Origin of the sequence: Paracoccus aerius (genome assembly GCF_014656455.1) — a bacterium.
Taxonomy (GTDB): Bacteria; Pseudomonadota; Alphaproteobacteria; order Rhodobacterales; family Rhodobacteraceae; genus Paracoccus; species Paracoccus aerius.
Genome location: NZ_BNCL01000003.1, coordinates 277021 through 332734, shown reverse-complemented (window position 1 = coordinate 332734; position 55714 = coordinate 277021). Strand labels below are relative to the sequence as shown.

Below are 55714 nucleotides of genomic sequence, written 5' to 3'. Positions count from 1 at the left end.
GTCCGCGATGCTGATCGGCGCCCCGGCAAGCTGTTCGACGCTGTCCGCCGCGCCCAGGGTGCGGATCGAGTATTCGCGCCCCGCGAGATCGCCGCGCCCGCCGCCCAGGTCGATGTTGCGGGCGCGAAGCTGGTTCGAGACATCCGCGGCCGTCAGCCCGTGCGCCAGCAGCCGGTCGGGGTCCAGTTCAACCTTGATTTCCCGCGCGGCGCCGCCGATGCGGCTGGTCTTGCCGACGCCGTCCACCGTGGACAACTCGCGCCCGATCACATCGTCCACGAACTTGGACAGCGATTCAAGCGACTGGGTCGGATCGCTGACCGCATAGGTCAGGATCGGCATCCCCGTGACATCCAGCCGCTGCACCAGCGGTTCGTTGATGCTTTCGGGCAATTGCTGGCGAACGTTGGACACCGCGTCCTTGACGTCGTTGACGGCCCGGTCGCTGTTCGTCTCCAGCTCGAACTCGACCACGATCACGGCGGCGCTGTCCGTCGCGGTCGAGGTGATGTGCCGCACCCCGGTCACAGATGCGATGCTGTCCTCGACCGGCTGGATGACCTGGCTGGTCAGTTCCGACGGCGCGGCGCCAGGCTGGTTGATGGTGACCTGCACCAGCGGCAGGTCGATGTTGGGCATCGCCGTGACCGGCAGGCGGTTGAAGCTGTAAAGCCCGACGATCAGCAGGACCAGGAAGATCGCGACGGGCGGGACCGGATGGCGAATCGACAGGGTCGCGAAGTTCATTGCTGCCCCCCTTCGGCCGCGACCGGGCGCACCTGATCGCCTGTGCGGAAGAAGGCGCCGGACCGCACGATCACCTGCTCGCCCTGGGCCAGCCCTTCGACGATTTCGCGCCGCCCGTCCCACAGAAGGCCCGCGCGGACGGGACGGGTTTCGACCGCGCCGTTCCGGACGACCTGAACCCTTTCGCCTGCGTCATCGGCCAGAACGGCGGAAGCGGGAACGGTCACGGCCTGGTGCCGGTCGGTGATGACCCAGCCGCTGGCGAATTGCCCGATGCGGATGCCTTCATCGTCGTCCAGGGCGATGCGCATCACCCCCAGCCGCGTCACCGGATCGACCGACGCCGGGACCAGCCGCACCGTCCCCGGCACAGTTCCCGCGCCTGCCACCGTCACCTCGGCCGCGTCGCCGGGCTTGAGGTTGTCAAGCGCCGTTTCGATTACCTCGGCCGACATCTCGACCTCGCCATCGGCCAGCAGGACGAACATCGGGTCGCCGCCAGCCGCAGCTAGCGTGCCCAGTTCGGCATTGCGGGTCACGACGACGCCATCCACAGGGGCGACGATCTCGGCCCGTTCCAGGTTCAGTTCCGCAATCCGGCGTGCCGCCTCGGCCTGGGCCAGGGCTGCGCGGGCTACGGCCAGGCCATCGGCGGCGGATGCGGCCTGGGCGCGGGCATTGGCTTCGGCCGCGACGGCATCGTCCAGTGCGGACTGAGAGGCCGTGCCCCCTTCCCGCAGGCGCTGCACCCGCTCCAGCACGCTTTGCGCCTGGGTCAGGGATGCGCTTGCGCTGTCGATATTGCTTTGCGCCTGGCCGATCCCGGCCTCGGCCCGCTGGTATTCTGCGCGGGCCTGTTCCAGCTGCGCGGCCAGCGTGTCCGTGGACAGGCGCGCAAGCACCTGCCCCTTTGTCACGCTGTCACCGGCCTCGGCCAGGATTTCGGTTAGTTCGGGCCCCTGGACCTGCGGAAAGACCCGCACCAGTTGGCGCGCAACGATGCTGCCCGACACGGGCACGCGGGCCTGCACCTCGGTCCGGGCAGCCGCCGCGACGGTGACCGAGGGTGCAACGCGGCTCGGCGCCTCGGATGCGACGGCGGGCTCGTTGGCCGGTGAGGCCAACGGCAGGACGGAAGCGACAAGAAGAACGGCGATGAAACGCATGGATCCGCCCAAAACTGCGATGGCTTGTGCGCAAAGATAATCACGGCGCCTGCCTGCAACAACGCGTCGCGATGGCACGTGCCTAGAAATTGACCTCGACACCCGGCAGGTTCAGTTCCGCGATCAGGTCGCGCAGTTCCTGCCGCGCGGCGATGTTGGACATCGACAACTGTTCGGTGCCGATGTCCTTGAGGTCCAGCAGCGTCAGCCCGCGCGGGAAAAGCTCGCGGAAGATGACGCGTTCTGAAAAGCCGGGCGCCACGCGAAAGCCAATGCGTTTGGACAGCGCCTGCAATGCGCCACCGACCTTGCGCTTGTTGTGCATCTGCTGCGTGCCCAGTCGGTTGCGCAGCACCAGCCAGTCGATGGGCCCCGCCCCGGCCTGCCCGCGCATCTGCCGGGCGGACCAGACCATCTCGGCATAGATCGACGGGCCGAGGATCTTGCCTTCCGGCGACAGCCGCGCCAGCAGGTCGAAATCCACGAAGCTGTCGTTCATCGGCGTGATCAGCGTGTCGGCCAGCGTATGGGCCATCTGGCTAAGCTTGGTATGGGAACCGGGGCAGTCCAGCAGGATGAAGTTGCAGGTCTTTTCCAGTTCGGTCAGGGCGGGCGTCAGCGGGTCGCCGCCCTCGCCCATCGTGCCGATCACGGGCATAGGCAGGTCCAGCCCCTCTCGCGCGGCGAAATGGGCGCGGTTTTCCAGGTAGCGGCCAAAGCTGCGCTGGCGCACGTCCAGGTCCAGGCCGCCGACGCGGTGGCCCATGCGGACAAGCGCCGTCGCCACATGCATCGAGGTGGTGGACTTGCCCGACCCGCCCTTTTCGTTGCCAACGACGATGATATGCGCCACGAAGCCGCCCCTTGCCGTCCCTTCATCCGGGGCGGACCCTAGCGGGGCCGTGGGACGAAAGAAAGCGGCGCCCCAGCGATCGGGGCGCGGGTGATGCGCGAAGGACGCGGGTCAGTTGGCCCGCACCGGCCCCGTTGCCGGTTCGTCCGTTTTCAGCAGCAGCGCCAGGGCGGCCAGGGTCGCCAGGATACCCGGCAGCAGGACGGGGCCGGGCAGCCCTTGGCCCAGGACCGCCTCGGACAGGATCACCCAGATCGGCGTCAGATAGGTATAGGCCATCACCTTGGCGGCAGGCAGCCGCATCGCCGCGTATTGGACCAGCAGGGTCGAAAAGGCACTGGCGAAGATCGCGACATAGAAGATCGTGATCCAGACGATCGCCGGAAGCTGACCCCAGGCGGTCGAGGTCAGCGCGCCCCAGCCCCAGGCAGCCGTCAGCAGCCCGCCCGCCACCAGCGTCCCCAGGCTGGAGATCAGCGGCCCCTCGTTCCGGCTCAGCTTGCGGACCAGGGCCGCATAAAGGGCGTGCAACGCGCAGCCGATGAAATAGATGGCCTCGCCGCGCCCGATCTCCATCCGCATCAGCGCCGCCGGATCGCCGCGGAAGATCACCCACAGCGCCCCCGCCCCGCCCAGAGCCAGGGCAAGCGCCAGATGCCCCGTCATCCGCTGGCGCAGCAGCAGCCAGCCAAAGCCCGCGGCCATGATCGGCGTCAGGGTGAAGACGGCGCTTGCCGCGACGGCGGGGGCGGTCTTCAGCCCCTCGAACATCAGCACGAAATATCCGGCGAAGGCGCCGCCCAGCAGAAGGTATCGCCAGGGCGCCTCGACCAGCGCGCGCGGCCTGCCCCGCCCGGGCATCAGGAACGCGATCCCGGCCAGCACGCCCGCCGCGATGATGAAGCGTGCAACCGTGATCGCCGCCGGGTCGATCAAGTTCGCGGCCCGGACACCCAGCGAGAACGATCCCGCGACAAGGGCCGAAAACAGAAGCATGGCCGCATGGCCGCGCAGGGCGTCGGTGCGGTTCACGTCCGGCCCAGCATGTAGAACTCGTCGTTGGCGCGGAATTCGCCCGCGTTGGCCATCCGGTTCGACATGCCGAAAAAGGCCGCAATGGTGCCGATGTCCCAGATTTCGTCCGCGTCAAAGCCCGCCTCGCGCAGCGCCTGGTGGTCGGCATCCCCGATCTGGTGGGCCGCGACCGTGACCTTTTCGGCATAGGCCAGCATCGCGCGCTGACGATCTGTCAGATCTGCCTTGCGCCAGTTGATCGCCACCTGGTCGGCGATCAGCGGGTTCTTGGCGCGGATGCGCAGGATCGCGCCGTGGGCGACAACGCAATACTGGCAGTTGTTGATGCCGCTGACCGCAACCACGATCATCTCGCGCTCGGCCTTGGACAGGCCGATATCCTTGTCCATCAGCGCCTGGTGATAGGCGAAGAAGGCGCGGAATTCGTCGGGGCGGTGCGCCAGGGCCAGGAAGACATTGGGCACGAAGCCCGACTTCTCGGCGACCCTGGCGATGGCATCCTGCATGTCCTGGGGCAGTGTCGAAAGCTCGGGCACCGGGAAGCGGCTGATGGGATGGGTCATGACGGGTTCCTCCTGCGCGGCAGCTTGGCCTGCGGCTTGCAGACTGTGAAGGGGGTCACGCATCGCGCAGCGCCGCGACCGCCGCCTGGACCTTGGGGCTGCGGTGCAGGTCCACATGGGTGACCAACCACAGCCGCGACTCCCATTCGGGCAGGGCCATCACCTCGACCAGGCCTTCGGCGCGGGACGGCGGCAAGGGGCCGATGGCCAGGCCCGCGCGGATCACCGCCTCGCGCGCGGTTTCGTCGCCCGAGGTCAGGACAACCTGCGCGGGGTCGATCCTTTCCTGAAGCCAACGCATCAAGGGCGCGTTGCGCGACTGCGGCCCCATCAGGGCCAGCGGGTGGCCCCCGATATCCGTCACGTCGCCATGCGCGGCAAGATATTCGGGCGAGGCATAGATCGGGTGGCGCAGGGCGCCCATCGGGCGGACGACGTAGTCAGGCTCGGTCGGCTGGCTGCCCGCGCGGATCGCGACATGCGCCTCTCCGGCGTCCAGGCGGAACAGGCGCACATCGGTGACATAGTTGATCCGCAGGCCAGGATGCTGCCGCATCAGCCGGATCAGCCGGGGCATCACCAGATCGGCCAGTTCAGGCAGTGACGTCACCACCAGTTCGCCTTCTATCCGGTCGCCGCTGCCGGCAATCTGCGCGGCAAGCTGGGCAAAGCGCTCGTCAGCGTCGCCCGCGACCTTCAGCATGACCTGCCCGGCTTCCGTCAGGGCATAGCCGCGTGGGTGGCGCTGAAACAGCTTGACGCCCAGTTGCTGTTCAAGCCCGTCGATGCGCCGGATCACCGTGGCGTGGTGGACATCCAGCGCATGGGCCGCGGCGCTGACCGTTCCCGTGCGCGCAACGGCCAGTGCGATGCGGAGGTCGTCCCAGCTGTCAAAGCTCATGTGCATCCCCGCACAGATGATGCGCGTTTATCACCATTTCGTCCGGCTGCGCCTAGCCCTAAATCAGCATCAACGCACCGAAACTGAACGGACCTCGCCATGAACATCCTGCATCTCGACAGCGCCATCACGGGCGACGCGTCGGTCTCGCGCAAGCTGACGGCTGACATCGTGGCCAAGCTGACGGCTGCCAATCCCGAAGCCGCCGTGACCTATCGCGACCTGAACGACGGCGTTCCGACCATCGACAGCGCCTGGTTCAAGGCCGTGCGCATGGCCCCTGAAAGCCCGACGCCCGATCAGCAGCGCCTGATCGCGATTTCGGACGCCTATCTGGCCGAGGTTCAGGCCGCCGACGTGCTGGTGATCGGGCTGCCCGTCTATAACTTCAACCTGTCCGCGCAGTTGAAGAACTGGCTGGACCAGATCGCCCGCGCCGGCAAATCCTTCCGCTATACCGCAGAAGGCCCCGAAGGCCTGCTGAAGGGCAAGCGCGCCATCATCGCCTATAGCGCGGCGGGCACGCCCATCGGATCCGAGTTTGACCACGCCTCGGGCTATATCCGCTTCATGCTGGGCTTCCTGGGCATCACCGACGTAGACTTCGTGGCCGCCGACCGTCTGGCGATGGACCGCGAGGCAGGCCTGGCCCGCGCGCAAGAGGCGCTGGAAAAGCTGGCTGCCTGAGCCATCAGAATGCAGGGTCGACACAGTGTTGGCCCTGCCTTGTGTTTTAATGATTTAGGCGTGGCGGCAATTTACAGATCAGTTATGGATATCCGGTAAGCTTCGAGCACCAAACGGATATTGGCATGTTTTCAAGATTTCTAGCCGCCTTCGCAGTTTTGTTCGTTTTGGTCGGCCCCATAACGATGCCTGCCCATGCCCAGTCGTCCTTCGGGCGCCCCAGCGAGGCGGTTCCGCGGAACTCGCGTGAATGGTCAGATCAAACGCTCCAACACTTCCGTCGCGCGCTAAGTCGTGCAGACACGGCGCTGCATACTACGGGCGGCAACCGGCCTCATTCAACTGTGCTTGAGATCACCATCGCACGCGATGGAAGCGTGATGACGGTGGAGGTTATGGAGTCCAGCGGAAATCGCGCAATGGATGCTGCCCTTGTTCGTCACTTCAGCCGGATAAAGGGCATCCCAGCCTTTACCCCAGACATGAACATTCCCAGCATCACGTTGGCCTTGCCGATCAGTACCAGGCGCGGTTGACTGGCCTGAATGAGGGCCGGCTTATCCTTGCTCTTGGATTGACTCTGGCGCCTGTTCCCCCTATGTGATCCCGGATTCCCGGAAGGATTGGCCTTCCGGTCCCTTCCTTGCGTGGGGATCGCCCTCCGTCAGCGCGTTGCGCCCACGGGGGCAAACCTGTTTTGGACCGAAGGAGGCCCGGCGATGTTCGAGAACCTTTCCGACCGTTTGGGCGGCGTCTTCGACCGGCTGACCAAGCAGGGGGCGCTGACGGAAGACGATGTCACCGCCGCCATGCGAGAGGTCCGCGTGGCCCTGCTGGAGGCTGACGTCTCGCTGCCGGTGGCCCGCAACTTCGTCAAGTCAGTGACGTCGAAAGCCACCGGCTCTGCCGTCACCAAGTCGATCACCCCGGGCCAGCAGGTCGTCAAGATCGTCCACGACGAACTGATCAAGGTTTTGCAGGGCGAAGACGCGCCCGACGCGCTGCGCATCGACAACCCGCCTGCGCCGATCCTGATGGTCGGCCTGCAGGGCTCGGGCAAGACCACCACCACCGCGAAGCTCGCCCTGCGCCTGAAGGACCGCGAGAAGAAGCGCGTGCTGATGGCGTCCCTGGACACCAACCGCCCCGCCGCGATGGAGCAGCTGGCGATCCTGGGCAGCCAGATCGGCGTCGATACCCTGCCTATCGTTCCGGGCCAGACCGCCACGCAGATCGCAAGCCGCGCCAAGCAGCAGGCCTCGCTTGGCGGCTACGACGTGGTGATGCTGGACACCGCAGGGCGCCTGCATATCGACCAGACGCTGATGGACGAGGTTCAGGCCGTCCGCGACATCGCCCAGCCTCGCGAAACGCTGCTGGTCGTCGATGGCCTGACCGGCCAGGACGCCGTGAACGTCGCGACAGAATTCGACCAGAAGGTCGGCGTATCAGGCGTGGTGCTGACCCGGATGGACGGCGACGGGCGCGGCGGTGCGGCGCTCTCGATGCGTGCCATCACCGGCAAGCCGATCCGCTTCGTGGGCCTGGGCGAAAAGATGGACGCCCTGGAAACCTTTGACGCGCAGCGCGTCGCGGGCCGGATCCTCGGCATGGGCGACATCGTGGCCCTGGTGGAAAAGGCCCAGCAGGTGCTGGAGGTCGAACAGGCCGAGCGCATGATGAAGCGCTTCCAGAAGGGTCTGTTCAACATGAACGACCTGAAAGGTCAGCTTGAACAGATGCAGAAGATGGGCGGGATGCAGTCCATCATGGGCATGATGCCCGGCATGGCCAAGATGGCCAAGCAGGCCGAGGCCGCGGGCATGGACGACAAGGCCATCGCCCGGCAGATCGCGCTCATCAATTCGATGACCAAGAAGGAACGGGCCAATCCCGACATGCTGCAGGCCAGCCGCAAGAAGCGGATCGCGGCCGGCGCGGGGATGGAGGTGTCGGAACTCAACAAGCTGCTGAAGATGCAGAAGCAGATGGCCGACACGATGAAGAAGCTGGGCAAGATGGGCAAGGGCGGGATGCTGAAGCAGGCCATGCGCGCCATGACCGGCAAGGGCGGCGGCCTGCCCGACCTGGAAAACTTCGATCCGGCGAAAATGGCCGAGGCGCAGAAGATGCTGCAGGATCCCAAGGGCCTGGGCGGTCAGTTGGGCAAGGCAGGCTTGCCGGGCGGTCTGTCCGGCATGTTCGGGAAGAAGTGATGGACGACCACACCGATCCCGCCGCCCGCGCCGCGGCCCTTTTGCGCGACCACCGCGCCAGCATCGACCGGCTGGACGCGATCATCGTCTATACGCTGGCCGAACGCTTCAAGCACACCCAGTCCGTCGGCCGCCTCAAGGCCGAACACGATCTTCCGCCGTCCGATCCAGCGCGGGAAGCGCAGCAGATCGAGCGGCTGGAACGCCTCGCGCGCGAGGCCGACCTCGACCCGGAATTCGCGCGCAAATTCCTCAACTTCGTGATCGCCGAAGTGATCCGGCACCACGAAACCTTCCAATCCTGACGGCGGGATCCCCGCCAAACCCGCCATTACAAGGAGAAAACCAATGGCAACGAAAATCCGTCTGGCCCGTGGCGGCAGCAAGAAGCGCCCGCATTACGCCATCGTCGTGTCCGATTCGCGCATGCCGCGCGACGGCCGCTTCCTGGAAAAGCTGGGCACCTACAACCCGCTGCTGGCGAAAGACAGCGAAGACCGCATCAAGCTGGACCTGGACCGCGCCAAGCACTGGCTGGACCACGGCGCCCAGCCGACCGACCGCGTGGCACGCTTCCTGGAAGCCGCTGGCGTGCGTGAGAAATCGACCCGCGCCAACCTGAAAAAGGGCGAGCCGGGCAAGAAAGCCACGGCCCGCGCCGCCGAAAAGGCCGCGAAAGCCGCCGCTCCGGCCGAAGCCGAGTGATCTGATCGGGCGGGGGCACACCCCGCCCTTTTCGTCCGAGGGGACCGCATGTCACAAGACCGCATCTGCGTGGGCGCGATTGCCGGGGCCTTCGGGGTCCAGGGCGAGGTGCGGCTGAAAAGCTTTTGCACCGAACCTTCGGACATTGCGAAATACACCCCCCTGACGACGGAAGACGGCAAGCGCAGCTTCACCGTCCGGCTGACCCGACCCGTGACCGGCGGCCTTGGCGCGCGCCTGTCGGGCGTCGCCACCCGCGAGGATGCCGAGGCGCTGCGCGGCACGACCCTCTGGGCACCGCGCGATGCCTTGCCCTCGCTGCCCGACGACGAATTCTACCACGCCGACCTGATCGGGCTGGAGGTCGTCGATACCGGCGGCGCCGTTCTGGGCCGGGTGCGCGCGATCTTCGACCACGGCGCGGGCGACATCCTGGAAGTCGTGGGCGGCAAGGACGTGTTGCTGCTGCCGTTTACACGCGCAGTGGTCCCGACCGTGGACCTGACCGCAAGACGCATCGTCGCCGATCCCCCCGCGTCCGACGAATGACCGACAAGCCCAAGTCCCATGGCCGCCTGTCCATCAGCACCAGCCTGCGCCCGCGCGAGCTGATGGCGGAACCGCAGGTGCAGGGCGCCTGGACCGCCAGCATCGTCACCTTGTTCCCCGAAGCCTTCCCCGGCATCCTGGGCCTGTCGCTGACCGGCAAGGCCCTGGCGCAAGGCCTGTGGAACCTGCGCACCATTCCCTTGCGCGACTTCGGCATGGGCCGCCACCGCAATGTCGACGACACGCCCGCGGGCGGCGGCGCGGGCATGGTGATCCGCGCCGACGTGATGGACGCAGCCCTGCACGAGGCGCGCCAGGGCCCTCCGCGCCCGGTGATCTACATGTCCCCGCGCGGCAAGCCGCTGACTCAAGGACGCGCCCGCGACCTGGCCCAGGGCAACGGCGTCACCCTGATCTGCGGCCGGTTCGAGGGCGTGGACCAGCGTGTCCTGGACGCCCACGACATTGAGGAAATCAGCATCGGCGACTATGTCCTGACGGGAGGAGAGATCGCCGCTCAGGTCTTGATCGACGCGACGGTTCGCCTTATACCGCGCGTGCTGGGGAATCATGACTCTCTGGCCGAGGAATCCTTTTCCATCGGCAACAGGGGGCTTCTGGAAGCCCCCCAGTTCACGAAGCCCGCCCAGTGGGAAGGCCGCGAGATACCGGAAGTTCTGCTGTCCGGCAATCACGCGGCCATTCATCGTTGGAGGGCCAGTGAAGCCGAAAGGCTGACAAAGGAACGCCGCCCCGACCTGTGGCGGGCATACCAGGACGGTATGGACCCGGCAAAGGACCGACAGCTCTCGGGCGCATCAGACCAATCGCGGGACCGCCGCGAGCATGACAAGGAACCCAGGCGATGAACCTGATTGCAGAACTCGAAGCCGAGCAGATTGCACAGCTCGGCAAGACCATTCCGGATTTCAAGGCCGGCGACACCGTGCGCGTCGGCTACAAGGTGACCGAAGGCACGCGCTCGCGCGTCCAGATGTATGAAGGCGTCTGCATCGCGCGCAAGGGCGGCAGCACCATCAGCGCCAGCTTCACCGTGCGCAAGATCAGCTTCGGCGAAGGCGTGGAACGCGTGTTCCCGCTGTATTCGACCAATGTCGACTCGATCGAGGTCGTGCGCCGCGGCAAGGTTCGCCGCGCCAAGCTGTACTACCTGCGCGACCGTCGCGGCAAGTCGGCCCGTATCGTCGAGAAAACCAACTACCGTCCGCTGTCCGACGCGAAAGCCTGAGGATCCTTCCGATGAAAAAAGAAATCCATCCCGATTACCACGCCATCGAGATCAAGATGACCGATGGCACCACCTACCAGACCCGTTCGACCTGGGGTGCGGAAGGCCAGACCATGACGCTGGACATCGACCCCACCGTGCACCCGGCCTGGACCGGCGGTTCGGCCAAGCTGATGGACACCGGCGGCCGCGTGTCGAAGTTCAAGTCGAAATACGCGGGCCTGGGCTTCTGATCGCCCTGCCCTACGGAATTGCAAAACGCCGCCCCGACCGGGCGGCGTTTTCATTTTGTGCCTTGCAGTCATCTTCTGTGTGAAAATATCCCACAGGGGGTCCGGGGGACGCGAAGTCCCCCGGCGCTCGCGGGACGCAGTCACGCCGCCTCGACGCTGGGCTCTACCAGCGCCACGATGTCCATCATGATCGTGTTCAACTGGAAATCCTTGGGCGTATAGACCCGCGCCACACCCATGGCCCGCAGGCGTGCCGCATCCTCGTCCGGGATGATCCCGCCGACGATCACCGGGACATGGACCATCCCCGCCGCGCGGATGCGGGCCATCACGTCCTCGATCAGCGGCAGGTGACTGCCAGACAGGATCGACAGGCCGATGACATGGGCGTCTTCCTCGGCCGCGCGCGCCACGATCTGTTCGGGTGTCAGGCGGATGCCTTCATAGGTGATGTCCATGCCGCAGTCGCGGGCGCGAAAGGCGATCTGCTCGGCCCCATTGGAATGGCCGTCCAGCCCAGGCTTGCCCACCACGAACTTCAACCGGCGGCCCAGGCGGGCGCTGACGGCATCCACCGCCTCGCGGATCTCCTCCAGGCCTTCAGTCCGGTTCGACGGGCTGGAGGATACGCCGGTCGGGCCGCGGTATTCGCCATGGACCTGCCGCATGATGCCCGCCCATTCGCCGGTCGTGGCACCGGCTTTTGCGGCGGCGATGGAATAAGGCATGACGTTCTCGCCCCGGCGAGCCGCCTCGCGCAGCGCGCCCAACGCAAGCTGCACCGCGCCTTCGTCCCGCGCCTGCCGCCAGGCCTGCAACCGGGCGATTTGGTCCTGTTCCACCGTCGGATCGACCACCATGATCCCGCCATCGCCTGCCGTCAGGGGCGAAGGCTCGCCCCCTTGCCAACGGTTGACGCCGACCACGACTGTTTCGTTGCTCTCGATCCGGCCCAGGCGCTCGGCATTCGATTCGACCAGCCGCGCCTTCATGTAGTCGATGGCCGCGATCGCCCCGCCCATCTGGTCCAACAGGCGCAGTTCGTCGCGTGCGCCCTGCTTCAACTCCTCGACCTTGGCGGCGATGACCGGGTTGCCGTCGAACAGGTCGCCATATTCCAGCAGGTCGGTTTCATAGGCGACGATCTGCTGCATCCGCAGCGACCATTGCTGGTCCCAGGGGCGCGGCAGGCCCAGAGCCTCGTTCCAGGCCGGAAGCTGAACCGCCCGCGCCCGCGCGTTCTTCGACAGCGTGACCGCCAGCATCTCCAGCAGAATGCGATACACGTTGTTTTCCGGCTGCTGTTCCGTCAGGCCCAAGCTGTTGACTTGCACGCCATAGCGGAAGCGGCGGTATTTCTCATCATCGATGCCATACCGCTCGCGCGTGATCTCGTCCCACAACTCGGTGAAGGCGCGCATCTTGCACATCTCGGTGACAAACCGGATGCCCGCATTCACGAAGAAGCTGATGCGGCCCACCATCTCGGGGAAGCTCTCGGCCGGAACCTTGCCCTTGAGGTCGTCCAGAACGGCGATGGCGGTCGCCAGGGCATAGGCCAGTTCCTGCTGCGGCGTCGCGCCAGCCTCTTGCAGGTGATAGGAGCAGACGTTCATCGGGTTCCACTTGGGCAGGTGTTCCCGCGTATAGGCCGCCACGTCCGTGATCATCGCCAAGGACGGTTTCGGCGGGCAGATATAGGTGCCGCGCGACAGGTATTCCTTGATCAGGTCGTTCTGAACCGTTCCTTGCAGCTTGGACACATCCGCGCCCTGCTCCTCGGCCACGGCGATATACAGCGACAGCAGCCAGGGTGCGGTCGCGTTGATCGTCATCGAGGTGTTCATCTGCTCCAGCGGGATCTGGTCGAACAGCGCCCGCATGTCGCCCAGGTGGCAGATCGGCACGCCGACCTTGCCGACCTCGCCCCGCGCCAGCACATGGTCGCTGTCGTATCCCGTCTGCGTGGGCAAGTCGAAGGCTACCGACAGGCCGGTCTGCCCCTTGGCCAGGTTGCCGCGATACAGGGCGTTCGATTTCTCGGCGGTGGAGTGGCCCGCATAGGTGCGGAACAGCCAGGGTTTGTCCTTTTGGGCCATCTTCTCCTCGCAACAATATTTCTGCTTGAAAAGCGATACCGAAAGAAAACTGCGCCGTCAATTCGCCGCAGCGCGGCGCAGAAGACCAACGCTTTGGACATTTTATTACTGTTCGGGCATCTATAATGTTGCATTCTTGCGCAACCATCAGCTACCTCTGGCATCATACCGTGGCGATTCTGCGCCGCAGCAGATGACAGGAGAGATTGATGGCCCTCGATTCCCCCTCTTCGATCGCGCCCTACGAGGCGCCTGTTAAGGACCTGTACGAGATCGGCGAGATGCCGCCCCTGGGCCATGTGCCTGCCCGGATGCACGCCTGGGCGATCCGGCGCGAACGCCAGGGCAATCCGGATCAGGCCATGCAGCTTGAGGTCGTGGATACCCCCAGCATCGACAGCAACGAGGTTCTGGTCCTGGTGATGGCGGCGGGCGTGAACTACAACGGCATCTGGGCGGGCCTGGGGGTGCCGATCAGCATGTTCGACGTCCACAAGCAGCCCTATCACATCGCGGGATCGGACGCGTCGGGGATCGTCTGGGCGGTGGGCGACAAGGTTCGCCGCTGGAAGGTCGGCGACGAGGTCGTGATCCATTGCAACCAGGACGACGGCGACGACGAGGAATGCAATGGCGGCGACCCGATGTATTCGCCCACCCAGCGCATCTGGGGATACGAGACGCCGGACGGCAGCTTCGCCCAGTTCACTCGCGTCCAGTCCCAGCAACTGATGCCGCGCCCCAAGCACCTGACCTGGGAAGAATCGGCTTGCTATACCCTGACGCTGGCCACCGCATACCGGATGCTGTTCGGGCACGAGCCGCATGAACTGAAGCCCGGCATGAACGTGCTGGTCTGGGGCGCGTCGGGGGGCCTTGGGTCCTATGCGATCCAGCTGATCAACGCCGCGGGCGGCAATGCCATCGGTGTCATATCCGAGGAAGACAAGCGCGACTTCGTCATGGGCCTGGGTGCCAAGGGCGTCATCAACCGCAAGGAATTCAACTGCTGGGGCCAGTTGCCCACCGTGAACACGCCGGAATACAAGGAGTGGTTCAACGAGGTCCGCAAGTTCGGCAAGGCCATCTGGGACATCACCGGCAAGGGCAACAACGTCGACATCGTCTTCGAACATCCGGGCGAGGCGACCTTCCCCGTCAGCACCTTTGTCTGCAAGAAGGGCGGCATGGTGGTGATCTGCGCGGGCACCACCGGCTTCAACTGCACCTTCGACGTGCGCTACCTGTGGATGCACCAGAAGCGCATACAGGGCAGCCATTTCGCCCATCTGAAGCAGGCTTCGGCGGCGAACAAGCTGATGCTGGAGCGCCGGCTGGACCCATGCATGTCCGAGGTCTTCCCCTGGGCCGAGATTCCGGCAGCCCATGTCAAGATGATGAAGAACCAGCACAAGCCTGGCAACATGTCCGTGCTGGTCCAGGCGCCCACCACCGGCCTGCGCACCTTCGAGGATGCACTGGAAGCCCGCCGGGGCGCCTGACAGCCCGGGACCTAAACGGCGGGGCCGCCATGCGGCGGCCCTTCCGAAGCATCTGACCCTCTCAGATCTCGGCCTGGCGCCTGTCGAAGGCGCGGCACTTCCACTCGGCCACGGTTTCCTTGGGATGGCTTTCCACCCATTCGGCCATGACCTGCTGGCCATGCACCATGCAGGCCATGATGTTCGTTTCGGTGAAGATCAGGCTTCGGTCCTGACAGCTGGCAGGATCGGCTGACAGGCAACTGACAAACAGCAGTTCAATCATCACATCCTCCTTTTCCGTTCCTCCCAATGCGCAACAGGCATTCAGGATGAGGACATGATAGTTTTGCAGCCGTGATCCGGCCGTGAAAATGGAACAAAAATCTGGATATCAACCGATTTTTCGTCAGCAGCGTGCGAATCAGGCACGCCCGATGAAAAAGGCGGCCTAGATTGACCTGTCACCCTCTCCGGCGCGGCGACAAACCCAGGACTTGACCCAGTCATCCGGATGGGCGGCAACCCATCGCGCAAGCTCATGCTGACCCGACAACATACAGGTCTGCAGGCCGTTTCGGGGTTCAAACAACAGGCTGTGTTCGGTGCAGCGTTGGGGATCGCTGATCAGGCAGGTGACGAAGAACAATTCGATCATCGCGCGTTCCTTTCGACGATCTTGTAATCACGCATGACCCGCAGGAAAGTTGCATGGTTGCGAATTATTGGCCTGGTTCGTCGGCCAGGTCGGGCGATCGGGTGTCCGGCCTCGCAGGCTTCGTCCGCCGGCCGACCTGGCGGGGCCTTTGGGTCACCTGACCCCGCCGCCGGGCGGCCGACAAGGCGGCTTCGCTTTTCGGGCGGGGCGGGATAAGACCGGGCCATGAACACCCCCGCCCCTTCCCTGTCCCCCGACCAGGCCGATGCCTGGGACGCCCTGGCCGAGGCCTTTGGCGCGTCGGGCATCGACCTGATCGCCGAGGAGTTGCAGCCCCCGCAGCCCGGCAAGGGTCGCGTGATGGCGGTCATCGGCAAGGCCGGGTCCGGCAAGACGCTGCTTCTGTCGCAGATCACCAAGGCCCTGCGCGATGCAGGGGTAGAGGTCGTCAGCGGCGATTACGAGGGCCGCCGCCGCAAGGACCGGCGCAGCGTGGCGATCCTGGCGCCGACGAACAAGGCGGCCTTCGTCTTGCGGATGCGCGGCGTGCCCGCGACGACGATCCACCGCATCCTTTACACGCCCGTCTATGATCCCGAATATGAAAAGCTGGCCGAATGGCTGACCGGCACCGGGGACCGCCCCGCCGTCGAGGGGATGACGGACACGGCGCTTGACCGGGCAAAGGCGTTCTATGACCAGCACAGCTCCATTCCCGGTGCGCTTGCGGCGGCGGGCTTGCGCGGGTCCGACTTCATCCGCGGCTGGAAACGGCGCGAGGATGCCCTGGATGTCGGCCTGATCGACGAAGCCTCGATGCTGGACGAAAAGCAGTTCGACGACCTGCGCGAGATTTTCCCGCTGCTGGTGCTGTTCGGCGATCCGGCCCAGCTTGCCCCGGTGGGCCAGTCGGGCGAAATGGTCTTTGAAAAGCTGGCCCCTTCGCAGCGGCTGGTCCTGAACCGCATCCACCGGCAGGCCGGTGACAGCCCCATTCTGGATCTGGCCCATGCGCTGTCCGACGACGCCCTGGGCTTCGACGATTTCGAAAGCCTGATCCGCGCCGCCGCCCGCAAGGACGACCGCGTCGTCTGGGCCGAACGGGTGGAAAGCGACCTGATGGCGCGCAGCCCGGTGCTGGTCTGGCGCAACGCCACCCGCATCCGGCTGATCCACGCCTTCCGCGCGGCCTATGGCGCGCCGGGTGATGCCCTGCTGCCGGGCGAGCCGCTGATCTGCGACGGGCTGGAACTGCCCTTGAAGCATCGCAAGAAGCGCATCGACCTGGAGGCGCGGGGGCTGATCAAGGGCGCGCAGGTCGTCTATCTGGGACCGGGCCGCAAGCCGGGCTTTTCCCGCCTGCACGTCATCGGGGCCGAGGATCCGCGCCTGTCCGCCGCCAGCATCGTCAAGATCGAACTGCCGGACGAGGATGAACCCTTCATCCCCTTTGCCGCCCGCATGGGCGCCACCTTCCTGCATGGCGCGGCGGTGACGATCCACAAGTCGCAGGGCAGCCAGTGGCCAGACGTGCAGGTCTTCGGCCCCGACATCAGCGCCGCCGCCTGGTCGAACCGGACCGAGGCCGGGATCCCCCTGTGGAAGCGGCTGGCCTATGTCGCGATCACGCGGGCGCAGGAACGGCTGCTGTGGGTCACAAAGGCCCGGCTGGCGCGGCCGTCGGCGGCACTGGGAACAGATGACCTGGATGCGCCGGTCGCCGATCTTGCCCTCGCGGGCGAGGACGACTGACAAGCCGGGGGTTTCACACCCCCGGGCCCCCGTGGGATATTTCAGCCAAGGTGACTGTCAGCGCGGGCGCTTGCGGTGGTCCAGGCGTTCGATGGACAGGCGCAGGGCCTCGACCAGGGCCTCCTTGGGAATGCCGGTTTCCTGCGAAAGCCGCATGATGCCGAAATGGACGCGGGCCAGTTCCTGGTAATAGCGCGTGAAGGTATAGTTGATCGACGCCCCCACCACCGCCCCGAAAAGCGGCGCAGCCTGGGCGGCCAGCTTCTGGCCCATCGATACCGACAGGCGCGGCGCGACCTTGCTGATCAGCCCCTGCACCGTCTGCCCTGTCACCGACATGCGCGCGGCCAGCAGGCCCAGATCGGTGGAATCATCCTCGGCCATCGGACCGGCGGCGGCAAAGATGCGCAGGCATTCCATGCGCACCTCCTCGCTGTCGGGATCCAGCCCGTGTTCGACGGCAATATCCAGCATGGCGCGCAACAGCAGGGTGATGGTGAAGGGCAGCTCGATCATCGCGCCGGCAAAGCCGCCAACGCCGCCGGCAGCCCCGCTGACGGTCGAGGCCATGCGGTTGAACCAGTCGCCCCGGTCCCGCACCATCCGCCGCGAACTGGTGGCGGCGGCAAAGGCGCGGTTCAGCGCCGTGCGCGTGATCCGGTCCATGCGGCTGCGCACGAAGCCTGGCAGCTTCTCGATCAACCCCTCGGCGCTGTTTCCGACGACCGACATCAACTCCATCCCCAGTCCGCCGGCATCCAGGTAGCGCCGCGCAAGGCGGTCGATCTGGACATGGACGGAAGGGTCATTGATCGGCGGAAGCACCAGCTGCGGATTGGTCGCCATTATCATCCTCTTGCGAAACGGCCAGGTCTGGGGGTTCCACGGTGACACAGGCCGAGGCGGCGTCAAGCCCGCGCACCCGATGCGCCAGGGCCTCCACCACCTGCGGCGAGGTTTCGCGCGTCACCTGCCCCGTCACTCCAACCCAGGCACCCCGAGAGAGTTCCAGTCCCAGCACCCGGTCGGGGTTCGTGGGCGGCGGCATCACCACGTCGTCCAGCCTGGCAAAGCCGAAGCGGTTGTAATAGGGCGCATCGCCCACCAGCAGCACCCGCGCCCAACCCAGCTTGCGCGCCCGCGCCAGGCTGTTGCGCATCAGAAGGCCGCCCAGCCCCTCGCCCTGCGCGGTCGGATGGACGGCCACCGGTCCCAGCAGCAGCACGGGCTTCTGCGCCACCCGCACCGGCCAGAAGCGGATCGCGGCCAAAAGGATGCCGTCCGTGCGCAGCACCAGGCACAAATCGGCAACCTTCGGAACGCCGTCCCGCAGGCGGTATGACGACAAGGCGGTCCGGCCTGGCGCAAAGCACAGGTCGTAAAGCGCCTCGACCTCAGGTTCGTCGGCGGCGGTTTCGGGGCAGATCTCGTACATCGCGCCTCCTGTCGGGTCCTGGCGCCCCTTAGCATGGGGAGGGGGACGATGAAACATGCCGGGGCATTGCGGCCCAGTGCTGCTGATGGCAGGTTGTCCGCGCATGGATCACAGGAGGCCCGCGATGTTCTACCGCCCTGAAAACGGCCACGGGCTGCCCCATAATCCCTTCAACGCGATCATCGCGCCGCGTCCGATCGGCTGGATCTCCACGCGCGGCTCGGCGGGCGACAACCTGGCGCCTTATTCCTTCTTCAACGCGGTGGCCTATGTCCCGCCGCAGGTGATGTTTGCATCGACCAGTTCCAAGCCCGACCGGAACGGCACCAAGGACAGCGTGGCCCAGGTCATCGAATCGGGCGTCTTCTGCGTCAACATTGCCACCGGCGACCTGCGCGACCAGGTAAACGCGTCGTCCGCGCCCCTGCCCGCCGGTGTCAACGAGTTCGAGGCGGCGGGTATCGAGGCTGCCGAATGCGACACCATCGCCTGCCCGCGCGTGGCTGGCGCGGCCGCTGCCCTAGAATGCCGCATGACCCGCGTCGTGCCCTTGGCCGGAGAGGCGAACTTCGTTGTCTTCGGCGTGGTCACGGGCGTCCATATCCGCGATGACTGCGTGGTGGACGGCCGCTTCGATCCCCGTCCGGCGGGCGGCTGGATTGCACGGCTTGGCTATCGCGATTATGCCGCCGTCCAAGACCTGTTCGAAATGGAACGCCCTGCATGAGCCTGAACGTCAAGGATTACATCCGCACCATTGTCGATTTCCCTCATGAAGGGATCATGTTCCGGGATGTGACGACCCTGTTCGCGGATGCGCGCGGCTTTCGCATCGCGATCGACCAGTTGCTGGCGCCCTATGCCGGCGCGCGGATCGACAAGGTCGTGGGGCTGGAAGCACGCGGCTTCATCCTGGGCGGCGCGGTGGCGCATCAGCTGTCCACCGGCTTTGTCCCGATCCGCAAGAAGGGCAAGCTGCCCGGCGCAGTGATCTCGCAGGCCTACCAGCTTGAATACGGCGAGGCCGTGGTCGAGGTTCACGACGACGCGTTGAGGCCGGGCGAGCGGGTCCTGATCGTGGACGACCTGCTGGCGACCGGCGGCACGGCGGCGGCGGGGATCAGCCTGTGCCAAAGGCTGGGCGCAAAGGTGGTAGGCTGCGCCTTCGTGATCGACCTTCCGGACCTGGGCGGGCGCAAGCTTCTGGAGGGTCTGGGCCACGAGGTTCATGCGCTGACGGCGTTCGAGGGCGATTGAACGCTATTTCAGCGGGTCATGCCCCCAGTTCATCAGCGAATGGCGCCAAGGGCTGTCCTTCTTGTCGGTTTCGGGCCCGCCCTGCGCGGTATGGCGCTTGATGTAACCCACGACCTTGGCCATGTGCGACCAGTCGTCATCGGTCAGCTCGGACTTCTTCCTGTCCTTGATCTCGATGATGCGGCGGCCGGACTTGTGGCCGGTGCTCTCGCCTTCGCCTGCGGCATCGCCGACGGACTTGCTGTCCTCGGTCTCCAGCCAGGTGCGAAGCTCGGACGGGGTCATGTTGACCAGATCCCGCCATTCCTCCCAGATATCGTCATGCGACTTCATGTGTGCCTCTTTTCCCAGCGAACACCGGGCAGGCGCGACAGGTTCCTAAAGCGGCAGGATCACCCCCGGATTCATGATCCCCGCGGGATCCAGCGCATCCTTGATCGCCCGCATCGCCGCCAGCCGGGTTGGATCGCCCCATTCGGCCAGTTCCGCGGCCTTCAGCCGCCCCACCCCGTGTTCCGCCGAAAACGACCCGCCGCGTTCCACGACCATCTGATGCACGGCGCGCGACAGGCTGCGGCGGATGTCGTCATAGGTGTCGCGCGTCCGACCCTCGGCCGGGAACAGGTTGAAATGCAGGTTGCCGTCGCCAAGGTGGCCGAAGCAGTTGATGCGCAGGTCGGCCATGTCCACCAGCATGGTGCTGGCATCGCGGATGAAGCGGGCGATTTCCGACAGGGGTAGGCTGATGTCGTGGCTGGCAATGGCGCCGATGTGGCGGTTGGCGTCGGGGATCGTCTCGCGGACTGCCCACAACTCGGCCGCCTGCTGGCCTGACCGGGCGATCACGCCGTCGCTAACCAGGCCGGCCTCGGCCGCGTCGGTGAACAGGCCTTCAAGCGCCTCGTCGGCCGACAGGCCTGCAGGAAGGCCCACCTCGATCAGGACCAGCCAGTCGGGGCGGTCCGCGAAGGGCTGGCGCAGGGCGGGAAAGGCCACGTCCAGGAAGCGAAGCCCCTGCCCCGAGATCAGTTCAAAGGCCGTCACGCCCCCGGCCATGCGCGCCTGAGCCAGGGACAGCAGGGTCAGCGCAGCCTCGGGCGATTCCACGACCAGCATCGCGACGCCGGTTTCAGCAGGCACCGGGGCCAGCACCAGGGATGCGGCGGTGATGATGCCCAGCGTGCCCTCGGCCCCGATCAGCAGGTCGCGCAGGTCATAGCCGGTGTTGTCCTTTCGCAGACGCTTCAGGTCATGCATGACCTGCCCCTGCGGCAAGACCGCCTCGATCCCCAGGCACAAGGCGCGGGCATTGCCATAGCGCAACACGTTCACACCGCCCGCATTGGTCGCCAGCACCCCGCCAATCTGGGCCGTCCCGCCCGATGCAAGGGCCAGCGGAAACTGCCGGCCCACCCTGGCCGCAGCCTCGCGGACCTGCTGCAGGGTCGCGCCAGCCTCGGCCAGGATCACGCCTTCCTCGGGATGGATGTCACGGACGCGGTTCATCCGTTCCAGCGACAACAGAAGCGGCACCGTGCCGTCCGACATCACCTGCCCGCCCACAAGGCCCGTGCCGCCGCCGCGCGGCACGATGGGAACACGAGCGCCTGCGCAGGCGCGGACGACGGCCGCCACCTCCTCGACCGTGCGGGGCGCCGCGACCAGGCCCGCCCGGCCCCTGAAGCGCCCGCGCGGTTCTTCCAGATAGGCGGGGCCGATCTCTCTCAGCACGCCTTCGGGAAGCAGGCGCCCAAGCGCGTCGGTGGCGTCATTCAGCATCATCTGTTCCTATCGCGCATCCGTGCGGCCACGGCGGTCGCTGCGCAGGTTGGCGTAAAGCACGTGGTTGCGCCACCGCCCATCGATCTGGAGATAGCTTTGGGCAACGCCCTCATACTTGAAACCGGACTTTTCCAGAACGCCACGCGATGCCGCGTTTTCCGGCAGGCAGGCGGCCTCGATCCGGGACAGGTCAAGGGCGGTGAAGGCGTGATGGACCAGGGCGCCGATGGCTTCGCGCATATAGCCCTGGCGGGCAAAGTCCTGCCCGATCCAGTAACCGATGGTCCCCGACTGGGCCGGGCCGCGCCGGATGTTGTCCAGCGTGATCGCGCCCAGCAGCACGCCGTCGCGCCGCAGCACGAACAGCGGCAGCGCCGTGCCGCCCCGGCTGGCACGCGCCGCCCAGTAGACGCGGTTGACGAAGCTCTTGCGCGACAGGTGGTCGGGCGACCAGACGGGTTCCCAAGGCGTCAGGAAGGCGCGACTGGCCTGCCGCAGCGAGGTCCAGGCATGGAAATCCCCGTGGGCAGGCAGGCGCAGCACGATCCGTTCGGTTTCCAGCCGCACGGGTCGTGGTCGGAGGAACATCAGGCGGCAAGCCGTTCGGCAAGCGCGTCCCGCGCGGGCGCGGCCTTGACGGGGCCGTAAAGCGCAAGTGCGGGCCGGGCCTGGGCAATCAGCGCCTGCGCATGGGCGCGCACCTCGGTCACGGTGACGGCGGCGATGCGATCCGCAACCTCGGCCGCGTCCGGCACCCTGCCCCAGATCGCCAGCGTCCGCGCCATGCGTTCGGCCTGGGCCGACGGGCTTTCCAGCGACATCAGCAGGCTGGCACGCAGTTGCGCCTTGGCACGGGCAACCTCGGCCTCGGACATGTCATCGGCGGCGCGCTTGATCTCGTCCACGGTCAGGGTGGAGAGATCGGCCAGATCCTCGGCCCCGGTGCCGGCATAGACCGTCAGCATCCCGGTGTCGTCGTGAAAGCCCGACTGCGCAAAGATCGTATAGCACAAGCCCCGTTCCTCGCGGATCTTCTGGAACAGCCGCGAGGACATGCCGCCGCCGAGGGCGGAGGAGAAGATCTGGGCCGCATAGAAGTCGGGCGCCAGATAGCCCGGCCCTTCCAGGGCCAGGGCAAAATGCGCCTGTTCAAGCTTCTTGACCTTGCGGGTTTCCAGCCCCTGCCAGCGAGCGGCCTCTCGCGGTGCCTGGATCACGGGGGCAAGATGCCCGAAGGCGCGTTCAGCCAGCCGCACGATGCGGTCGTGATCGACCGCGCCGGCGGCTGCCACGATCATCTGGCCGGGACCATAGTTTTCCGCGACAAAGCCCGCCAGGTCGGCGCGGCCGAAGCTGCTGACCCGTTCGGCCGGTCCAAGGATCGTGCGGCCCATCGGCTGGTTGGGATAGGCGGCCTCTTGCAGCCAATCGAAGATGATGTCGTCGGGCGTGTCCATCGACTGCCCGATTTCCTGCAGGATCACGCCGCGCTCGACCTCGATCTCGCGTTCGTCGAAGACGGGGTTCAGCACGATGTCGGACATGACGTCAAAGGCCAGATCGACATCGTCTTCCAGCACGCGCACGTAATAGGCCGTCGCATCGCGCGAGGTATAGGCGTTGATATAGCCGCCCACATCCTCGATCGCCTCGGCGATCTGCAGGGCGGTGCGGGTCGCGGTGCCCTTGAAGGCCATGTGTTCCAGGAAATGGGCGATGCCGTTCTGCTCGGGACGTTCGTTGCGCCCGCCTGCATTCACCCAGATGCCCAAGGCTGTGGAATGCAGCCCCGGCATCAGGCGCGTGGCGACGCGCAATCCGTTGGGCAGGGTCGTGACGTGCAGGTTCGGGTCTTGGTTCACTGGGTTCTCCGCTCAAGGATCAGCGACTTAAGCGCCTCGACGTCATTTTCAACCCGTGTCACCCGTTCGGGCAGGTCGAACAGGGCGGCCATATGCGGCGGCAGCGGGGGCCGAAGGCCGATGGCCTGTTCCACGGCATCGGGGAACTTGGCGGGATGGGCGGTGGCCAGGGTCACCATCGGCACGCCGGGTTCGACATGCTGGCGCGCGACGGCCACGCCGACGGCGCTGTGGGGGCACAAAACCTCACCGGTTTCGGCGCGGATGGTGCGGATCATCGCGACGGTCTCTTCCTCGGACACGCGGCCCGACAGGTATTGCTCGCGCAGCGTCTGAAGCGCACCCTGGCTGATGGTGAAGCCGCCGGCCTTCAATTCGTCCATCAGTTGCGAAATCGCCGCCGCTTCGCCGCCATAGGCCAGATAAAGCGCGCGCTCGAAGTTGGAACTGACCTGGATGTCCATCGACGGGCTGATCGAAGGCTCGACCGTGCCGACGCGGTATTCGCCCGTGGTCAGGGCACGGTGCAGGATGTCGTTCTGGTTCGTTGCCACGATCAGCCGGCGGATCGGCAGGCCCATCGCCCGCGCGATGGATCCCGCGAAGATGTCGCCGAAGTTGCCGGTCGGCACGGTGAAGTCCGTCTCGCGCATCCCCAGGCTGGCGCAGGCCGTGAAGTAATAGACGATCTGCGCCACCACCCGCGCCCAGTTGATGCTGTTGACGCCCGCCAGTCCCACCTGGTCGCGGAAGGCGTGGTCGTTGAACAGATCCTTCAGCCGCGCCTGGCAGTCGTCGAAGTGGCCGGTCACGGCAAGCGCGTGGACGTTGGCGGCGTCCGGCGTCGTCATCTGGCGGCGCTGCACCTCGGACACGCGGCCATGGGGGAACATGATGAAGACGTCGACATTGTCGATGCCCTTGAAGGCCTCGATGGCGGCCGAGCCCGTGTCGCCCGAGGTCGCGCCGACGATGGTGATCCTTTCGCCCGACCGCTTCAGCGCGATCTCGAACAGTTGGGCGATCAACTGCATGGCGAAGTCCTTGAAGGCCAGCGTCGGCCCGTGGAACAGTTCCAGCAGGTGATGGCCGGGGGCCAGCTGGAGCAGGGGCGCCTTCGCCGTGTGTTCGATGCGGGCGTAGGCGCGGTCGATGGCGCCGCGCAGCTCGTCGTCGGTAAAGCTGTCGCCGGTGAAGGGGCGGACGACGCGGAAGGCCACTTCCTCATAAGGCAACCCGTCCAGGTCGTTCAGTCCGCCAAATGCCGGGATCGTCTCGGGCAGGTACAGGCCACCGTCGCGGGCCAGGCCGGACAGCATCGCCCCTTCGAAGTTCAGCACCGGGGCCTGGCCCCGCGTCGAGACGTAACGCATCCGTATTCCCTTAGTATTTCCGCTGCCTGATACGCCAGATCAGGGCCACTGTCATCCCTGCCCAGGTTGCCGCGATCAGGAACCACTGGACGGCATAGGACAGGTGGTTGTTGGGGATCCCCTCGACCGCGACGGGGATCGGTTCCACCCCCTGCGCGTCGCCCTCGACGAAGCTGGCGACCACCAGGATCGGCTGGGTATCCAGCACCTCGGCCATGGCGGGCACGTCGCGGGCGAACCAGATATTCTCGTCCAGATTAGGGTCGGGCGTGGCGCTGCCCTTTTCGTCGGGCCAGTGCAGGTTGCCCCGGATGTTCAGCCGGACGGGGGGCCGTTCGACATGGCGCAGCTCCTGCGGGACGAAGCCGCGGTCGACCATGATCGCCCGCCCGTCATCGGTGACAAAGCGCGACACGACCTGGTAGCCGCCGCCCTGTTCCTTGGTATGGGACAGCACGTCGATTTCTGCCCCGGTCGTGGTGCCGCTGACCGTCACGGGCAGGTATTTCATCGAGGGGTCGACGGCGGCAGGCAAGGGCACGGGTTCGGCCTGGATACCGGCCTCGATGCTGGCGATCATGCCTTCCTTCCAGTCCATCCGGCGCAGTTGCCACAGGCCAAGCTGGATCAGGATCGCGCAGCCGACGATGCCAAGGATCAGGGGAAACAGGATGCGGCGCATGAGGATAAAGCCAGGGGCAAAGAAAAACGCGCGGGGCCATGCCCGCGCGCCATGTGTCAGGTCATGCGGGGATCAGCTGCCCCAGACATAGACGACCGCGAAAAGGAACAGCCAGATCACGTCGACGAAGTGCCAGTACCAAGCTGCGGCCTCGAAGCCCACGTGCTTTTCCTGGCTCATCTGGCCGTTCATCAGGCGCAGCAGGCAAACGGCAAGGAAGACCGTCCCGATGATGACATGGATGCCGTGGAAGCCCGTCGCCAGGTAGAAGGCGCTGGCATAGGACGTGTCGGCCAGGCCAAAGGCCGCGTGGCTGTATTCGTAGGCCTGCAGGATCGAGAAGACGACGCCCAGGATCACGGCGACGATCAACCCGTTGATGGTGGTCTTGCGGTCGTTGTCATGGACAAGCGCGTGGTGCGCCCAGGTCACGGCGACGCCCGACAACAGAAGGATCAGCGTGTTGATGAAGGGCAGGTGCCAGGGGTCGAAGGTCACGATGCCTTCGGGCGGCCAGACGCCGTCCTTGATCGGGCTTTCCGGGCCCATCGGATACAGCGCGTTCTTGATGAAGTTCCAGAACCAGGCGACGAAGAACATCGCCTCGGAGATGATGAACAGGATGAAGCCGTATTGCAGGCCGATGCGCACCACCGGGGTATGGTCGCCCGCCTGGCTTTCGCGGACCACGTCGGCCCACCAGCTGTACATCACGTAAAGCACGCCGACGAAGCCGATCAGGAACAGCCAGGGGCCGTTGACCGGAATGCCCAGCAGATGAACCTCGCCAGAATGCATCCAGCCTACTGCGCCATACAGCATCAGGAAGGCCGAGATGGCGGAAACGAAGGGCCAGATCGACGGCGGAAGGATATGGTAATCGTGGTTCTTTGCGTGCGCCATGAGCTATCCCCGTCGGCTCCTTGAGGTATTCAGTTGACGTTATCGGCCGGTGCAGCGTCAAGAGACGCCTGCTTCGGCTCGGTCCGGTGGAAGGTATAGGACAGGGTGATGTCCCTGATCCAGCTTGCGTCGCGATCCGTGACCAGTTCCGGGTCCACATAGAAGCTGACCGGCATCTCGATCCGCTCGCCCGGCTGAAGGGTCTGCTCGGTGAAGCAGAAGCACTCGATCTTGCTGAAGTAATAGCCCGACACTTCCGGCGCGACGTTGTAGCTGGCGGTGCCGGTGATGGGCACGTCGGAATTGTTGATGGCCTCGTAGAAGGCCAGGCCGTTCTCGCCAATCTTGATCTCCATGCTGGTCTGCATGGGGCGGAAGGTCCATTCCAGGTTCTTGTCCACATTGGCGTCGAAACGGACCCGGACGACCTCGTCCAGCACGTGATCGGGCGCCGAGACCGCCACTTGGGTCGTGCCGCCAAAGCCGGTGACGCGGCAGAACCAGTCATAGAAGGGCACAGCCGCCCAGGCCAGCGCCCCCATCGTCACGACGACGCCCACCAGCCATGTAACGGTCTTCTTTTCGGGCGACATGCTCATTCCTCTGCCTCCTGGGGAAGGACCGAGACGCGCGGCTGGTGGTCATAGGCTTCCATCAGGTCGCCCTGCTGGACCTTCACGACCGTCAGCCCGAAGACCAGGGCGACAAAGGCCACCAGCACAAGCCCCAGCCCGACATTGCGGGACCGGCGCCGCTTGTGAAGTTCATGTTCCGTATTCAGCGCCATCACCAGGCCCCCGCTGCATTCTGGACCAGCAATGCCACGAAGTGCAGGAACAGATAGTAAAGAGACAGCTTGAAGACGCGCTTTTCCACCGCATAGCCATCGGCCACCGCCGCAGCCTCGTCCCGGCGCAGGATCTGCCAGCCGCCGTGGATGAACAGCGCGTTCAGCACCACCGCCGCGGCCAGATAGATCGGCCCGCCGACCGACGTAAGCCCCAGCCAGATCGCGAAGGGCGCCAGCACCAGCGTATAGGCGAAGATGTGGCGGCGCGTCGCGGGGCGGCCATGCGTGACCGTCAGCATCGGCACCCTGGCCTCGTGATAGTCGGACTTCATGAACAGCGCGAGCGCCCAGAAATGCGGCGGCGTCCAGAAGAAGATCAGCGCGAACATCAGAAGCGATTCGATGCTGATCCCGCCCGTGGCGCAGGCCCAGCCGATCATCGGCGGGAAGGCACCGGCAGCGCCGCCGATGACGATGTTCTGCGGCGTCCAGCGTTTCAGCCAGATGGTGTAGACCACGGCATAGAAGAAGATCGTGAAGGCCAGGAAACCCGCCGCGAACCAGTTCGCGGCCAGGCCCAGCATCATCACCGAAAAGCCTGCCAGGATCAGGCCCAGCGACAGCGCCGCGCCCCCCTCGATCCGGCCTGCCGGGATGGGGCGGCCCTGGGTGCGGCGCATCACGGCGTCGATGTCGGCGTCATACCACATGTTCAGCGCGCCCGACGCCCCGCCGCCAAGCGCGATGAACAGAACCGAACAGAAGGTGATGAAGGGATGCACGTCGACGGGCGCCACCCACAGGCCGACAAAGGCGGTGAAGACGACCAGCGACATCACCCTCGGCTTGAGCAGCGCGACAAAGTCGCGGAACTCGGCCTCGGGGGCGCCGTCATAGGTGTTGATGTCGGTCATCTCGTCTTCGGTCTGGCTTGTGTCGCTGGTCCGACCGACGGTCAGTCGGCCTCGGCCAGCGTCACGGTTTCATCGGTGGACAGCGCGGCGGTCGCCGGCGCCCCTTCAAGCGTGCCGCCCTGTTCGGCGACCCATTCGGCATATACCTCGGGGCTGACGGCCTTCACGACAATGGGCATATAAGCGTGGTTGATGCCGCAGAGTTCGTAGCAATGGCCGAAATAGACGCCTTCCTGCTCGACATTGAACCAGGCTTGCGCGATGCGGCCCGGAACGGCGTCCTGCTTGACGGCAAAGGCGGGAACCGACCAGGAATGGATCACGTCGTTGCCGGTCACCTGCAGCAGCACCGTCTGGCCGACGGGCACGACCACGGCCGTATCGGTGGCCAGCAGGAACTCGTCCTCGGAATAGCCATAGTCGGCCAGTTCTTCCTTGGCCAGCATGATCGAATCGAAGCTGATCCCGTTCTCGGGATATTCATAGGACCAGTACCACTGGTTGCCGGTGGCCTTGATCACAACATCGGGGTCGGCGGGCATTTCCTGGCTGCGGAACAGCGCCGGCAGCGAAAAGGCCCCGATCGTCACCAGGATCAGCACCGGCACCAGCGTCCAGGCCACTTCCAGCGGGGTGTTATGGGTAAAGCGGGCCGGAACCGGGTTCGCGCGCCTGTTGAACCGCAGGATCGCATAGGCCAGAAGCCCGCAGACGATCAGCGTCACGACGGTGATGATGATCAGCACGAAATGATCCAGCCACTGCTGGTCGCGGGCCAGTTCGGTGGCCGCGGGCTGGAAGTTCACGCCGCGCGGCTCGGGCTTGCCGATCACGGGCAGTTCGCCCAACACATCCTGCGCAAAGGCCGACCCGGCTACCATTCCCGCCGTCGCAAGCCCCGAAGCTGCCGCGACTGTCCGGCGAATCATCGCTATTGCCATCATCCCATCCCGTTATCCTGGCGCGGCCGCGCGACCGCAGGTCGCCCAAGGGCGGCCCTTTTCCTTTAACACTGACCGTTCTATGACCATATCTCGTCCCAGCGGGCAAGTGATACATAAGCCTGCCCAAGCAAATTACCGGCACTGGGCCGCCCGGGCCGCGTCAGAAAGATGAGCCGCCATGAGCCGAACCTCTTTTGATCCGTTTACCTCGCATCTCGACCGGGACCGGGCCCTGGCGGTCCTGCGCGAAGCCACGGCGGGGGCCGAGGATGGCGAGTTGTTCCTGGAACATTCGGTGTCTGAATCGTTGGTCTTCGACGACGGGCGTCTGCGCAACTCGGGCTATACCGCCGAACAGGGTTTCGGCCTGCGCGCCGTCCGCGGCGAGGTGACGGGATATGCCCATTCGACCGAGATTTCGGAACCGGCCCTGCGCCGCGCCGCCGAGACCGCCCGGCTGGCCGTGGGCCAGGGCGGCGGGGTCATGGCGCCCGCCGCACCCATGCAGGTGCAGCCGCTATACATGGCCGCCGACCCCGCCGAGGGCGTTCCCTTTGCCCAAAGGATCGAGCTTTTGCGGCAGATCGACGATTATGCCCGGTCGCGCGACCCGCGGGTGGTTCAGGTGACGGTCTCGCTGGCCTCGTCGCTGCAGCAGGTGGCGATCCTGCGCCCCGAGGGCGGGCTGGTGACCGACATCCGCCCCATGGCGCGGCTGAATGTCAGCGTGATCGTCGAGAATAACGACCGCCGTGAATCGGGCGGGCATGGCGGCGGCGGGCGCATTCCGCTGGCCGGGTTGATGGACCCGGCCCATTGGCAACCCGCCGTGGACGAGGCGCTGCGCATCGCCCTGGTCAACCTGCGGTCCGTGCCCGCGCCGGCTGGCGTGATGGATGTCGTGCTTGGCCCCGGCTGGCCCGGTATCCTTCTGCACGAGGCCGTGGGCCATGGCCTGGAAGGCGATTTCAACCGCAAGAAAGCATCGGCCTTTGCGGGGCTGATGGGACAACGTGTCGCAGCCCCCGGCGTGACGGTGGTGGACGACGGCACCATCCCCGACCGGCGCGGGTCCATCGGCGTTGATGACGAAGGGATGTCCCCTGCCCGCAACGTGCTGATCGAGGACGGGATCCTGGTCGGCTACATGCAGGACCGCCAGAACGCGCGTCTCATGGGGGTGGATCCGACCGGCAACGGCCGGCGGCAAAGCTTCTCGCACGCGCCGATGCCGCGCATGACCAACACCTACATGCCCGGCGGCGAAGCGGACCCGGCCGCGATCCTGGCGGACCTGAAGGACGGCATCTATGCAGTGGGCTTCGGCGGCGGCCAGGTGGACATCACCAACGGCAAGTTCGTGTTTTCCTGCACCGAGGCTTATCGCGTCAGGAACGGCGTGGTGGGCGACCCGATCCGGGGCGCGACGCTGATCGGCGACGGGGCGACCGCGCTGCAGCAGGTGCGCGCCATCGGCAACGACATGGCCCTGGATCCGGGCATCGGCAATTGCGGCAAGCAGGGGCAATGGGTGCCGGTGGGCGTGGGCCAGCCGACGCTGCTGATCGGCGGGCTGACGGTCGGGGGCTCGGCTGCCTAGAGGACGCTAACCAGTTGTTAACCGCTGCGGCGTAATGCTGATTCTCGGACAAGGGCCGGAGGCAGCATGGATACCGGGCATCTTCCTTTCGACAGCCGCAGCGTTCAGGACGACGACCTCAGCGTCCTGCGCCTGATCCGGTCGCGCCGCGTCGGGCCGGCGACCTATCATCGGCTGATCGCCGAACATGGCAACGCACGGGCCGCGCTTGCGGCCCTGCCCGAAATCGCTGCCGCCGCCGGGATCGCGGATTACGAAGCCTGCCCCGAAGGCGTGGCCGCCGCCGAACTGGCCGCAGGGCGAAAGGTGGGCGCGCGGCTGATCCGCTGCGATTCGCCCCTTTATCCGGCCGCGCTGCGCGAAATCGACTCTGCGCCGCCCGTCTTGTGGGTGCGCGGCGATCCTGCCTGGCTGTCCAGGAACCCGGTCGCGGTGATCGGCGCGCGCAACGCATCGTCCCTGGGGCTGCGCATGGCGCGCGGCATGGCGGCGGGACTGGGCGAGGCCGGGCATACGGTCGTGGCAGGCATTGCCCGGGGCATCGACACGGCGGCCCATAACGCGGCCCTGCCCACGGGCACGGTGGCCGTCATGGCGGGCGGGGTCGATGTGATCTATCCGGCGGAAAACGTGGTGCTGGCCGCGCAGATCGTCGAAAAAGGCGTGCTCGTTTCGGAACAGCCGCCCGGCACGGAACCGCAGGCGCGCCATTTCCCGACCCGCAACCGCATCGTGTCGGGCCTGTCCCTGGCCGTTGTGGTGATCGAGGCCGCGCACAGGTCCGGCACGCTGATCACCGCCAAGAACGCGCTCGACCAGGGGCGCGAGGTGATGGCGGTGCCCGGCCATCCGATGGACGCCCGCGCGGGCGGCTGCAACCAGTTGATCCGCGACGGGGCGATCCTGGTGCGCAACTCGGCCGATGTCTGCACGGCGCTTGGCCGGGAACCAGAGCTTGCCGGAATAGCCGAGCCACCTGCGTTCCCCGCCTCGCGTCCCGAACCCGCCGATCCGGCGCAGATCGAGGCGCGAATCCTGTCCCGCCTGGGCCCCTCGCCCTCGGATGAAAACGACGTGATCCGCGACCTGGGCCTGCCGGCCGCAACGGCAAGCGCCGCGATCCTGTCGCTGGAATTGCAGGGCCGGCTGCTGCGGGTGCCGGGCGGGCGGCTGGCACTTGGCTGACGGGCGCACACGCGGCGGATGATTTCGGCAGGTTGACACTGGCAGGCCCCCGACCCATGTTCCCGGCCCATCGCAAGGTCCCCTGAGGTAAGAATGCCCGTCGTCGTCGTGGAATCCCCGGCCAAGGCCAAGACCATCGAGAAATACCTCGGCGGCGATTATCGCGTGCTGGCCTCGTTCGGCCATGTCCGCGACCTGCCCCCCAAAGATGGCAGCGTCGATCCGAACGACGATTTCGCCATGAAATGGGAGGTCGCGGCAGACAGCCGCAAGCACCTCAAGGCGATCAAGGACGCGCTGAAGGACGACCAGACCCTGATCCTGGCGACCGACCCCGACCGCGAGGGCGAGGCGATTTCCTGGCACCTGCTGGAGGCGCTGTCCCCGGCGCTCAAGAAGGGTGCCGAGGTCAACCGCGTCACCTTCAACGCCATCACCAAGACCGCCGTGACCGAGGCCATGGCCAATCCCCGCCAGATCGACCAGCCGCTGGTCGATGCCTATCTGGCGCGTCGCGCCCTGGATTACCTGGTGGGCTTCAACCTGTCCCCGGTCCTGTGGCGCAAGCTGCCGGGCGCGAAGTCGGCGGGCCGGGTGCAATCCGTCTGCTTGCGCCTGATCGTGGACCGGGAAATGGAGATCGAGGCCTTCAAGGCCCGCGAATACTGGTCGGTCCATGCCCGCCTGGCGACTCCGGGCGGCGCGGAATACGACGCCACGCTGGTGTCGCTGGCGGGCGCGAAGCTGGACCGCTTCGACCTGCCGACGGCGGAAAAGGCCGCCATGGCGGTCAGCGCGGTCGCCAGCCGCGACCTGCGCGTGACCAGCGTCGCCGCCAAGCCCGCGACGCGCAATCCCTGGCCGCCCTTCATGACCTCGACCCTGCAGCAGGAAGCCAGCCGCAAGCTGGGCATGGGCGCCAAGGCCTGCATGTCGGCGGCCCAGCGTCTGTATGAGGCGGGGCTGATCACCTATATGCGGACCGACGGCATCGACATGGCGCCCGAGGCCGTCCATGCCGCCCGCGACGCGATCAAGGCCAAGTTCGGCGACAAATACGTGCCGTCCAGCCCGCGGATGTACAAGAACAAGGCCAAGAACGCGCAGGAAGCGCATGAATGCATCCGCCCGACCGACATGATGCTGTCGCCCGACAGGTTGAAGGTCACGGCGGACGACCAGCGGAAACTGTATGACCTGATCTGGAAGCGCACCATCGCCAGCCAGATGGAAGCCGCCCGCATGGAGCGCACCACGGTCGAGATCGCCAGCCCTGACGCCCAGGTCGGCCTGCGCGCGACGGGCCAGGTGATCCTGTTCGACGGTTTCCTGCGCGTCTATGACCAGGGCCGCGACGACGACGACGGCGAGGACAGCGCCCGCCTTCCTGCGATCCAGCAGGGCGAGGCCGCGAAGCTGGTCGGCAAGGCCTTCGAGGCCGAGTTCGCCAAGGCGCGCGAAAAGGACGACCCGGTTCCCGCCGCGCCTGCCGGACAGCGCGCCGCCCCCGGCCTGCTGCTGAACGACACGGCCGCCGTTGCCGCGCGGCAGCACTTCACCCAGCCGCCCCCCCGCTATACCGAGGCGACGCTGGTCAAGCGGATGGAGGAACTGGGCATCGGCCGGCCTTCGACCTATGCCAGCATCGTCACCACGATCCAGGACCGCGAATATGTCCGCAAGGACAAGAACCGCCTGATCCCCGAGGACAAGGGCCGGCTGGTCACGATCTTCCTGACCAAGTATTTCCCGCGTTACGTCAGCTATGACTTTACGGCGGATCTGGAAAACGAACTGGACGAGATCAGCGCAGGCGACCTGGTCTGGCGCGAGGTTCTGGGTCGCTTCTGGAAAGATTTCTCGAAGGCGCTTGAAGGCACGTCGGAACTGCGCATTTCCGAGGTTCTGGACGCGATCGACGACGCCCTTGCCCCGCATCTCTATCCGCCGCGGGCCGATGGCGGCGATCCGCGCGTTTGCCCTGTCTGCGGCGCGGGACGGCTGAACCTGAAGACGGCGCGGTCGGGAGGGGCCTTCATCGGTTGCTCGAACTATCCCGAATGCCGCTATACGCGCCCGATCTCGTCCCCCGACGGCGAGGAAGCCGTGGGCGACCGCATCCTGGGCGAGGATAATGGCGACCCGATCAGCCTCAAGACCGGGCGCTTCGGCCCCTATGTCCAGCGAGGCGAGGCGACCGAGGAGAACCCGAAGCCGCCGCGCGCCTCGCTTCCCAAGGGCTGGAACCCGGCGACGCTGGATCTGGACCGGGCGGTGCAACTGCTGTCGCTGCCGCGTCCGGTGGGCCACCACCCCGAGGATGGCGAACTGATCGAGGCCGGGATCGGCCGGTTTGGTCCCTATGTGAAGCACGGCTCGAAATACGCGAACCTGCCCGACGTGGAGGAAGTCTTCACCATAGGCATGAACCGCGCGGTCGAGGTTCTGGCGGCCAAGCAGACCCGCGGACGGGCAGCGGCCGCGGCACCCCTGCGCGAGTTGGGCGATCATCCCAGCGGCGGCGCGATCCAGGTGATGAACGGGCGCTATGGCCCTTATGTCAAATGGGAAAAGGTGAACGCCACCCTGCCCCGCGATGTCACGCCCGAGGATCTGACGGTCGAGCAGGCGCTTGAACTGATCACCGCCAAGGCCGGCAAGTCGCCCGCCCGGAAGACCGCGGCCAAACCCGCGGCCAAACCCGCGGGCAAGACGGCGGCAAAGAAAGCGACGGCTAAGAAGCCTGCCGCTGCCAAGCCGGCCGCAAAGAAGACAGGCGCGGCGAAGGCTGCATCAAGCAAGGCGTGATCGCCGGGGCAGCGGGGTCCGTCCAGAACCTGCTGCCCGACCTTGCTGAAGTGACCCTCAGCCCAACCGGACGCAGCCTGCTGCGCTCCGGTCCCTCCAAGGGCTGCGCGTTGCGCGTCAGCCACAGCGCCCGGTCGGTTGGCGGTTCATCTGAACCTGCCCGGGCCGTCCGCATCTTAACCTGCACCGGCATCCAGCAGCCTTCCGACCAATTCGGAACTGTTGCGCACGCCCATCTTGCGGATCATGTTGGCGCGATGGACCTCGACGGTGCGGGGGGAACAGTCCAGCGACTTGGCGATCTCCTTGCTGGTGAAGCCGTTGACCAGATAGCGGGCGATGCGCTTTTCCGTGGGCGTCAGCGGGCCGCCGCCCGCCACCGGGCTGTCCAGCGGCCGATAGGTCCAGACCGCCAGGCGATGCGGATCGTCCTGGTCCATCGTCCGGCCCCTGCCCTCCATCCAGACGATCTGTTCGTTCTTGCGCCGCATGAATCGTTCGTCCTGGTAGAAGGGGTTGTCCTGCATGGCCTTTCGCGCCCGTTCCCCCACCAGCCGGAAGTCGGTCTGGCCGGGATAAAGGACCTGCATCGACTGGCCCTCCAGGTCCTGCGGCGTCCAGCCGAAGACGGTTTCCACCATCAGGCTGGCCCTGACGATTACCCGGTCCGCCAGAATCAGCGTGGCGTCGGGGGCGTTCTGGAAGGCAAGGGCGTCGTAATCCTTGGTCGCACCATGGGTTCGGGGGCTTGGCATGATGGCACCGTTACTTATCGGCATACGTGTTTTTACGGATAGAGCATTCCGCGGCCATGCGACAGGATTTTCCTCGAAGCGGCGGCGCCTGTGCCGTCGGGATCATCAATTCGACTGGGGCGGAGAATGACAGGATCGAAAAAGGTTTACGCCACTGCGGACGCGGCGCTTGAGGGGCTGCTGCATGACGGGATGCTGATCGCGGCCGGGGGCTTTGGCCTTTGCGGCATTCCCGAACTGCTGATCGACGCATTGGTCAGAAGCGGGGTCAAGGACCTGACCATCGCCTCGAACAACTGCGGCGTGGACGGCTTCGGACTGGGCAAGCTGCTGGACACGCGCCAGATCAGGAAGATGATCAGCAGCTACGTGGGCGAAAATGCCGAATTCATGCGCCAGTATCTGTCGGGCGAGCTTGAGCTGGAGTTCAACCCGCAGGGCACGCTGGCCGAACGGATGCGCGCCGGCGGCTGCGGCATCCCCGGCTTCTATACCAAGACCGGCGTCGGCACGGTCATCGCCGAGGGGAAGGAGGTCAAGACCTTCGACGGCCAGGACTACATCCTGGAACGCGCCATCGTGGCCGACCTGTCGATCGTGAAGGCCTGGAAGGCCGACGACACCGGCAACCTGGTGTTCCGCAAGACCGCCCGCAACTTCAACCCGCCTGCCGCCATGTGCGGTCGCGTCTGCGTGGCCGAGGTCGAGGAGATCGTTCCGCGCGGAAGCCTGGACCCGGACATGATCCACCTGCCCGGCATCTATGTCCACCGGATCGTCCAGGGTCCGCACGAGAAGCGCATCGAACAGCGCACCACCCGCAAGAAGGAGACCGCGTAATGGCCGAAGCATCCAAGGGTTGGGATCGCAACCAGATGGCCGCGCGGGCGGCGCAGGAACTGGAAGACGGGATGTATGTCAACCTCGGGATCGGCATCCCGACGCTGGTCGCCAACTATGTGGGCGACAAGGACATCACGCTGCAGTCGGAAAACGGGATGCTGGGCATGGGCCCCTTCCCGTTCGAGGGAGAGGAAGACCCCGACCTGATCAACGCGGGCAAGCAGACCATCACGGAACTGTCGCGCACATCCTATTTCGACAGCGCGACCAGCTTTGGCATGATCCGGGGCGGCAAGATCGCCGCCGCCATCCTGGGCGCGATGGAGGTGGCCGAGAACGGCGACCTGGCAAACTGGATGATCCCCGGCAAGCTGGTCAAGGGCATGGGCGGGGCCATGGACCTGGTCGCCGGCGTGGGGCGCGTGATCGTGGTCATGGACCATACCAACAAGGCGGGCGAATCAAAGGTGCTGCGCGAATGCACCCTGCCCCTGACCGGAAAGGGCGTGGTGGACCGCATCATCACCAACCTGGGCGTGCTGGACGTGGTGCCGGGCGGGTTGAAGATCGTCGAATGTGCCGAGGGCGTCACCGAGGAGGAACTGCGCGCCGCAACCGAGGCCACGATCGTTTCCTGAGACGCCGCGCAAGGCGGAAATCTCGGCGGGGGGCCTTGCCCCCCGTCGCCGTTTCGGCGACTCCCCCCAGGATACTTGGGCACAGAAGAGGAAGGGACGTCATGACCGCCGAGCAGATCGCCGCGCTGTTCACCCGGCCGGACGGGACATTCCTTTGCGCCCGCTGGGGGCGGCCGGTTGCGCCGGTGATCTTCGGGCTGGCCGACGAAAGCCTCGACATCTTTCGCGGCGCCATCCGCGCGGGCTTTGCCCATGCCCGTCATCCCCTCGCGGACACGGACCCTGACATGGGGGCGAACCTGATGCTGTTCTTCGTGCGGGATTGGGCGGAACTGGCCGATGTGCCTGACCTGGACCGGCTGACCGATGCGCCGGGCCTTCCTGGTCGGCTGGCGGACGCGGATGCGGACCAATACCGGATGTTCCGCTTTGACGCAGACGGCGGCATCCGCGCCTGCCTGGGCTTCCTGCGCATGTCCGGCCCCCTGGCCGAAAGCCACCCGGCGCAACTGGCCGAGGCGCTGTTCATGCGCTGCGCGCTGACCTTCGCGCGCGACATAGCCCCTTCGGCCGGGATGGCGGCCTTGATCCGGGCGGCCTATGATCCGGTCCTGCCGGTCGCGGCAACGGATGCCGCCCATGCCCTGCGTCTGGCGGCCAGAATGGGGAACGCATGACGCACAGCATGTTCGTCCGGGTTTACTACGAGGACACCGATCTTGCCGGGATCGTCTATTACGCAAACTACCTGAAGTTCATCGAACGAGGCCGGTCGGACTGGCTGCGCGACTTGGGGATCGACCAGGTGGCGATGAAGGACGGCGGCCATGTCTTCGCCGTCCGCCGGATCGAGGCCGATTACTTGCGCCCCGCCCGCTTCGACGACCTTCTGGCGGTCGAAACCAGGCTGGTCCAGATGACCGCGGCGCGGATCGTGGTGGACCAGACCGTCCGGCGCGGGGACGAGGCGCTGTTCGCGGCACGGGTCACCCTGGCCTGCCTGGACGGCGCGGGACGGCCGGTGCGGCTGCCCCGTGCCCTGGCCCATGCCCTGGCCATTGACTGAGGCGCGCGGGCCGCACCTGTCGGACAGTGACGGCATTGTGTTGCAGCCAGGGGCTGCAACCTTTGCTAGGAAGGCGCTAGAAGGCCCGCAAACCGGCCAGGACCAAGGCCGGATTCGTGACGGATCACGACGAAAAGGCAGTGAAGATGGAACCGATCCAGGCCGCGCAGGCCCTTGATTTCTCGTTGATGGCGCTTTTTGCGCGGGCCTCGCTGACGGTGCAGGTGGTGATGGTGCTGCTGATCGTGGCCTCGGTCTGGGCCTGGGCCATCATCATCCAGAAGTTCCTGGCCTTCGCCAAGGCCCGCAAGGAGGCCGCACGCTTCGACCGCGCCTTCTGGTCGGGCGAGCCGCTGGACGACCTGTATGACCGGCTGGGCGACCGGCCCTCGGGCGCGTCGGAACGCATCTTCGCCGCCGGCATGACCGAATGGCGCCGCAGCCACCGCGACGACGGTGGCCTGATCCCCGGCGGACCCGCCCGCATTGACCGCGCCATGAACGTCGCCATCCAGCGAGAAGAGTCGCGCCTGTTCCGGGGGCTGTCCTTCCTGGCGACGGTGGGGTCCACCGCGCCCTTCATCGGCCTGTTCGGCACCGTCTGGGGCATCAAGACCGCCTTCGAAGGCATCGCCACGTCCCAGGACACCAGCCTGGCCGTTGTGGCCCCCGGCATCGCCGAGGCGCTGCTGGCCACCGCCCTGGGCCTTTTGGCCGCCATTCCCGCCGTCGTTTTCTACAACAAGCTGTCCGGCGACGCCGAGCGCGTGACCGGCAACTGGGAAGCCTTTGCCGACGAGTTCTCGACCCTGCTGTCGCGCCAGATGGACGAGGCGTAAGATGTCGGGCGCCGTCGTCAAGCGGGTCAGCCGCAAGGGCCGGGGCAGGCGCCGCAACGCGCCGATGTCCGAAATCAACGTCACGCCCTTCGTGGACGTGATGCTGGTGCTGCTGGTCATCTTCATGGTGGCGGCACCCTTGATGACGGCGGGTGTGCCGCTGAACCTGCCGCAGACCGCAGCCACCGCCGTGCCGACCGAACCGGAAGAACCGCTGGTGATCTCGATCCCCGCCGATGGCGACGTGGTGCTGATGGACGCGCCGGTGGCGCAGGACCAGATCGTCACGCGGCTGCGCGAGATCCTCGCCAGCCGTGAAAGCCAGCGGGTTTTCCTGCGCGCGGACGGGGCGATCCCCTATGCCCGCGTGGTGCAGGTCATGGGCGCGCTGAATGCGGCCGGGCTGTCGGATATCGTGCTGGTGACGGATACCGGCGGGCCCAGGATGGACGGCTGACGCCATGGAAGACCGCGAGGGCCGCATCGGTTGGTGGGTTTCGGGATCGGCGCATGGCGCGCTGATCCTGTGGGCGATCCTGGGCGGGGTGTTCCTGCGCCCGCAGCCCTCGGCCCCCCTGCGCACGACCGAGGTCGCCACCATGAGCGGGGCCGAGTTCGAAGCCCTGGCCGCCGCATCCCGTGGCGCGGGTCCCGTCGGGCGCGATGCAACCGCCGTCGCCACCCTGCCCGCCCCTGCCGCCGAGGAGGATGCAGGCCAGATGCCTGCCGGTGCCAGTGCCCCGGATGCTGAAGCCGCCGCGCAGGCCCTGACCAGTCCCGATACGTCCGAGGCGCAGCCCGACCTGTCCGATTTCGACCGCCCCGACCCGGTTGCCGTGGCGACCGATCTGGGCGCGCTAAGCGAGAACCAGACGGCGGACGACGCCGCACCGGAAACGCCCGCCGCCACCGATGCGCCTGTGGCCGATGCCCAGCCTGCGCGTCCTGCCGCACCCGCGGCCGACCGGGCCGCCCCTGCCGCGCCGCAGTCCGAACTGGCCTTGGACCGGTCAGCCCTGCCCCGGCAGCGTCCCGAAGGGCTGGTGGAACAGCGCAATGCCCGGCTGGCCCAGCAGGAGGCCGAGCGCCGCGCTGCCGCCGAAGCCGCCCTTGCCGCCGAAGAGGCAGAGCGCGCCGCCGCCGCGGCCGAGGAACGCCGCCTGACGGCCGAGCGCGAGGCCGCCGAGGAAGCGCGCCGCGCCGAACAAGCCGCGGCGGAAGAAGCCGAGCGGCAGGCCGAGGCGGAACGCCAGCGGGCCGCTGCCGAAGCCGAGGCCGATCGTCAGGCCGCCGAGCGTCGCGAGGCGCAGGAGCGGCGGGAGGCTGCGGAACAAGCCGAGCGAGAGGCCGAGGAACGGCGAGAGGCCGAAGCCCGTGCCGCCGAGGAACGTCGCGCCGCCGAGGCACGCGAAGCCGAGGAAGCGGAACGTCAGGCCGAGGCAGAGCGCCGCGAGGCCCAGGCCCGCGCCGAAGAAGAGCGTCGGGCCGCAGCCGAACGGCGCGCCGAGGAGGAACGCCGCGCGGCAGCGGAACGTGAAGCCGAAGAGCGTCGCGCCACGGCCGAACGCGAGGCCCGCGAAGCCGAGGAACGCCGCGCCGCCGAGGCCGCCGAGCGAGAGGCCGCCGAGCGCCGGGCGGAAGCCGAGCGGCGGGCCGAGGAAGAACGCCAGGCCGCTGCCGAGCGAGAGGCTGCGGAACGCGAAGCGACCGAACGGGCCGCTGCCGAGGCCGCGCGTCAGCAGGCGCTTGAGGATGCGCTGCGCGAGGCGCAGGAAGGCAATGCAGGGGCCGAAGGGACCGACACGGCCTCGACCGGCGATGCGGCGGGCGGCAACAGCCAGACCATCGAGGGTGGATCGGGCGCATCGGCCGCGCAGGACCCGCTGGCCGCGGCCCTGGCCGGGGCCATGGCGGGCGGCGGGGCCGAGGGCACGGATGCCACGCAGGGTGGCTTTACCGAGCCGCTGCAGCTTGCGCCTTCGGCCATCCGTCCCACGCCCCTGGATGGCGGCATCGACATGTCCAGCCTGTCCGAAGCCCAGCCCCTGTCGCTGGCCGAGAAGGACGCCTTCCGTGCCGCGATCCGCCAATGCTGGAACGAAGGCGCGCTGTCGCTCGAGGCGCAGCAGATGTCGGTCTCGGTGGCGTTCAGCATGACTGCGGACGGCAGGCCGATCGATGCCAGCCTGCGGATCGCGGATTACCGGGGCGGCACGGATGCCGGCGCCCAGCACGCCTTCCAGGTTGCCCGGCGGGCGATCATGATGTGCGGCGGCGCGGGCTTCCCGCTGCCCTTCGACAAGTTCAGCCGTTGGCGCGACGTGGTGGTCGAGTTTCGCCCCGACGGCATCGGGTTTGACTGACGCCGGGGATTTCCCGGCCCTGTCGCAAGGATGATGAGGATATGATGCTTCGGACGCTGACCGTGACCCTGTCGATGGCGCTGGCCGCCGTCGCAGTGCCCGCCCTACCCGCCCTGGCGCAGGACGGGCCGCTGAAGATCGAGATCACCGATGGTGTGACCGAGCCGATGGCGATCGCCATTCCCGCCTTCCACGGCGATGCCGAGGTCGCGCAGCGGGTCCGCGACGTGGTCGCAGCCGACCTGACCGGCACCGGCCTGTTCCGCGAGATCGCCGCAGGCGCGGCCGCCGCGCCCGGCAGCTTTGGCGAGGCGATCGCCTATGAGGACTGGCGGGCGGCCAGTGCCCAGGCGCTTGTCTCGGCCGAGGTGACGCAGTCGGGCGACGCGATCAGCGTGAAGTTCCGGCTGTATGACGTCTTCGCGGGCCAGCCGCAGGGCGACGGAATGCAGTTCGACGCCCGCGCGACAGACTGGCGCCGCGCGGCCCACAAGATCGCCGACCAGATCTATGCCCGTCTGACGGGTGAACAGCCCTATTTCGACAGCCGCGTGGCCTTTGTGCAGGAAATCGGTCCCAAGGACGCGCGGATCAAGCGCATCGGGGTCATGGACTATGACGGCCAGAACATCCTGTGGATGACGGACAGCGCCTCGCTGGTGCTGGCGCCGCAGTTCTCGCGCGACGGGCGGCGGCTGGTTTATACCAGCTTCGACAGCGGCTTCCCGCAGATCCGGGTGCTGGACATCGCCACCGTGTCGTCGCGCCCGCTGACGCAGGACGCGAACAGCATGGCCTTTTCGCCCCGCTTCAGCCCGGACGGACGCTGGATCGTCTATTCCCGCGAACAGGGCGGCAATACCGATATCTGGCTGATGGACGCGGCCTCGGGCGCGCAGCGGCCGCTGGTGCAGTCGCCCTCGATCGATACCGCGCCCAGCTTCAGCCCCGACGGCCAGCGGATCGTGTTCGAATCCGACAGGTCCGGCAATCCGCAGCTTTACGTCGTGGGCGTGAACGGCGGCGAGCCGACGCGGATCAGCTTCGGCGACGGGCGCTACGGATCGCCCGCATGGTCGCCCAAAGGGGACCTGATCGCCTTTACCAAGCAGGTCGGCGACCGCTTCCACATCGCCACGATGCGCACGGACGGATCGGCCGAAAAGACCCTGACCGAATCTTTCCTTGACGAGTCCCCGACCTGGGCCCCCAATGGCCGCGTGGTGATGTTCACGCGGGTCGCGCCCGGCGGAAACGGCCAGCCGAAGCTGCATTCGGTGGACATCACCGGGCGCAATATGCGACCGCTGAGCCTTGACTTTGCCGCCTCGGATCCTTCTTGGGGTCCGTTGATGCCCTGAGCCACCGCGCCGGAAGGATAGCCCGATGATCGTCTGGAAAAAGCCCACTGCCGCCGCCCTGCTGCTGACCCTCGCCGCCTGCGCGCAACCTGCGCCGCCGGTCGTCCAGGCGCCGGTGGTCGATCCCTATGCCAATGCCGCGGGCGGCGCGCTGTATCAGGGCGACCTTGCGGGCGGGGTGCTGGGTGCCCAGGCCACGGCGGAATACTTCAACAACAGCGTGGGCAACACGGTGCTGTTCCCCGCCAACCAGACCGCCCTGACGACCGAGGCGCGCGGCATCCTGGCGCGCCAGGCGGAATGGCTGAAGACGCACACCAACTTCAGCGCCGTCGTCCAGGGCCATGCCGAGGAAACCGGCACGCGCGAATACAACCTCGCCCTTGGCGCGCGCCGCGCCAGTGCGGTGCAGGAATACCTGATCGCGCAAGGCGTGGGTTCTGACCGCATCCGCACGCTGAGCTTTGGCAAGGAACGCCCGCGCGAGGTCTGCTCGGACGAGGCCTGCTATGCCAACAACCGCCGGGCCGTGACCGTGGTCAGCGCCACGGGGGCCGGATCGTGATCCTTCGCGTCATCGCCGCAGCCGCGCTGGCCGTGACGGTGGCCCTGCCGCTTGCGGCCCAGGAACCCGGCCTGGCCGATCTGCGGGCCGAGCTGAACGCGGTGCGCGGCCAGTTGCAGTCCTTGCGGTCCGACCTTGTCGCCTCGGGGGCCGAGGGCTTCCAGGCCGCAGGCGGCGACGCCGCCATCGACCGCATGAACGCGATGGAGCAGCACCTGGCGCGGCTGACCGATCGGACCGAGCAGTTGCAGAACCGCATCGACCGGATCATTGCCGACAGCAACCGCCGCATCGCCGACCTCGAATTCCGGCTGTGCGAAATGGACGAAACCTGCGATCTGGCCGCCCTGACCACGCCCGATCCCGGCCGCCTGCCCGGCAGCCTGCCTGGTGGCCCGACCGCGCCCGCCCTGCCTGCAACGCCGCAGCAGCCTGGCAGCAAGCCGGCCTCGGCGGGCGAGCAGGCCGATTTCGACGCGGCGCGCCAGGTCATGGCCAGCGGCGATTTCCGTCGGGCGGCCGATATGTTCGGCACCGTCGCCCAGACCCATGCCGGAGGCGCCCTGACGGCCGAAGCCCTGTTCTTGCGCGGCGCGGCCCTGGACAGCGCGGGCGACCTGCGCGGGGCGGCGGCCGCCTGGCTGGAAGGCTTCTCGGCCGATCCCGACGGTCCGCGTGCCGCCGAAAGCCTGCTGGGCATCGCCCGCGTGATCGAAGGCGAGGGCGATTCCACCGCCTCCTGCCTGTATCTGGCCGAAATCCCCGCCCGCTTCCCCGGCACCCCCTTCGCCGCCGAGGCCGAGACGCGGATGAGCCGGCTGGCCTGCGGCAGCAACGACCTGGGTGCGTTGCCCCCCGGCTTCAATGCCGAGGGAGAGGCCGAGGCTGATCTGGCCGAACATCAATAGCCGCGCCATGACCCTGCCCGCCGCCGATCCAGCCTTCCGCGTTCACGCAGCCCTGGACCGGCTGGCAGGCGACATGCCCGCGATCGGCGTGGCGGTGTCCGGCGGCGGGGATTCGGTCGCGCTGATGCATCTGATGGCCGAATGGGGACGCGGCCGCCGGATCATGGTCGCCACCGTGGATCACGGCCTGCGCACGGAAAGTGCCGATGAAGCGCGCCAGGTCGGCCGGGCCGCCCGCGCCCTTGGGCTGTCCCATGCGACACTCTTGTGGCAGCGGGGAACGGATGCCGGGAACCTGATGGCCAATGCCCGCGACGCCCGGCTGCGCCTGCTGGCGGGATGGGCGCAGCGCAACGGGCTGTCGGCGGTGGTCCTGGGGCATACGGCGGACGACCAGGCCGAAACGCTGATGATGCGCCTGGCGCGCGGATCAGGGATCGATGGGCTGGCCTCGATGGCGGAATGGCGCGATGCCTTCGGCACCCGCTGGCTGCGGCCGATGCTGGGCACCGGACGGCAGGACCTGCGCGACTGGCTGCGGGCGCGCGGGATCGCCTGGATCGACGATCCCAGCAACGACAACACCGACTTCGACCGCGTCCGCATCCGGCAGGCCATGCAGGCGATGGGCCTGGACGTTCCCGCCCTGGCCCGCGCCGCCTGCCACATCCAGGAAGCCAGGGACGCGCTGTCCCACTATGCCGCCCATGCCGCCCGCGAGGCCGAGGCGCGGGACGGCAGGCTGACCCTGCCGCGCCGGGCCTATCAGGACGCCCCGCCCGAAATCCGCCGCCGCCTGATCGTCGCGGCCTGCCGCTGGATCACCGGCGCGGATTATCCGCCTCGCCGCGCCACGGTCCTGCACGCACTGAACGCAGTCGCCACGGGGCATCGTGTCACGCTGGACGGCGCGCTGATCGAACCGGCCGGGGACCGCATCCGGCTGTTCCGGGAAACCGCCGCTGCGCTGCGGGCGCCGGAAGTCCAGGACGGGATTTGGGACAACCGGTGGGAGGTCAAGGGCTTGAGGCCTGGCCAGCATGTCGCGGCCCTGGGCTTGGGCGAGGTCGCGCGCGTCAAATGGCGGCTTGCGGGCCTGTCGCGGGACGAGGCTGCCGCCAGCCCTGCCGTCTGGGAAGGCGACCGTCTGGTGGCCGCGCCTCTGGTCCGCCCGCAGGCACCCTTCGAGATCTTCCCGGTCCGGGTTGCGTCACATTTCCGCAGGCTGGTGATGGCGCATTGAACCTGCGCCCAGAATCCCTATTTTCAAGCCAAACCGCTTTCCGCCGGAGGTCCGATATTGGGCAACGCACGTAATCTGGCCTTCTGGGTCGTCCTTTTCCTGATGATCCTGGCGCTATTCAACCTGTTCAGCGACGGCGCCACCACCATGAACAGCCGGCAGATCAGCTATTCCGATTTCATCCAGCGGGTGGATAACGACCAGATCGCCTCGGTCACCATCGATGGAGAGGAACTGGCCGTCACCGGCACGGATGGCAACCAGTATGTCGCCATCCGCCCCCAGGGCGAGGAGATCGCGGACCGGCTGATCTCCAAGAACGTGGATGTGAAGGTCGTGCCCCAGCAGCAGTCGGGCTTCATGTCGCTGCTGGGCGTCTGGCTGCCCTTCATCCTGCTGATCGGGGTCTGGATCTTCTTCATGAACCGGATGCAGGGCGGCGGCAAAGGCGGCGCGATGGGCTTTGGCAAGTCGCGCGCCAAGCTGCTGACAGAAAAGCACGGCCGCGTCACCTTTGACGATGTGGCCGGCATCGACGAGGCCAAGGAAGAGCTTGAGGAGATCGTCGAGTTCCTGCGCAACCCGCAGAAATTCAGCCGTCTGGGCGGCAAGATCCCGAAAGGCGCGCTGCTGGTCGGCCCTCCGGGCACGGGTAAAACGCTGCTGGCCCGCGCCATCGCGGGCGAGGCGGGCGTGCCCTTCTTCACCATCTCGGGGTCCGATTTCGTCGAAATGTTCGTGGGCGTCGGCGCATCCCGTGTCCGCGACATGTTCGAGCAGGCCAAGAAATCCGCCCCCTGCATCGTCTTCATCGACGAGATCGACGCCGTGGGCCGCGCCCGTGGCGTGGGCATCGGCGGCGGCAACGACGAACGCGAACAGACGCTGAACCAGCTTCTGGTGGAAATGGACGGGTTCGAGGCCAACGAGGGCATCATCATCGTCGCCGCCACCAACCGCCGCGACGTGCTGGACCCCGCCCTGCTGCGCCCCGGCCGCTTCGACCGCCAGATCCACGTCCCCAATCCCGACATCAAGGGGCGCGAGAAGATCCTGTCCGTCCATGCCCGCAAGGTGCCGGTCGGCCCCGACGTGGACCTGCGAATCATCGCCCGCGGCACGCCGGGCTTCTCGGGCGCCGACCTGATGAACCTGGTGAACGAGGCCGCCTTGATGGCGGCCCGCATCGGCCGCCGATTTGTCAGCATGGAAGATTTCGAGAATGCCAAGGACAAGGTCATGCTGGGCGTGGAACGCCGCAGCATGGTCCTGACGCCCGAGCAGAAGGAAAAGACCGCCTATCACGAGGCCGGTCACGCGGTCGTCGGCCTGAGCCTGCCGAAATGCGACCCGGTCTACAAGGCCACGATCATCCCGCGCGGCGGTGCCCTGGGCATGGTGGTGTCCCTTCCGGAAATGGACCGCCTGAACTTCCACAAGGACGAGGCCAAGCAGAAGCTAGCCATGACCATGGCCGGCAAGGCTGCCGAGATCATCAAATATGGCGAGGAAGGCGTGTCCAACGGCCCCGCCGGCGACATCCAGCAGGCCAGCCAGTTGGCCCGGGCGATGGTGATGCGGTGGGGCATGTCCGACAAGGTCGGCAACATCGACTATGCCGAAGCGCATGAAGGCTATAACGGCTCGACCGGTGGCTTCTCGATTTCCGCCGCGACCAAGGAACTGATCGAGCAGGAAGTCCGCGATCTGATCGAGCAGGGCTATCAGGACGCACGCCGCATCCTGATCGAGAAAGAGGCCGAGTTCGAGCGGCTGGCCCAGGGCCTGCTGGAATACGAGACGCTGACCGGCGAGGAGATCGGCAAGGTCCTTCGCGGGGAAACCCTGGGCGGCGACGATGACACGCCCAGCAGCCTGATCCCCTCGGTCACGGCGATCCCCAAGGCGGGCAAGCCTGCCACGGGCGGCGATCCCGCCCCTGCATGAACCGACAAGCCCCGGCCTCGCGCCGGGGTTTTCTTTGGCCTTGCACCCTCCGGCCGCCCGGTGCATCCCCCTGCCAAACAAACGGAGGGTCCGATGCAGATCGACGACATCTCGGACATGGCGACCTTGCGCGCCCATATCGACGCCCTGGACGAACAGCTTGTGGGCCTTCTGGCACAGCGCCACGCCCTGATCGCCCGCGCCGCCAAGATCAAGGAACAGATCGGCCTGCCCGCCCGGATCGACGACCGGGTCGAGGAAGTGGTCGCAAACGCGGGTCGCCACGCCGCATCCCGCGGTCTGGATCCCGCCCTGATCGAGAATATCTGGCGCCAACTGGTCGAAGCCGCCATCGCGCAGGAAGACCGCTACCTGAACGGAGACCGCCCGTGACAGCAACATCGCCCCTGACCGCCACGCTGATTGACGGCAAGGCCTTTGCCGCCGGCTTGCGCACCCGCATCGGGACCGCCGTTGCAGCCCTGAAGACCCAGGGCATCACCCCGGGCCTGGCGGTCGTGCTGGTTGGCGAAGATCCGGCAAGCGAGGTCTATATCCGGTCCAAGGGACGGATGACGCGCGAAGTCGGCATGAACTCGTTCGAACACCGGTTGCCCGCCGACACGCCGCAGGCCGATCTTCTGGCGCTGATCGACCGGCTGAACGCGGATCCGGCGGTCAACGGCATTCTGGTGCAACTGCCCCTGCCCCGCCACATGGACGAGGCCGCCGTCATCAATGCCATCGACCCGGCCAAGGACGTGGACGGCTTCCACATCCTGAACGTGGGGCGTCTGGCCACGGGGCAGAAGGCGATGGTGCCCTGCACGCCGCTGGGTTGCCTGATGCTGCTGCGCGACCAGTTGGGCAGCCTGTCCGGCAAGAATGCCCTTGTTATCGGCCGCAGCAACATCGTCGGCAAACCCATGGCGCAACTTCTGCTGCGCGACAGCGCGACGGTCACCGTGGCCCATTCCCGCACCGCGAACCTGCGGGACCTGTGCCGACAGGCCGATATCGTTGTCGCCGCGGTCGGACGCGCCCGTTTCGTGCAAGGCGACTGGATCAAGCCGGGCGCGGTTGTGATCGACGTTGGCATCAACCGCACCGATGACGGGCTGGTCGGCGATGTCGATTTCGTTTCTGCCAGCCAATTCGCGGGCGCGATCACCCCGGTTCCAGGCGGCGTCGGCCCGATGACCATTGCCTGCCTGCTGGCCAACACCTTGACCGCAACCGCCCGTGCCAACGGCCTGCCCGATCCCCAGGGTTTGACGCCCTGACGGGCAACCCCATCATCTTCCGTGCACAAATATCCCGGGGGGCTGCGCGGCACGCGCGGCAGGGGCAGCGCCCCTCCCCGACCTGCCACCCAAACCTCAGCCGTCGAACAATGTCCCCTGCTGCGCCGGCGCCGGCGCAGCAAGCCCCAGGTGACGCCACGCCCCCGACGTCAATTGCCGGCCGCGCGGCGTCCGGGCAATCAGTCCCTGTTGCAGCAGGTAAGGCTCGATCACTTCTTCGATCGCGTCGCGACTTTCGGACAGGGCAGCGGACAGGGTTTCCACGCCCACGGGACCACCACCGTAATGTTCGGCCATCTGCAGCAGGTAGCGCCTGTCGGCGCCGTCCAGACCCATGTCATCCACGCCCAGGCGGGTCAGGGCGGTATCCGCGATCCCTCGCGTCAGCCGCCCGTCCCCCTCGACCAGGGCAAAGTCCACCACGCGCCGCAGCAGCCGCCCCGCGATGCGGGGGGTTCCACGGGCACGGCGGGCAATCTCTCGCGTGCCGTCGGGTTCGGCGTCGATGCCCATCAGCCGCGCGCCTCGCTGCACGATCAGGTCCAGTTCGGCCACCGTATAGAATTCCAGCCGCGTCGGAATGCCGAAACGGTCGCGCAGGGGCGTCGTCAGAAGGCCAAGCCGGGTCGTCGCGCCAACCAGCGTGAAGGGCTGCAACTCGATCCGGACGGTGCGGGCGGCGGGGCCTTCGCCGATGACCAGATCCAGTTCGAAGTCCTCCATCGCGGGATAAAGGATCTCCTCGACCGCCGGGTTCATGCGGTGGATCTCGTCGATGAACAGCACGTCCCGCGCTTCAAGGTTGGTCAGGATCGCGGCCAGATCGCCGGCCCGCGCCAGCACCGGTCCGGATGTCATGCGAAAGTTCACGCCCAGTTCGCGGGCCATGATCTGCGCCAGCGTGGTCTTGCCCAGGCCCGGCGGGCCGAAGAACAGGGTATGGTCCATCGCCTTGCCGCGCATCTTGGCGCTTTCGATGAAGACGCGCAGGTTGGCGCGGGCATCGGCCTGGCCCACGAATTCCGACAGCATCTGCGGGCGCAGGGCGCGGTCTTCGGAATCGCTGTCCATCGGTTCGGGTCGCAGGGTCGGGTCGGGCTGGATCATCCGCGCCCCCAGGGGCCGTCATCGCGGCCGCTGCGGGGAATGGGGGACGCCCGTTCCGCCATGGCAGGCCGCCCCTCAAGCGCCATCAGGCGGGCGATCCGGTCCTCGGTCGCGGGATGGGTGGCGAACAGGCGGTCCATGCGCAGCCCGCCCAGCGGGTTGACGATGAACATAGATGCCGCCGCCGGGTTCTTTTCCGCCGGGATGTTCAGCACCCGCCCCGCCATCTGCGAGATCTTCGCAAGGGCCGAGGCCAAGGCACGCGGCTGCCCGCAGATCTGCGCGCCGGTCGCATCCGCCTCGAATTCCCGCGCTCGGGAGATCGCCATTTGCACCATCATGGCGGCCATGGGAGCAAAGATCATCGCGAGGATCGCCCCAAGCCCGCCGCCCCGGTCGTCGCGCCCGCCGGTGAACAGCATCATGTTGCCCATCATCGCGATGGCGCCGGCCATTGTGGCGGTGACGGTCATGGTCAGCGTGTCGCGGTGCTTGATATGGGCCAGTTCATGGGCAATCACGCCCGCGATCTCGTCGCGCGACAGGGCACGGACCAAGCCCTGCGTCACCGCCACCGCCGCGTTTTCCGGGTTGCGGCCGGTGGCAAAGGCATTGGGCTGTTCGGTTGGCAGCAGATAAAGCTTGGGCATCGGCAGGTCAGCCCGCCGCGCCAGTTCGGCGGTCAGGGCATAAAGATCGCCGCCCTGCTGGGGGGACAGTTCCACCGCACCCTGCTGGCGCAGGACCATCTTGTCGCTGTTCCACCAGGAAAACACGTTCATGCCGCCCGCCAGCAGCAGCGCGACCACCGCGCCGCCCTGTCCGCCCAGCATCCAGCCCAGCACCATGACCAAGGCGGTCATGGCGGCCATCAGGATGAAGACCTTAGCGTTCCCGTGCATCAGAACCCCCTTATTCCTTCGGCGCAAGCAGGCGCAGCGCCGCGCGGATCAACGCGGGAGTTTGGGCGGCGGGTTCCCGCGCCTGCGCCTCGGCCACAGCCTGCGCGGCCTCGCTGGCAGCATAGCCCAGATTGGACAGTGCGGACAGCGCGTCCGAGGTCGCGCGCGCGGCAAGCATCGCGTCCGATGGCGCAGCAGGCCTGGCGGGGGCACCGGCAGGTTCAAGGACAGCGGCATCCGTTTCGACCAGCGGTACGCCCATGTCCACGCTCAGCGTCGCGCCAAGCGCCATGACCGAGGGCGCCTTGTCCTTCAGCTCCAGCACCACCCGCTGGGCAAGCTTCGGCCCTACCCCCTGCGCCTTGCGGACGGACGCCCAGTCGCCCAACGCGATGGCGCGGCCCAGCCCCTCGGCCCCCAGCGTTCCCAGGATTGCCAGCGACACCTTGGCGCCAACGCCCTGCACGCCCGTCAGCAGCCGGTGCCATTCCTTTTCCAGCATCGACGTGAAGCCGAACAGTTGCAGCAGATCCTCGCGCACCATCAGGTCGGTATAAAGCGCGACCGCCTGCCCCACCGGCGGCAGGCTGGCGGCGGTGCGTTCGCTGACATGGACGATATAGCCGACGCCCCGCACGTCGATCAGGACGTGGTCGCGGGCGCGGTGCAGGATGATCCCGGCGATGCGGCCGATCATGCCGTTCTCGCAATGCGCAGGGTCCGGCCTTGAAGATGGCGGGCATGGCAGATGGCAATGGCAAGGGCATCGGCGGCATCGGCGCTGTCGAAGGTGACGCCGGGAAGCTGGACCTTGACCATGTGCTGCACCTGTTCCTTGCCCGCATGGCCTACGCCGACCACGGTCTTCTTGACGGCGTTGGGGGCGTATTCCCCGATGGCCAGCCCGGCCTCGGCCGGGGCCAGCAGGGCGATGCCGCGCGCCTGGCCCAGCTTCAGCGTGCCGACGGCATCCTTGTTGACGAAGGTCTGTTCGACGGCCGCGGCATCCGGTGCATGGGCCGCGATCACTGCCGTCAGGCCGCGGTAAAGCTGCAACAGCCGCACGCCCAGATCGCCCCCGTCGGTCTGGATCACGCCATTGGCCACATGGCGCAGGCGCGATCCGTCAACCGCGATCACGCCCCAACCCATGTTCCTCAGCCCCGGATCAATGCCCAGAACGCGCATGAACTGCCCTTTCGGTTTTCCGCAGGCCTAGCACGAAACGCGAACATTTGCCTAGGGTCAAAGCTATTCCTCGACCACGTCCAGGACACCGGGGACGGCGCGCAGGGCCTGTCGGGCGGGGGTGGTCAGGGGGGCGTCATTCGCCACCTCGATCTCGATCACCTCGTCGCCTTCGCGGATGCGCAGCAACACGGGGCCACGCGACCGGGCGGGCACGGTGATCTCGGTGCGGATGCGGGCCAATGTCTCGGCCAGGCGGGCGATGGTGTCGCTGCCCTGCATTTCCACGGCAAGGCAGCCCGCCCCGGCGTCCGCCACCACCTCGTCCATGGCCGCAACCGAGTTCGCCAGCATCTTGACCCCGTCGCCCGAGGGTTCGACCTTGACCTGCAAGACTACGTTCTGCCCCGGCTCCAGCCGGTCGCGGGACGCGGTCAGCAGGTCGGAAAACACCGTCACCTCGTATAGCCCGGTCGGGTCGGACAGGCTGACAAAGGCATAGGGCGTGCCCTTGGCGGACTTGCGTTCCATCCGCGCGGCGACCGTGCCCGCGATGCTGGCGACCAGGGGTCCGCCCAAGGCCTCCTGGCTGATCTCGGCCAGGGTCATGACCTTCTTGCGCTTGAGCGCGGGCAGATAATCGTCCAGCGGATGCCCGGACAGGTAGAAGCCCACGGCCTTGTGTTCCTCGGCCAGCTTTTCAGTGGGCAGCCAGACCCCCGTGATGGGCGCACGCGGCGGCGGCAGATCCTCTCCCCCGCCGAAAAGGGATGTCTGGCTGGAGGCCGCCTGTTCCTGCACCGCAGCCGACCAAGCGCAAAGCGCGTCCAGCCCCTTGACCACGCGGGCGCGGTTGTCGTCCAGCACGTCGAAGGCCCCGGCGCGGGCCAGCATCTCCAGCGGGCGCTTGCCCACGCGCTTCATGTCGACGCGGCGGGCGAGGTCGTGGATGTCGCGGAAGGGCGTGTCGCCCCGCGCGTCATGGATCAGCTTCATCGCGTCCACGCCGACGCCCTTCAGCGCGCCCAGGGCGTAATGGATGCGGCCCTCGCGCACGCTGAAGGTGGGCGCGGACCGGTTCACGCAGGGCGGCACGATCGTGATGCCCATGCGGTCGCATTCGCGCTTGTAGATCGCCAGCTTGTCGGTCAGGTGGATGTCGCAGTTCATCACCGCGGCCATGAACTCGACCGGGTGGTTCGCCTTCAGCCAGGCGGTCTGATAGCTGACCACGGCATAGGCCGCCGCGTGCGACTTGTTGAAGCCGTAGTTGGCAAATTTCTCTAGCAGGTCGAAGACCTCGCCCGCCTTCTTGGCGTCCACGCCGTTCGCCACCGCCCCATCGACGAATTTCGGGCGTTCCTTGGCCATCTCGGAGGCGATCTTCTTGCCCATAGCGCGGCGCAACAGGTCCGCGCCGCCCAGGCTGTAGCCCGCCATGACCTGCGCGATCTGCATCACCTGTTCCTGATAGACGATGATGCCCTGGGTTTCCGCCAGGATCGGGTCGATGGAGGGGTGCAGCGATTCCAGTTCCCGCAGCCCGTTCTTGACCTCGCAATAGGTCGGGATGTTCTCCATCGGGCCGGGACGATAGAGCGCGACAAGCGCCACGATATCCTCGATGCAGGTGGGCTTCATGCGCCGCAGCGCGTCCATCATGCCGCTGGATTCCACCTGGAACACCGCGACCGTCTTGGCGCTGGCGAACAGGTCATAGGTGGCCTTGTCATCCAGCGGGATCAGGTTGATCTGGTTCTCCGTCCCGGGCGCCGGATCGTAAAGCTTGCGCCCGTCCGCCGCGACATGCAGCGGGCGCCCGCCGCCGTTGATCAGGTCCACCGCGTTCTGGATCACCGTCAGCGTCTTGAGGCCCAGGAAGTCGAACTTCACCAGCCCGGCCTGTTCCACCCATTTCATGTTGAACTGCGTGGCCGGCATGTCGGATGCCGGATCGCGATACAGCGGCACAAGCTGGTCCAGCGGCCGGTCGCCGATTACCACGCCCGCCGCATGGGTGGATGCGTTGCGGTAAAGCCCCTCAAGCTGCTCGGCATAGTCCAGCAGGCGCTTGACGACCTCCTCCTTGGCGGCCTCGCGCAGGCGGGGCTCGTCGGCGCGGGCCTTGGCGATGCTGACGGGCTTCACGCCCTCGACCGGGATCATCTTGGACAGGCGGTCCACCTGGCCGAAGGGCATCTGCAACACGCGGCCCACGTCGCGCACGGCGGCCTTGGACAGAAGCGCGCCGAAGGTAATGATCTGGCCCACCTTCTCGGCCCCGTATTTGTTCTGGACATAGCGGATCACTTCCTCGCGCCGGTCCATGCAGAAGTCGATGTCGAAATCCGGCATCGAGACGCGTTCGGGGTTCAGGAAGCGTTCGAACAGCAGGTTGTAGCGCAGCGGATCCAGGTCGGTGATCGTCAGCGCATAGGCCACAAGGCTGCCCGCGCCCGACCCCCGGCCCGGCCCCACGGGAATGTCGCGTTCCTTGGCCCAGCCGATGAAATCCGCCACGATCAGGAAATAGCCGGGAAAGCCCATCTGCTCGATGATGCCCAGCTCGAACTCCAGCCGCTGGTGGTATTCCTCGACGCTGACGGCATGGGGGATGACGGCCAGCCGACGCTCCAGCCCTTCGCGCGCCTGGCGGCGCAACTCGCTGACCTCGTCGTCGGCGAAGCGCGGCAGGATCGGGGCGTGCTTTTTGACGGCGAAGGCGCAGCGGCGCGCGATCTCGACGGTGTTTTCCAGGGCCTCGGGCAGGTCGGCGAACAGCACGGCCATTTCCTCGGCCGTCTTGAAGTAATGCTGCGGCGTCAGGCGGCGGCGGGGCTGCGACTGGTCCACATAGGCCTTTTCCGCGATGCAGATCAGTGCGTCATGGGCCTCGAACATCGACGCCTTGGGGAAATAGACATCGTTCGTCGCGACCAGCGGCAGGTTCTTGGCATAGGCCAGGTCGATCAGCCCCGCCTCGGACGCGGTCTCGGCGGGCATCAGCTGCCCGTTCTCGCCTGGATGGCGCTGCAATTCGACGTAAAGCCGGGTCGGAAAGGCGGCGGCCAGCCGGTCGGCCAGGGCATCGGCCTTGTCGCGCTGCCCTTGCGCGATCAGGCAGCCCAGCGGCCCGGTCGCGCCACCGGTCAGGCAGATCAGGCCTTCCGACCGCGCGCATAATTCATCCACGGTGATATGGGGCAGCGCGCCGCCGTCGCGCAGGTAAAGGCATGTCGACAGCGCCATCAGGTTCAGCCAGCCCGCCTGGTTCTGCGCCAGCAGCACGACCGGCCCCGTCGCCCCGTCCTGCAGGGTGATCTGGCAACCGATGATCGGCTGCACGCCCTTGTCCATCGCCTTCACGCTGAATTCCAGCGCCGCGAACATCGCGTTGGTATCCGTCAGCGCGACGGCGGGCATCCCGGCATCGGCGGCCAGTCCCGGCAGCTTGCCGACCGGGATGGCACCTTCAAGCAACGAATGCTCGGAATGTGTGCGCAGATGGATGAATCGGGGATTTTCTGAAGGCATGGACGGGTTCTATCGCAACCTGCCGAAACAGCGCAATTGCCCAAGGGGGCGAAGCCGGGATAAGCAGGGCAAGGATTTGACCAAGGGGACAAAGTTTGACCGACGCGGCAGTTTTCCAGGCCAGGGGGATCGGCAAATCCTATCCCGGTGTCCGCGCCAATGACGATGTGTCCTTTACGGTCGCGCCGGGGGAAATCCATGCCCTGCTGGGCGAGAACGGCGCGGGCAAATCCACGCTTGTGAAGATGATCTATGGCCTCGTCCGCCCGGACGAGGGGGACATGACCCTGAACGGCCAGCCGCACCAGCCCGCCGATCCCCGCGCCGCGCGCGCGGCAGGCGTCGCGATGGTGTTCCAGCATTTTTCGCTGTTCGACGCGCTGACGGTGGCCGAAAACATCGCCTTGGGGATGGAGAATCCGCCGCCCCGGCGTGAACTCTCTGCCCGGATCGCGCAGGTCAGCCAGGATTTCGGCCTGCCCCTGAACCCCGCCCGCCGCATCGTCACCCTGTCCGCGGGCGAACGCCAGCGAGTCGAGATCATCCGCTGCCTGTTGCAGAACCCCCGCCTGCTGATCATGGATGAACCGACCAGCGTCCTGACCCCGCAAGAGGCCGAACTGCTGTTCGCCACCCTGCGCAAGCTGGCGGGCCACGGGACCGCGATCCTCTATATCAGCCACAAGCTGGAAGAAATCCGCACCCATTGCGACCGCGCCACG

At 66.8% G+C, this 55714-nt stretch carries 58 protein-coding genes and 1 pseudogene (2 of these 59 running past the window's edge); 31 read left to right on the top strand and 28 right to left on the bottom strand.

Translation table 11 applies throughout. The features are described 5' to 3' along the window. The 6 genes from IE224_RS05835 to IE224_RS05810 form a co-directional block, all read right to left on the bottom strand. Positions 1-747, bottom strand: partial view of an efflux RND transporter permease subunit gene (locus tag IE224_RS05835; protein ID WP_191308690.1) — the beginning only. 2307 nt of this gene lie to the left of the window's left edge; the window shows 747 of its 3054 coding nt (coding positions 1-747); it begins with the start codon at positions 745-747; the stop codon falls past the left edge of the window. Next, the gene (locus IE224_RS05830) at positions 744-1913 is read right to left on the bottom strand and encodes an efflux RND transporter periplasmic adaptor subunit (protein WP_191308688.1); all 1170 of its coding nucleotides are present in this window, start codon (positions 1911-1913) and stop codon (positions 744-746) included. Before IE224_RS05830 ends, IE224_RS05835 begins: the two co-directional genes overlap by 4 nt. An 82-nt stretch (positions 1914-1995) precedes the next feature. Continuing rightward, positions 1996-2766, bottom strand: a complete 771-nt coding sequence (locus IE224_RS05825) for a division plane positioning ATPase MipZ (protein ID WP_191308686.1) — start codon at positions 2764-2766, stop codon at positions 1996-1998. Between the two features lie 111 nt (positions 2767-2877). Beyond that, on the bottom strand, positions 2878-3762 hold the full coding sequence (locus IE224_RS05820) for a DMT family transporter (protein ID WP_191308755.1): 885 nt from the start codon (positions 3760-3762) through the stop codon (positions 2878-2880). 32 nt (positions 3763-3794) lie between these two features. Continuing rightward, on the bottom strand, positions 3795-4364 hold the full coding sequence (locus tag IE224_RS05815) for a peroxidase-related enzyme (protein WP_191308685.1): 570 nt from the start codon (positions 4362-4364) through the stop codon (positions 3795-3797). Positions 4365-4419: 55 nt separating this feature from the next. Next, entirely contained in the window at positions 4420-5265 is an 846-nt protein-coding gene (locus IE224_RS05810; protein WP_167621375.1) for a LysR family transcriptional regulator, read from the bottom strand. 99 nt (positions 5266-5364) lie between these two features. Here IE224_RS05810 and IE224_RS05805 point away from each other — a divergent pair, with 99 nt between their 5' ends. The 9 genes from IE224_RS05805 (at position 5365) to rpmE (ending at position 10904) form a co-directional block, all read left to right on the top strand. After that, positions 5365-5952, top strand: coding sequence for an FMN-dependent NADH-azoreductase (locus IE224_RS05805; protein ID WP_191308683.1), 588 nt, complete (start codon positions 5365-5367; stop codon positions 5950-5952). Between the two features lie 125 nt (positions 5953-6077). Then, entirely contained in the window at positions 6078-6488 is a 411-nt protein-coding gene (locus tag IE224_RS21370; RefSeq protein WP_373305511.1) for a cell envelope integrity TolA family protein, read from the top strand. 183 nt (positions 6489-6671) lie between these two features. Further along, complete coding sequence (ffh, locus tag IE224_RS05795; RefSeq protein WP_167621372.1) at positions 6672-8168, top strand: signal recognition particle protein; 1497 nt, start codon at positions 6672-6674, stop codon at positions 8166-8168. Continuing rightward, positions 8168-8473: a chorismate mutase gene (locus IE224_RS05790; RefSeq protein ID WP_167621371.1), complete on the top strand. Its 306-nt coding sequence runs from the start codon at positions 8168-8170 to the stop codon at positions 8471-8473. The genes ffh and IE224_RS05790 overlap by 1 nt, the downstream gene beginning before the upstream one ends. 43 nt (positions 8474-8516) lie before the next feature. Beyond that, positions 8517-8873 carry a 30S ribosomal protein S16 gene (gene rpsP, locus IE224_RS05785; RefSeq protein WP_191308679.1) on the top strand — a complete coding sequence of 119 codons (357 nt, stop codon included), beginning with the start codon at positions 8517-8519 and terminating at the stop codon, positions 8871-8873. Positions 8874-8921: 48 nt separating this feature from the next. After that, complete coding sequence (gene rimM / locus IE224_RS05780; RefSeq protein WP_167621369.1) at positions 8922-9422, top strand: ribosome maturation factor RimM; 501 nt, start codon at positions 8922-8924, stop codon at positions 9420-9422. After that, a complete protein-coding gene (gene trmD, locus IE224_RS05775) occupies positions 9419-10291 on the top strand; it encodes a tRNA (guanosine(37)-N1)-methyltransferase TrmD (RefSeq protein ID WP_191308678.1) in 873 nt (290 codons plus the stop codon). The genes rimM and trmD overlap by 4 nt, the downstream gene beginning before the upstream one ends. Beyond that, on the top strand, positions 10288-10671 hold the full coding sequence (rplS, locus tag IE224_RS05770) for a 50S ribosomal protein L19 (RefSeq protein ID WP_167621367.1): 384 nt from the start codon (positions 10288-10290) through the stop codon (positions 10669-10671). Before trmD ends, rplS begins: the two co-directional genes overlap by 4 nt. 11 nt (positions 10672-10682) lie before the next feature. Then, entirely contained in the window at positions 10683-10904 is a 222-nt protein-coding gene (gene rpmE / locus IE224_RS05765) for a 50S ribosomal protein L31 (protein ID WP_167621366.1), read from the top strand. Between the two features lie 140 nt (positions 10905-11044). Here rpmE and IE224_RS05760 read toward each other — a convergent pair whose 3' ends face one another. Then, on the bottom strand, positions 11045-13003 hold the full coding sequence (locus IE224_RS05760) for an ethylmalonyl-CoA mutase (protein WP_191308676.1): 1959 nt from the start codon (positions 13001-13003) through the stop codon (positions 11045-11047). 209 nt (positions 13004-13212) lie between these two features. On the opposite strand from IE224_RS05760, the gene ccrA reads away from it, so the two are divergent. Continuing rightward, complete coding sequence (gene ccrA / locus IE224_RS05755) at positions 13213-14505, top strand: crotonyl-CoA carboxylase/reductase (protein ID WP_167621364.1); 1293 nt, start codon at positions 13213-13215, stop codon at positions 14503-14505. A 61-nt stretch (positions 14506-14566) separates the two neighbouring features. Here the strand turns inward: ccrA and IE224_RS05750 are convergent, their stop codons facing one another. Next, entirely contained in the window at positions 14567-14770 is a 204-nt protein-coding gene (locus tag IE224_RS05750) for a hypothetical protein (protein WP_167621363.1), read from the bottom strand. Positions 14771-14935: 165 nt separating this feature from the next. Continuing rightward, positions 14936-15142: a hypothetical protein gene (locus IE224_RS05745; RefSeq protein WP_167621362.1), complete on the bottom strand. Its 207-nt coding sequence runs from the start codon at positions 15140-15142 to the stop codon at positions 14936-14938. Between the two features lie 225 nt (positions 15143-15367). On the opposite strand from IE224_RS05745, the gene IE224_RS05740 reads away from it, so the two are divergent. After that, positions 15368-16894: an ATP-dependent DNA helicase gene (locus IE224_RS05740; protein ID WP_191308674.1), complete on the top strand. Its 1527-nt coding sequence runs from the start codon at positions 15368-15370 to the stop codon at positions 16892-16894. 57 nt (positions 16895-16951) lie between these two features. On the opposite strand, the gene IE224_RS05735 is transcribed toward IE224_RS05740, so the two are convergent. Together IE224_RS05735 and IE224_RS05730 are read right to left on the bottom strand one after the other, a co-directional pair. Next, entirely contained in the window at positions 16952-17740 is a 789-nt protein-coding gene (locus tag IE224_RS05735; RefSeq protein WP_229849253.1) for an EcsC family protein, read from the bottom strand. Positions 17741-17855: 115 nt separating this feature from the next. Next, positions 17856-18329 (bottom strand): annotated as a pseudogene (locus IE224_RS05730) (GNAT family N-acetyltransferase); the annotation flags it as partial. A 124-nt stretch (positions 18330-18453) separates the two neighbouring features. Between IE224_RS05730 and IE224_RS05725 the strand changes: the two are divergent. Further along, complete coding sequence (locus tag IE224_RS05725) at positions 18454-19056, top strand: flavin reductase family protein (protein ID WP_167621358.1); 603 nt, start codon at positions 18454-18456, stop codon at positions 19054-19056. Continuing rightward, the gene (locus IE224_RS05720; RefSeq protein WP_191308670.1) at positions 19053-19586 is read left to right on the top strand and encodes an adenine phosphoribosyltransferase; all 534 of its coding nucleotides are present in this window, start codon (positions 19053-19055) and stop codon (positions 19584-19586) included. Before IE224_RS05725 ends, IE224_RS05720 begins: the two co-directional genes overlap by 4 nt. 3 nt (positions 19587-19589) lie before the next feature. Here the strand turns inward: IE224_RS05720 and IE224_RS05715 are convergent, their stop codons facing one another. The 11 genes from IE224_RS05715 to coxB all read right to left on the bottom strand — a co-directional run bounded on the left by IE224_RS05715 (position 19590) and on the right by coxB (position 28821). After that, positions 19590-19919, bottom strand: coding sequence for a DUF3140 domain-containing protein (locus IE224_RS05715; RefSeq protein WP_191308668.1), 330 nt, complete (start codon positions 19917-19919; stop codon positions 19590-19592). A 45-nt stretch (positions 19920-19964) separates the two neighbouring features. Then, complete coding sequence (locus tag IE224_RS05710) at positions 19965-21365, bottom strand: FAD-binding oxidoreductase (RefSeq protein ID WP_191308754.1); 1401 nt, start codon at positions 21363-21365, stop codon at positions 19965-19967. Between the two features lie 9 nt (positions 21366-21374). Beyond that, complete coding sequence (locus IE224_RS05705) at positions 21375-21956, bottom strand: GNAT family N-acetyltransferase (RefSeq protein ID WP_191308666.1); 582 nt, start codon at positions 21954-21956, stop codon at positions 21375-21377. Continuing rightward, positions 21956-23230 carry a M16 family metallopeptidase gene (locus IE224_RS05700; protein ID WP_191308664.1) on the bottom strand — a complete coding sequence of 425 codons (1275 nt, stop codon included), beginning with the start codon at positions 23228-23230 and terminating at the stop codon, positions 21956-21958. Before IE224_RS05700 ends, IE224_RS05705 begins: the two co-directional genes overlap by 1 nt. After that, positions 23227-24603: a threonine synthase gene (thrC, locus tag IE224_RS05695; RefSeq protein ID WP_191308662.1), complete on the bottom strand. Its 1377-nt coding sequence runs from the start codon at positions 24601-24603 to the stop codon at positions 23227-23229. Before thrC ends, IE224_RS05700 begins: the two co-directional genes overlap by 4 nt. A 10-nt stretch (positions 24604-24613) precedes the next feature. After that, positions 24614-25285, bottom strand: coding sequence for an SURF1 family protein (locus tag IE224_RS05690; RefSeq protein WP_191308660.1), 672 nt, complete (start codon positions 25283-25285; stop codon positions 24614-24616). A gap of 72 nt (positions 25286-25357) precedes the next feature. Next, positions 25358-26188 carry a cytochrome c oxidase subunit 3 gene (locus tag IE224_RS05685; protein WP_167621351.1) on the bottom strand — a complete coding sequence of 277 codons (831 nt, stop codon included), beginning with the start codon at positions 26186-26188 and terminating at the stop codon, positions 25358-25360. 29 nt (positions 26189-26217) lie between these two features. After that, positions 26218-26787, bottom strand: coding sequence for a cytochrome c oxidase assembly protein (locus IE224_RS05680; RefSeq protein WP_191308658.1), 570 nt, complete (start codon positions 26785-26787; stop codon positions 26218-26220). Further along, positions 26784-26975 (bottom strand): cytochrome c oxidase system small membrane protein, encoded by a 192-nt coding sequence (locus tag IE224_RS05675; protein WP_167621349.1) that lies wholly within the window; start codon positions 26973-26975, stop codon positions 26784-26786. Before IE224_RS05675 ends, IE224_RS05680 begins: the two co-directional genes overlap by 4 nt. Beyond that, positions 26975-27892 carry a heme o synthase gene (gene cyoE, locus IE224_RS05670; RefSeq protein WP_167621348.1) on the bottom strand — a complete coding sequence of 306 codons (918 nt, stop codon included), beginning with the start codon at positions 27890-27892 and terminating at the stop codon, positions 26975-26977. The genes IE224_RS05675 and cyoE overlap by 1 nt, the downstream gene beginning before the upstream one ends. A gap of 41 nt (positions 27893-27933) precedes the next feature. Further along, positions 27934-28821, bottom strand: coding sequence for a cytochrome c oxidase subunit II (coxB, locus tag IE224_RS05665; protein WP_229849252.1), 888 nt, complete (start codon positions 28819-28821; stop codon positions 27934-27936). Positions 28822-29014: 193 nt separating this feature from the next. On the opposite strand from coxB, the gene tldD reads away from it, so the two are divergent. The 3 genes from tldD (at position 29015) to topA (ending at position 34429) form a co-directional block, all read left to right on the top strand. Further along, a complete protein-coding gene (gene tldD, locus IE224_RS05660; protein ID WP_191308656.1) occupies positions 29015-30436 on the top strand; it encodes a metalloprotease TldD in 1422 nt (473 codons plus the stop codon). Between the two features lie 66 nt (positions 30437-30502). Beyond that, positions 30503-31621, top strand: coding sequence for a DNA-processing protein DprA (gene dprA / locus IE224_RS05655; RefSeq protein ID WP_191308655.1), 1119 nt, complete (start codon positions 30503-30505; stop codon positions 31619-31621). A gap of 93 nt (positions 31622-31714) precedes the next feature. Beyond that, complete coding sequence (gene topA / locus IE224_RS05650) at positions 31715-34429, top strand: type I DNA topoisomerase (protein ID WP_191308653.1); 2715 nt, start codon at positions 31715-31717, stop codon at positions 34427-34429. Between the two features lie 176 nt (positions 34430-34605). Here the strand turns inward: topA and IE224_RS05645 are convergent, their stop codons facing one another. After that, positions 34606-35184, bottom strand: coding sequence for a LuxR C-terminal-related transcriptional regulator (locus tag IE224_RS05645; RefSeq protein ID WP_191308651.1), 579 nt, complete (start codon positions 35182-35184; stop codon positions 34606-34608). Between the two features lie 126 nt (positions 35185-35310). Here IE224_RS05645 and IE224_RS05640 point away from each other — a divergent pair, with 126 nt between their 5' ends. The 14 genes from IE224_RS05640 (at position 35311) to folD (ending at position 48240) form a co-directional block, all read left to right on the top strand. Beyond that, entirely contained in the window at positions 35311-36024 is a 714-nt protein-coding gene (locus tag IE224_RS05640; protein WP_191308649.1) for a CoA transferase subunit A, read from the top strand. Continuing rightward, positions 36024-36665, top strand: coding sequence for a CoA transferase subunit B (locus IE224_RS05635; protein WP_167621341.1), 642 nt, complete (start codon positions 36024-36026; stop codon positions 36663-36665). The genes IE224_RS05640 and IE224_RS05635 overlap by 1 nt, the downstream gene beginning before the upstream one ends. Before the next feature lie 101 nt (positions 36666-36766). Further along, a complete protein-coding gene (locus IE224_RS05630; RefSeq protein ID WP_191308648.1) occupies positions 36767-37342 on the top strand; it encodes a hypothetical protein in 576 nt (191 codons plus the stop codon). Further along, a complete protein-coding gene (ybgC, locus tag IE224_RS05625) occupies positions 37339-37731 on the top strand; it encodes a tol-pal system-associated acyl-CoA thioesterase (RefSeq protein ID WP_191308646.1) in 393 nt (130 codons plus the stop codon). Before IE224_RS05630 ends, ybgC begins: the two co-directional genes overlap by 4 nt. A gap of 146 nt (positions 37732-37877) precedes the next feature. Further along, a complete protein-coding gene (tolQ, locus tag IE224_RS05620; protein ID WP_191308752.1) occupies positions 37878-38570 on the top strand; it encodes a protein TolQ in 693 nt (230 codons plus the stop codon). A 1-nt stretch (position 38571) separates the two neighbouring features. Continuing rightward, complete coding sequence (locus tag IE224_RS05615; RefSeq protein WP_167621338.1) at positions 38572-39027, top strand: ExbD/TolR family protein; 456 nt, start codon at positions 38572-38574, stop codon at positions 39025-39027. Between the two features lie 4 nt (positions 39028-39031). Further along, positions 39032-40933 carry a cell envelope integrity protein TolA gene (gene tolA, locus IE224_RS05610; protein WP_191308644.1) on the top strand — a complete coding sequence of 634 codons (1902 nt, stop codon included), beginning with the start codon at positions 39032-39034 and terminating at the stop codon, positions 40931-40933. Between the two features lie 44 nt (positions 40934-40977). After that, positions 40978-42294, top strand: a complete 1317-nt coding sequence (gene tolB / locus IE224_RS05605) for a Tol-Pal system beta propeller repeat protein TolB (protein ID WP_167623370.1) — start codon at positions 40978-40980, stop codon at positions 42292-42294. 25 nt (positions 42295-42319) lie between these two features. Then, a complete protein-coding gene (pal, locus tag IE224_RS05600; RefSeq protein WP_167621336.1) occupies positions 42320-42859 on the top strand; it encodes a peptidoglycan-associated lipoprotein Pal in 540 nt (179 codons plus the stop codon). Then, on the top strand, positions 42856-43767 hold the full coding sequence (locus IE224_RS05595; RefSeq protein ID WP_191308642.1) for a tol-pal system YbgF family protein: 912 nt from the start codon (positions 42856-42858) through the stop codon (positions 43765-43767). Before pal ends, IE224_RS05595 begins: the two co-directional genes overlap by 4 nt. A gap of 7 nt (positions 43768-43774) precedes the next feature. Then, positions 43775-45010, top strand: coding sequence for a tRNA lysidine(34) synthetase TilS (tilS, locus tag IE224_RS05590; RefSeq protein WP_191308640.1), 1236 nt, complete (start codon positions 43775-43777; stop codon positions 45008-45010). A 57-nt stretch (positions 45011-45067) separates the two neighbouring features. After that, on the top strand, positions 45068-46957 hold the full coding sequence (gene ftsH / locus IE224_RS05585; RefSeq protein WP_167621334.1) for an ATP-dependent zinc metalloprotease FtsH: 1890 nt from the start codon (positions 45068-45070) through the stop codon (positions 46955-46957). Positions 46958-47050: 93 nt separating this feature from the next. Continuing rightward, complete coding sequence (locus IE224_RS05580; protein ID WP_191308639.1) at positions 47051-47350, top strand: chorismate mutase; 300 nt, start codon at positions 47051-47053, stop codon at positions 47348-47350. A gap of 14 nt (positions 47351-47364) precedes the next feature. Beyond that, on the top strand, positions 47365-48240 hold the full coding sequence (gene folD / locus IE224_RS05575) for a bifunctional methylenetetrahydrofolate dehydrogenase/methenyltetrahydrofolate cyclohydrolase FolD (RefSeq protein ID WP_191308750.1): 876 nt from the start codon (positions 47365-47367) through the stop codon (positions 48238-48240). Positions 48241-48336: 96 nt separating this feature from the next. Here folD and ruvB read toward each other — a convergent pair whose 3' ends face one another. From ruvB to dnaE, 5 genes are all read right to left on the bottom strand, one after another. Beyond that, the gene (gene ruvB, locus IE224_RS05570) at positions 48337-49368 is read right to left on the bottom strand and encodes a Holliday junction branch migration DNA helicase RuvB (protein ID WP_191308637.1); all 1032 of its coding nucleotides are present in this window, start codon (positions 49366-49368) and stop codon (positions 48337-48339) included. Next, positions 49365-50270 (bottom strand): zinc metalloprotease HtpX, encoded by a 906-nt coding sequence (gene htpX / locus IE224_RS05565; protein ID WP_191308635.1) that lies wholly within the window; start codon positions 50268-50270, stop codon positions 49365-49367. Before htpX ends, ruvB begins: the two co-directional genes overlap by 4 nt. A gap of 10 nt (positions 50271-50280) precedes the next feature. Further along, on the bottom strand, positions 50281-50967 hold the full coding sequence (ruvA, locus tag IE224_RS05560) for a Holliday junction branch migration protein RuvA (protein ID WP_167621329.1): 687 nt from the start codon (positions 50965-50967) through the stop codon (positions 50281-50283). Continuing rightward, the gene (gene ruvC / locus IE224_RS05555; RefSeq protein ID WP_191308634.1) at positions 50964-51458 is read right to left on the bottom strand and encodes a crossover junction endodeoxyribonuclease RuvC; all 495 of its coding nucleotides are present in this window, start codon (positions 51456-51458) and stop codon (positions 50964-50966) included. The genes ruvA and ruvC overlap by 4 nt, the downstream gene beginning before the upstream one ends. Before the next feature lie 63 nt (positions 51459-51521). Then, entirely contained in the window at positions 51522-54992 is a 3471-nt protein-coding gene (gene dnaE / locus IE224_RS05550) for a DNA polymerase III subunit alpha (protein WP_191308632.1), read from the bottom strand. A gap of 95 nt (positions 54993-55087) precedes the next feature. Here dnaE and IE224_RS05545 point away from each other — a divergent pair, with 95 nt between their 5' ends. Continuing rightward, positions 55088-55714: the start of an ABC transporter ATP-binding protein gene (locus IE224_RS05545; protein ID WP_191308631.1), read on the top strand. The gene runs 894 nt beyond the window's last position; the window shows 627 of its 1521 coding nt (coding positions 1-627); the start codon lies at positions 55088-55090; its stop codon lies beyond the right edge, outside the window.

What these genes read in the sequence shown, in the direction of transcription:
- IE224_RS05685 (WP_167621351.1), bottom strand. Translation starts at nt 26,188, where the DNA reads ATGGCGCACGCAAAGAACCACGATTACCATATCCTTCCGCCGTCGATC.
- ffh (WP_167621372.1), top strand. Translation starts at nt 6,672, where the DNA reads ATGTTCGAGAACCTTTCCGACCGTTTGGGCGGCGTCTTCGACCGGCTG.
- ruvA (WP_167621329.1), bottom strand. Translation starts at nt 50,967, where the DNA reads ATGATCGGCCGCATCGCCGGGATCATCCTGCACCGCGCCCGCGACCAC.
- trmD (WP_191308678.1), top strand. Translation starts at nt 9,419, where the DNA reads ATGACCGACAAGCCCAAGTCCCATGGCCGCCTGTCCATCAGCACCAGC.
- IE224_RS05830 (WP_191308688.1), bottom strand. Translation starts at nt 1,913, where the DNA reads ATGCGTTTCATCGCCGTTCTTCTTGTCGCTTCCGTCCTGCCGTTGGCC.
- dnaE (WP_191308632.1), bottom strand. Translation starts at nt 54,992, where the DNA reads ATGCCTTCAGAAAATCCCCGATTCATCCATCTGCGCACACATTCCGAG.
- IE224_RS05790 (WP_167621371.1), top strand. Translation starts at nt 8,168, where the DNA reads ATGGACGACCACACCGATCCCGCCGCCCGCGCCGCGGCCCTTTTGCGC.
- IE224_RS05640 (WP_191308649.1), top strand. Translation starts at nt 35,311, where the DNA reads ATGACAGGATCGAAAAAGGTTTACGCCACTGCGGACGCGGCGCTTGAG.
- IE224_RS05635 (WP_167621341.1), top strand. Translation starts at nt 36,024, where the DNA reads ATGGCCGAAGCATCCAAGGGTTGGGATCGCAACCAGATGGCCGCGCGG.
- IE224_RS05815 (WP_191308685.1), bottom strand. Translation starts at nt 4,364, where the DNA reads ATGACCCATCCCATCAGCCGCTTCCCGGTGCCCGAGCTTTCGACACTG.
- ybgC (WP_191308646.1), top strand. Translation starts at nt 37,339, where the DNA reads ATGACGCACAGCATGTTCGTCCGGGTTTACTACGAGGACACCGATCTT.
- IE224_RS05720 (WP_191308670.1), top strand. Translation starts at nt 19,053, where the DNA reads ATGAGCCTGAACGTCAAGGATTACATCCGCACCATTGTCGATTTCCCT.
- tldD (WP_191308656.1), top strand. Translation starts at nt 29,015, where the DNA reads ATGAGCCGAACCTCTTTTGATCCGTTTACCTCGCATCTCGACCGGGAC.
- IE224_RS05710 (WP_191308754.1), bottom strand. Translation starts at nt 21,365, where the DNA reads ATGCTGAATGACGCCACCGACGCGCTTGGGCGCCTGCTTCCCGAAGGC.
- IE224_RS05745 (WP_167621362.1), bottom strand. Translation starts at nt 15,142, where the DNA reads ATGATCGAATTGTTCTTCGTCACCTGCCTGATCAGCGATCCCCAACGC.
- IE224_RS05675 (WP_167621349.1), bottom strand. Translation starts at nt 26,975, where the DNA reads ATGGCGCTGAATACGGAACATGAACTTCACAAGCGGCGCCGGTCCCGC.
- tolQ (WP_191308752.1), top strand. Translation starts at nt 37,878, where the DNA reads ATGGAACCGATCCAGGCCGCGCAGGCCCTTGATTTCTCGTTGATGGCG.
- IE224_RS05615 (WP_167621338.1), top strand. Translation starts at nt 38,572, where the DNA reads ATGTCGGGCGCCGTCGTCAAGCGGGTCAGCCGCAAGGGCCGGGGCAGG.
- pal (WP_167621336.1), top strand. Translation starts at nt 42,320, where the DNA reads ATGATCGTCTGGAAAAAGCCCACTGCCGCCGCCCTGCTGCTGACCCTC.
- IE224_RS05735 (WP_229849253.1), bottom strand. Translation starts at nt 17,740, where the DNA reads ATGGCGACCAATCCGCAGCTGGTGCTTCCGCCGATCAATGACCCTTCC.
- ccrA (WP_167621364.1), top strand. Translation starts at nt 13,213, where the DNA reads ATGGCCCTCGATTCCCCCTCTTCGATCGCGCCCTACGAGGCGCCTGTT.
- cyoE (WP_167621348.1), bottom strand. Translation starts at nt 27,892, where the DNA reads ATGACCGACATCAACACCTATGACGGCGCCCCCGAGGCCGAGTTCCGC.
- IE224_RS21370 (WP_373305511.1), top strand. Translation starts at nt 6,078, where the DNA reads ATGTTTTCAAGATTTCTAGCCGCCTTCGCAGTTTTGTTCGTTTTGGTC.
- IE224_RS05820 (WP_191308755.1), bottom strand. Translation starts at nt 3,762, where the DNA reads ATGCTTCTGTTTTCGGCCCTTGTCGCGGGATCGTTCTCGCTGGGTGTC.
- topA (WP_191308653.1), top strand. Translation starts at nt 31,715, where the DNA reads ATGCCCGTCGTCGTCGTGGAATCCCCGGCCAAGGCCAAGACCATCGAG.
- rpsP (WP_191308679.1), top strand. Translation starts at nt 8,517, where the DNA reads ATGGCAACGAAAATCCGTCTGGCCCGTGGCGGCAGCAAGAAGCGCCCG.
- rpmE (WP_167621366.1), top strand. Translation starts at nt 10,683, where the DNA reads ATGAAAAAAGAAATCCATCCCGATTACCACGCCATCGAGATCAAGATG.
- ruvC (WP_191308634.1), bottom strand. Translation starts at nt 51,458, where the DNA reads ATGCGCGTTCTGGGCATTGATCCGGGGCTGAGGAACATGGGTTGGGGC.
- ruvB (WP_191308637.1), bottom strand. Translation starts at nt 49,368, where the DNA reads ATGATCCAGCCCGACCCGACCCTGCGACCCGAACCGATGGACAGCGAT.
- rimM (WP_167621369.1), top strand. Translation starts at nt 8,922, where the DNA reads ATGTCACAAGACCGCATCTGCGTGGGCGCGATTGCCGGGGCCTTCGGG.
- IE224_RS05715 (WP_191308668.1), bottom strand. Translation starts at nt 19,919, where the DNA reads ATGAAGTCGCATGACGATATCTGGGAGGAATGGCGGGATCTGGTCAAC.
- tolA (WP_191308644.1), top strand. Translation starts at nt 39,032, where the DNA reads ATGGAAGACCGCGAGGGCCGCATCGGTTGGTGGGTTTCGGGATCGGCG.
- IE224_RS05680 (WP_191308658.1), bottom strand. Translation starts at nt 26,787, where the DNA reads ATGAGCATGTCGCCCGAAAAGAAGACCGTTACATGGCTGGTGGGCGTC.
- IE224_RS05725 (WP_167621358.1), top strand. Translation starts at nt 18,454, where the DNA reads ATGTTCTACCGCCCTGAAAACGGCCACGGGCTGCCCCATAATCCCTTC.
- IE224_RS05760 (WP_191308676.1), bottom strand. Translation starts at nt 13,003, where the DNA reads ATGGCCCAAAAGGACAAACCCTGGCTGTTCCGCACCTATGCGGGCCAC.
- IE224_RS05705 (WP_191308666.1), bottom strand. Translation starts at nt 21,956, where the DNA reads ATGTTCCTCCGACCACGACCCGTGCGGCTGGAAACCGAACGGATCGTG.
- IE224_RS05810 (WP_167621375.1), bottom strand. Translation starts at nt 5,265, where the DNA reads ATGAGCTTTGACAGCTGGGACGACCTCCGCATCGCACTGGCCGTTGCG.
- IE224_RS05580 (WP_191308639.1), top strand. Translation starts at nt 47,051, where the DNA reads ATGCAGATCGACGACATCTCGGACATGGCGACCTTGCGCGCCCATATC.
- dprA (WP_191308655.1), top strand. Translation starts at nt 30,503, where the DNA reads ATGGATACCGGGCATCTTCCTTTCGACAGCCGCAGCGTTCAGGACGAC.
- IE224_RS05805 (WP_191308683.1), top strand. Translation starts at nt 5,365, where the DNA reads ATGAACATCCTGCATCTCGACAGCGCCATCACGGGCGACGCGTCGGTC.
- IE224_RS05740 (WP_191308674.1), top strand. Translation starts at nt 15,368, where the DNA reads ATGAACACCCCCGCCCCTTCCCTGTCCCCCGACCAGGCCGATGCCTGG.
- rplS (WP_167621367.1), top strand. Translation starts at nt 10,288, where the DNA reads ATGAACCTGATTGCAGAACTCGAAGCCGAGCAGATTGCACAGCTCGGC.
- IE224_RS05690 (WP_191308660.1), bottom strand. Translation starts at nt 25,285, where the DNA reads ATGCGCCGCATCCTGTTTCCCCTGATCCTTGGCATCGTCGGCTGCGCG.
- tolB (WP_167623370.1), top strand. Translation starts at nt 40,978, where the DNA reads ATGCTTCGGACGCTGACCGTGACCCTGTCGATGGCGCTGGCCGCCGTC.
- IE224_RS05645 (WP_191308651.1), bottom strand. Translation starts at nt 35,184, where the DNA reads ATGCCAAGCCCCCGAACCCATGGTGCGACCAAGGATTACGACGCCCTT.
- thrC (WP_191308662.1), bottom strand. Translation starts at nt 24,603, where the DNA reads ATGCGTTACGTCTCGACGCGGGGCCAGGCCCCGGTGCTGAACTTCGAA.
- IE224_RS05630 (WP_191308648.1), top strand. Translation starts at nt 36,767, where the DNA reads ATGACCGCCGAGCAGATCGCCGCGCTGTTCACCCGGCCGGACGGGACA.
- IE224_RS05750 (WP_167621363.1), bottom strand. Translation starts at nt 14,770, where the DNA reads ATGATTGAACTGCTGTTTGTCAGTTGCCTGTCAGCCGATCCTGCCAGC.
- tilS (WP_191308640.1), top strand. Translation starts at nt 43,775, where the DNA reads ATGACCCTGCCCGCCGCCGATCCAGCCTTCCGCGTTCACGCAGCCCTG.
- coxB (WP_229849252.1), bottom strand. Translation starts at nt 28,821, where the DNA reads ATGATTCGCCGGACAGTCGCGGCAGCTTCGGGGCTTGCGACGGCGGGA.
- htpX (WP_191308635.1), bottom strand. Translation starts at nt 50,270, where the DNA reads ATGCACGGGAACGCTAAGGTCTTCATCCTGATGGCCGCCATGACCGCC.